The sequence below is a fragment of the Candidatus Binatus sp. genome, assembly GCF_036567905.1.
In the GTDB taxonomy this organism is placed as follows: Bacteria; Desulfobacterota; Binatia; order Binatales; family Binataceae; genus Binatus.
This window is the reverse complement of sequence record NZ_DATCTO010000067.1, coordinates 1-44414: the sequence shown is the minus strand read 5'-3', so window position 1 is coordinate 44414 and position 44414 is coordinate 1. Positions and strand designations below refer to the sequence as shown.

Genomic DNA, 44414 nt, shown 5'->3' with positions numbered 1-44414 from the left:
TTCGGTGATTCGGGGCCGCGAGGCACCGGCTAGCTCAGCCAGGTCCCGGTGGCGGGCCGGCAATGTCAGGCGCATCCCTTTTGTATTGGGGACGCCGAAATTTTCGCTCAATTCGAGCAAAATCAGAGCCAAGCGCTCTTCCAGGGTGCAGCTCATGAAATTTGCGCAGCGCAATTGAACCAAATCCCAGCGGCCCAGGTAGCTCGCTGCCAACCGTTTGAAGTCTGCCGAAGCAACTCCGAGCGATATTTCGACGAAGGACTCGAGGTCAATCGTCCCTATCTGACAAGGGGTGAGCGCTTCGCAGCGAAAGTTGTAACTGATGCCGGGTACCGGCGGCGGGAAGCCGGGGATCATGCCGGGCGCGACCATGATCACCAATGTGCGTTGACCCTTGCGATTGCGGCATGTGATTCGCGCCACCCCTGCAAGCAGGATATATGCGGAATCGGGTGAATGTTTTTCGTCGAAAATGATCGCGCGTTTCTCGACCGTGCTGACGGTCAGCGCGTCGGCGAGCTTTTCGAGCTGGCGCGCGGTGAGCCAGGAGATGTTCTTAAGGCCCCGCAGTCTTCGGATGCCGGATGGTCGAACAGCGCGCATGCCCGCAATGTATCAGGCGAATTGATCCGTGAGCATAATAAGCCCGCGCGATAAAGCTCATTCGACGAATTCTGTTATCCATGTAACGGATTCGCGCTGACGCTCGATCGCTCGGCAGATCACACAAACGTAGTGTTCCTGCTCCCAGGCACGGGCCTGGCGTCGCGCCGCGCGATCCAGATCAGCAGCACCAGCGCCGGGAGCGTCGCGACTGTCGTGAGGATGAAGAACGGCACCCAACCGAGCTTGTCCGCCAGCACGCCTCCCGAAGACGCGACAATCGTGCGCCCCACCGCTGCCAGTGAAGACAGCAGCGCGTACTGAGTAGCGGTGAACGCGGGTGAGCATAGGCCGGAGAGATATGCCACCAGCGCGGTGCCCGCCATCGCGCCCGTCAGGTTCTCGGCGGCGACGCAGAGCGCGAGATAGTCGAGCCGATGGCCGCCCACCGCCTGCAGCACGTAGAACAAATTGCCGGCCGACTGGAGAAGCCCGCACAGTATGAGGGCGCGCATCACGCCGAGCTTCGAGGTCACCACGCCGCCGATCAGCGCGCCGGCAACAGTCGCGAAGAATCCGACCAGCTTGGAGACGGCGGCGATCTCGTTGAGCGAGAAACCGAGCGAGATGTAGAGCGGCATCGCCATCACGCCCGCCATCGCTTCGCCGAGCTTGTAACCGACGATGAAAAGGACGATCGCCGGCCACCTCGGCCGCCGCATGAAGTCGGCAAACGGCCCCGTAACCGCAGTCGCGAGCCAATCGCGGAGCGCATCCCATCCTCGCGTTGCGGCATGCGGCTCGACCTGTGGCGGCGTCGTCGGCTCGGGTCCGAGAATAAACACGAGCATCCCCACGCCCAGCAGCGCCGCCATCGTGGCGTAGGCCGCGAACCAACCGTAGCGGGCCGCAACGATCAGCGCGCCGGCGCCCGAGACCAGCATCGCGATCCGGTACCCGGTCTGGATCATGGCGGCGCCGGGCCCTTGCTGCTCGGGGGTGAGGATCTCGACCCGATACGCGTCGATAACGACGTCCTGGCTCGCCGAAAGGAATGCGACCAGCAGCGCCAGCGCCCCCATGAGCGCGAGATCGACCTGCGGGTTGCATGAACCCAGAGCGAGCGTCGCGGCAATGAGTGCGAGCTGAATCGCGATGCCCCAGCCGCGCCGTCGTCCAAGCGGAATCGGCGGCGGCAGCCGATCGATCAGCGGCGACCACAGGAACTTGAAGGCATACGGTGTGCCGACCAGGGCGAAGGCGCCGATCGCGGCACGGCTGACGCCAGCAGTGGCGAACCAGGCCGACAGGGTCGAAAAGGTCAGCAGCAGCGGCAGTCCGCTGGCGAAGCCCAACGGCAGGATCAGCAGCACGCGGCGATCGGTGTAATCGGCGATCGAACGCCGCCAGGGATTCATGCCCTTCGCTTCTGTTGTCACGCCCTGTAATCCCGGCATGGAGACTTCATATCACCTGAAATGCCGATATCGCACGTAAAATCGTGATTTCCGATCTGCTGCGATCGTCGCCGCGAAGGCGGGAGGAAAAATCAAGGAAAAGAATTCTCAGGAGTGTCTTTGGCCGAAACGGTTATGGGCGCAAGCCTTGCCGCGGCCGAAGTGTCACGGGCGAACAGGACACAGGAATCGTCGCGATAGATCTGCTTCCACCCGGGTTGCGCGATGATCAGTTGGTACGGGGGATCGTTCTTTGGCCCAACCAGGACGAAATCGTGCGGATAGCTGGCCAGAATTTCTTTGCCGGCGACTTCGCCCTTGGTGAACGGCAGGTAATCGTCAATAACCTTGGGCGGATACACAGTGTCGTAGCGCCCGTCGATGAAGACCTTGCTCGCCGGCGCCGTGTGCCAGATGACGTACTCGCCCCATTGGAAGTCGGCCAGGATGTTGCCGGTCAGGTGATGCTGCTTCATGTAAGAGATTGCGCCGACCGGATATGGATCGCTTGCCGCCATCTTTTTCGAGAAAAGCCCGGTCAGGATCAGCAACTCAAACGCCGCAACCGCGACCATCAACTGATTTATCGTTGGAGAGCGCTCCTTCGCATGCGCCACCGGCAAGCCCAAGCGCTCGCGCCGAGCCGCCAGCGCCAGCGCCGTATGCCGCGCGAGCGGAGTAACCGTCGCGATCACTGCAAGCGGAAGATTTCTGACCGCAAGGAACGCCGCTGCGATCATCAGAGCCGCGATAGCAATCAGCGCGATGTCGCCACCGCGCGGCGTCTGAATGAAGGTCACGCCGAGCGCCACGAACATCGCGATCGCCAGAATCTTGACGGCGACGCCCGCCACCTGGCTCTGTCTCCAGTGGAAAAGCAACGACTGCGGGAGCGACAGCCAATCGAGAATGGTCGTGCGCGTGTGAGGGTTCGCAAGCGCATGGATGACGGCCTGCCAGGTACCGACGCCATACGGAGTCGCGAGCGTCGCGATGGTGGAAGCGGCGGTGATCGCGCAGAGCCACGCCGCGCGACGCATCCCGCGGCGAGCCAGCAGGTCCTGGACGAATACCACGGCGGTGAACGTGCCCAGCGCGGCGAGACCCATGATGAAGCCGCCATGCAGATTCGCCCACACCGCGAGCATCGGAATCGCGAGCCACACCGGGGCGCGGCCACGGTAGTTGTAGCGCGAAAGAATCGCGAGCAGGCAACTCATCAGGGCGAAGGTGAAGATCTGAGGTCTGAACTGGAGGTGCGTAGCCAAGGGCGCGCTCGCGGCGATCAGGATTGCAAACTGGACGCGCGCCGGCGATTCGGTATCCTCCAGTGCCAGCGCGAGGAAAACGATCGTCGCAGCCGAGCAGGCGAACTTCATCAGCTTGAGTCCGACCGTGCCGAAAGCGTTGTATATCGCAGCCATCACGACCTCGCTCAGCCATTCATGGTTGAGCCACAGATGCCCCGGCGCCGAATACGAATACCGATCGTAAAAAATCAGGTGCCGCTGCGCGAGCACGTCCTGTCCGAATCGCACGTGCCCCCATAGGTCCGGGTCTGCCAGCCGCGTCGTATCCGCAACGACGATGACAATGAAGATTAAGGCGGGTGAGTAATGGAAAAGTGATATCCTGTTGAGCCGCGACGGCGCCGCCGTTTCGACGTTTATCGATCCGGCAGCCGGCGCATCATCCCCCAAGCTTGCGCTCATTGCGAAGGTTCCGCAGAGCTATACGGCTTCGCCAATCCGCTCTCCATGGTCCTCGGCGATGAGCGTATCACAACAACTGCCCATTTGCCGCTTGCTTGCGCAGCTGCGCCGGATTTCCACCGCGTCGTTTGCTGCTGACTTCATATCGCCTGAAATGCCGATACCGCAGGTAAACGTCTTCACGATCCGTTCGAGCGGGACAGAGCTTGCTTGATCGCGATTCACGGTCTGCTACGATTGGCGCCGCGATGGGCGCCTCTTCACCAACCGGAAATAGTTTCAGGCCTCGGCTGACGCAGGACGAGAAAACCGCGGAAACGCGGCGCCGCCTTCTCGACGCGGCGATTGCGTGCCTGATCGAACGCGGCTACGCGAACACGACGACTTCCGAAATCGCGGAGCGCGCCGGCCTTTCCCGCGGTGCGCAGCTCTACCATTTTCCCAAGAAAGAGGAATTGCTCACCTGCGCGGTCGAGCACCTTTTCGAGTTGATGTTCGGCGAGATGAAGGAGAAGGTCAGCCGGCTGACCAATGAGAATGATCGGCGGGCCGTGGCGATCGATTTGTTGTGGGAGATTGCCAACGGCCGGCTGGCGACCGCATGGCTCGAACTGGTGGCCGCCAGCCGCACCGATTCGTATCTGCGCGAGTCGGTGAGCGCGGCGAACGGCCGGATGGCGGAATTCATCGATCAATCCTTCAAGGAACTCTTCCCGCGTCCCGATTCGGCCGGCGCCGATTACGAGCTGATCCCGCAAATCGTGTTCCTGATCCTCGAAGCGATGGCGCTCCAGGGCAAAACGATGAACCCGAAGCTGACGGCGAGAGTCCTTGACGCGCTCAAGACTGTGATGCCGTAGCCGCGCCGCCCGGGCGCCGCGCTATTTCTCCGCCGGACGAATTCTCATCGCGACCGTCTCGCTTGCCGGCTTCGCCCGCGCCTGCCAGAAACCGAAACTCCTTACTGGGGAACGGCCTGGCTCGCGCCGTCGCCGAGGGTCACCCCGGCTCGCGCCAGGTAGCGGGCGGGAAAACGACTGTTGAAGACGAACCCGGCAATCAGCAATGCCGTCGGCAGCGCAAATCCGGGGACCAGCTTGCCGAAGTTGCCGCCGATGATGACGCCGGTCACAGCGAAGCCGACGTTGACGGTCATCAGTCCGCACCAGAAAAGAGTCATCACCAGGTTAAGCCGGATGAAGACCGGATGATCCCAGAACTCGGGCGGCGCGTTTTCGCGGGCGTAGGCAGCGGTGAACGGATGGCCGATCGCGACCGAGCTCCACGCGGCAACCGCAAAGCATGACCAGATGACGACCACGTTGTAGGCCGGAAACGCGGTCGAGCGCAGGCCTATCATCAGGACTGAGCCGATCGCGAAGAAGGTCAGCGTGGTCCAGTCCATCAGTCTGATCGAGTCACCGCGACGGCGCCGCACGGCCAGAAATATCAGGCAGAGGATTAAGCCCCCGCCGGTCGCCACGCGCCAGTGATTGGCGCCGGAAGCGAAGCCGTAGAGGACAAAGGGCCCGAACGACATCAGGCCGATTGCAACGCCCGAAAGTTTTTTCTGTTCCGCCACGCGCGCGCACTCCTTCACCGGCAATCGCGCCGAAACCCGGTGCGTCTTCGGCTCCGGAAGCCGATGGACGCGCCAATCCGCCCCAGCCGATTATCGGAATCCCGAAAAGATACAGCAGCGGCACTTCACCGCCAAAGGACCTTAGTGAGTTGCAATGTCCAAGGTCAACGACCAGCGACGCTCGACCACAAACGCGCCGCGGCCAAAGAGCAAGACTGCTGGGAACCGAAGTATTTGAAAGCCGTCGGGCCTCCGGTAGAGTTTCGCCCCAATAGGCGCCGGTGGGGGACATTGGTGAGTTCGCATTCTCAGCGATCGGTCTTGAATTGGCTTCGCAACGCGCCGTGGATCACGGCCCAGCGGATTTCGATCTACCCCAAGCTTTTTGTCGCTGCTTATGTGCTCACCTACATCCTGTGGGTGAGCACCATGCATGGGATGGTCGATCGAGAGGGAACCGCGATCGGCGCCGATTTCATCAACAGCTGGGGTGGCTCGTATCTGGCTCTCTCGGGGCATCCTCAGCAGGTCTACGATCTCGCGATGATACACGTGGCGGAACGAGCCGCGGTCGGTGGACAAGAGGTGAGCTTGTGCGGATGGTATTATCCGCCGACTTTTCTTCTGATCGTCCTACCGCTCGCTCTGGTTCCCTACTTATGGGCGCTGGCTGCGTGGACTCTGGCGACTCTCGCAGCCTACCTGTCGGTGCTGTGGAAAACCGCGCCATGGAAACAGACCGTATGGCTCGCACTCGCCTTTCCGGGTGCATGGATCAATTTGATCAATGGGCAGAATGGGTTCCTGAGCGCTGCTCTGCTTGGCGGCGGCCTGCTTTACCTGGAACAGCAGCCGGTACTCGCCGGATTCCTATTCGGGTTACTCGTGATCAAGCCGCATCTGGGGATTTTCGTACCCTTGGTTCTCGTACTCTCGCGGCGATGGCAATGCCTTCTTGCCGCCACCGTTTCATCGCTGGGGATTATTGCGCTGTCGCTGCTCGCGTTCGGGCCAGAGACCTGGCTCACGTTTTTTCACTCGATCTGGCTGCCCCACTGGATCGTCCTCGAACAGGGCGCGATCCCCTATTCCTACCAGCAAAGTGTGTTCGCTGCAGCGCGTTTGTGGGGCCTGTCGTTGCGAATAGCGTATGCCGTCCAAGCCCTCGCGGCGCTGTCGGCAGCGCTTGTGCTTGTGTGGCTGTGGACAGGTAATTGTTCCTACCGCCTTAAAGCCGCCGCGCTCGTGATTTGCGGCCTGCTCGCGACCCCATACCTGTTCGACTACGACTTGACCCTGGTCGGAGTTGGAATCGCATGGCTCGCAATCGAGGGGATCGAGCGCGGCTTCCTTCCCTTCGAGAAGTCGGCGCTCGTGCTTGCATGGCTCGCTCCGATTGCCGATCGGGCCGTGGCGAAATACGCCTTGATACCGCTATCCCCTCTCCTGAATATCGTCCTGCTGGCTTTCATCACAGTTCTCGCGGCCAGATCTCAAAGCGGCAAGATGAGCGAATCCGCGGAATCGGTTTCCACAGCCGCGACCGCCACCGCGACGCCGGGCTCGGCGATCCGTCCACAGACGACAAGACGCAGTGGCCCTTCACCCATTACGCCCGATAAGTAAAGTTCCGGGCGCGCGGGTGGGCGCGTCAGTGGCGGGGAGCGTCGGCGCCGCGGGAAACCTCCATCCAGGCGTTGATCAGATCGTCGGCCTCGTCGGGTTCGAGCCGGCCGTCTTTCACGGCGGCGAGAATTTCAAGGATCGCGTCGTCGCGGCTCAGTTTCTCAGTTGCGCCCGGCGTGAACCGCGACGACTGACTATCACAGGCCGGTATTTTAGTATCCATTTCAGCGTCCGACCCAGCACTCGATTGAGTAGCCGACTGAGTAGTTGACTGAGTAGCGCTGCCGGCTCGATCATGCGAACGGTTGCGCACGTTGCGCGCGGCTTCGCGGATCTTGTCGCGCATCTCGCGCGCGGCCTGCCGCACCCGCTCGCGCATCTCGTGGCGCGCCTCGCGCGAACCGCCGCGCACGGCATCCGCCACCAGATCGCCGATTTCCCTGCCCAGCTTGCCGAGCCGGTCGCCGACCTCGCCGGGGACCGACTCTTCGATCTCGGCGATCGCACGCTCGACTTCGCGCAGACCCTCGCTGACGCTGCGTTTCACGTCGCGGGTAACTTCGCGCACGATTGTGCCGGACATCCCGCCACTCTCGGCGACGAACTGGCCGGCGGCGTCGAGCACACTGCGCACAAAAGCGGGAATCTCGCCGCCAAGCTCGCCGGCGAGATCCTCGAACGGGGCCGAGCATGCGCCCCTCATGCGCGCGCGGTGGCCGCGGCCGCAGAAATCGCGCTCGCGCGCGTCGGCGCTGGCGACAATCACGTCGGCGCCGCGGGTCTCGACGGCGAGTTTCATGCGCGCACCTGAGGCCGGTTCGGGACCGATCGGACCGTGAACATGATTGCGGCCGAGCCACTTGAGCCCGGCGGCGTCAACGCCGTAGGTGCGGATTCGACCCCATCCCGCGGCGGCGTCGAGCTCGAGCGAAGCGTTCGCATCCACCTCGACGTTGACCCGTCCGCGGCTTCTAACGCTCCACGTTTTATCGGCCGGAAAGGGACCGGCGAGATAGACCGCGCCGCCCACATCTTCAAGCTTGAGCGCGCCGCCGACGCGGGCGATGCGCGCGCTGCCGCCGACCAGGCCCACTGCGACTTCGCCGGCGACGCTGTCGGCCGCGAGCTTGCCGCCTATTTTGCCGATCCGGACTCCGCCGGACAGGTTCGAGGCGCGCACCTTGCCGCCGACGGCGCCGGCTTCGACGTGGGCGGCGTCTTCGATTTCGAGATGTCCACCGACGATGCGGGCGATGAACGGCGCGCGCAGGCCAAGCAGCCGCGCGCCGCCGGCGATTTTTTCGATCGCCACTTCGCCGTCGATCGCGCGGCAATCGAATTCGCCGGCGACCAGGCTGAAGCTGATGGCGCGGGCGGATTCAACCGAGAGCGCGCCGCGGACTTTGAGGCCTTCAACCGAACCGGCTTGGTTGATGGAGACGTTGCCGCTGACGGTGTCGCGAATGGAAATGGCGCCGAGGCGGCGCGCGTGGAGATTGCCGCGCACGCGCTTGACGACGAAGGGGGTGGCTAGATCGGAGACGTCGAGGTTGCCGGCGAGATCTTCGACTTCGACCGCGACGCCGGCGGGGACCGCGATGGTGGCGTTGTCGCGCAGCGTCACTTCGGCGACGCCGGCGTCGCGAGTGAGTTGCGGCGCGGTGTTCGAATCGATCTCGACGGCGGATCGATCGGGGCCAACGCCGGTGATTTTCAGATTCCCGGCGGCGCGCAGGATGCGGATTGATTCAACTCCTTCAAGCGTCGAGATAGCCATGGCGGATTTCCTCCGTTGATTTTTTCATTTTTCACTTTTCGCTTTTCCACTTTTTCACTTGCTCAGTCGTTTTTTGTGCGCGGCTCATTGAGCGCAGCGAGCGCTTGCTCGGGCGTGAGTTTGCCGCGCTTCAGATCGGCCAGGACCGAGCGGCGCCGCGAGCCGTCGTCGTCGGAAGGCGCGGCCTCGGGAGCGGACTTGGCGGAGTAGCCGAGCGCGGTGATGACTTCGTCGAGTCGCGCGCGCACGGTCGGGTATGAGACGCCGAGTTCGCGCTCGACTTCGCGGATTACGCCGCGGTTCTTGATGAAGACCTCGACGAAATCGATCTGCGCACCGCTGAGCTTGAGCAGGGCGGGCGGGGCGAATTCGCCGTCGATGGAGATCGAGCAATCGGGGCATCGCAGGCGCGCGACTGTCAGGTTTCCATCGCATGACGGGCATTTAAGAATTATCGGCCTCATATTTGGAAATATTGACTAAAATATTAAGATTGTCAAGTTCAGATTAAGATTCTTAATCTTTTATTGAAACTGCGGATGGCAGGTGGACTTACGTGAATCGGAGGCGACGGACATCTGATGGGAAGCCTCAAGCCGCGTTTTTCAGCTTTCGATTTTCATATAGAATGAGCAATTCATACATTCCCTTGTGGTTTTGGGACGGCTACGCTCTAGGGCTAGCTTTGTTCCGTCAAATTTTTTTTTATTTTTCACTGGAACTCGGGGTCGCGGTGAAAGCATGGGCGGTCCGCTTTCGAGCGAGGTGCGGAGGGTCGTGGCTTTGCCCATGCTGTACGCGTAGCAGAGAAACTGTGCCGGGGGCAGGCTGAACAGATCATCCCTGGACGCGGGACCAGCCAACCCCTGGCCCCTTCCGTCGAAGGAACGGGAGCGGTCTCGGAGGAGGCGACGGATGGAGCGCCCGTCGAGATTCTTCGCTCAGCAGCCTTCGCTCAGGATGACGCGGTCGGGGGCGCGGGGTGCTGCTGGCTCAGGCAATGAACGGAGCCCAGCCCCCAGACCAGGTCGGTCGAGGGGACACCGACGACGCGGCGGCCGGGGAAGAGCCGGGAGAGCGTCGAGGCCGCGACGTTATCCTGCGGGGACATAAATCTCGGCATCAGGACTGCGCCGTTGGCTATATAGAAGTTCGCGTAGGAGGCGGGCAGGCGCGCGCCGTCGTAGATGACAGCGGGGGGCATCGGGATAGTTTCGATTTTGAAGGGGCGGCCGTCCTGATCGCGCATCGCGCGCAGGCGGTTAAGGTTGTCGCGCAGCACCGGGTAGTTCACGTCGGCGGGATCGTCCTCGAGGACGGTGACGATAGTGTCGCGGGCGACGAAGCGCGCGAGGTCGTCGATGTGGCCGTCGGTGTCGTCGCCGGCGATTCCGTCGCCGAGCCATAGCACGTTGCTCACGCCGAGATATGTGCGCAGGTAATCCTCGATGTCGGCGCGGCTGAGCGCGGGATTTCGATTGGGGTTGAGCAGGCATGACTCGGTGGTGAGCACGGAGCCGGCGCCGTTGACGTCGATCGAGCCGCCCTCGAGCACGATTCCCGGCTCGATCACATCGAAGCCGTAGCGGCCCCCAAGTTTTTGCGGGACAACGTCGTCGAGATCGAATGCGCCGTACTTCCGGCCCCACGAGTTAAAGCGCCAGTCCAGCGCAATCTGATTTGGGCCGGCGGCCGAATCGGTTGCGAGGCGGTTGACAAAAATCGGGCCGTGGTCGCGCGCCCATGCGTCGTTGGTGGGCAGATAAAATATATCGACGGCCCCAGTCGCCGCGTCATCGCTATCGCCCCGGCGGCGGATGGCGTCGCGAATCATCGCACGCACTTCGTCGATCTGCGTTTCATTGTTGACCATCAGGCGGACGGGCTCGAATCGCGCGATGGCCGCGACCATATCCGCATAGATCGGCGGGATAAGGTCGAACTTGCCGGGCCAGGTGTCGAGATTGTGCGGCCATGCGAGGTAACAGGCGAGATGCGGCGCCCATTCGGGCGGCATCCGGTAGGCCGCGAGCAGGCGGCGATGCTCAGGTGGAATGGGATTCACGGCTACGATCGAAAGCGGCGCGTCAAATCTGCGTAGGCGTCGATACGGCGATCGCGCAGGAAGGGCCAGTTGCGGCGGACTTCCTCGATCTTGGCGAGGTCGCATTCGACCACCAGCGTTTCCTCGCCGGTGGTGCTGGCGCGCGCGATTACTTCGCCAAACGGATCGGCGACAAATGAATCGCCCCAGAACTCGAGTTCACCCTCGACGCCGACGCGATTGACGGCCGCGACGAAGACGCCGTTGGCGATGGCGTGGCTGCGCTGGATCGTCTCCCAGGCGTCTTGCTGTTTGGGACGGACTGTTTCCGGCTCGCCATGCCACCATCCGATCGCGGTCGGATAGAACAGAATCTGCGCGCCAGCCATCGCGGTGAGCCGTGCCGCTTCGGGGAACCATTGATCCCAGCATACGAGCACGCCGACGGGGCCGCGTGAGGTGGGGTGCGCGGCGAAATCGAGATCGCCGGGGGCGAAGTAGAATTTTTCATAGTAGCGGGGATCGTCGGGGATATGCATTTTGCGGTAGCGGCCGACGATTTTCCCGGCCTCATCGATGACCGCGGCAGCGTTGTAATAGACGCCCGCCGCACGACGCTCGAAGATCGACGCGACGATGATGATTTTCCGCGCCTTGGCCACGGCGCCGAGCGCTTCGGTGGTGGGGCCGGGAATCGGCTCGGCGAGATCGAAAAATTTCGGGTCCTCGGTCTGACATGGGTAGTGCGCGCCGAACAGCTCCTGGGTGCAGACGATTTGCGCGCCGCGCCGGGCGGCCTCCTCGATTTTGGCGATTGCCTTGTCGAGATTGAGGCGCGGCTCGGGCGCACAGCTCATCTGGATGAGGCCGATGGCGACCTTATCGGCGGGCGAACCCATGACAATTGTGATAGCAACCGGGCGCGGCGCACGCCATCACCCCCGGGCCTCTTGCGGCGCTCGAAGAGTCGCGCCAGTTGCGGCACAATCGAGTTACATGCGGCACGAAACATTTTCGTCATCAGCGGTTGCATGGGCGGCGCTGTGATATTCTAATAGGACGCGCAAAAGGAACGCGCGCTGGAGCAATTTATCGGGACTGCCCGCCGCTGATAGCCGGGTCCTGCGCAAGGGAAGGCCGCGAACCCCGCCAGGTCCGGAAGGAAGCAACGGTACCGGCTGCCACCCTGTGCCGCAGGGGTGCCTGGCTATCATTCGACGGGCAGTTCCAGTGCGAAAAGATCTCGCGATGGCCGAATCCCTGACGACACATCTCGTACTCGCGCGCAAATGGCGGCCGGAACGCTTCTCGGAGCTGGTGGGCCAGGAGCACGTGACGCGCACGCTCGGCGAAGCGCTGAAGCGGGGCCGAATAGCGCACGCGTTTCTGTTCACCGGGATTCGTGGCGTCGGCAAGACCACGGCGGCGCGAATTCTCGCGCGATGCCTCAATTGCGAGAAAGGACCGACCGCCGAGCCATGCGGCGAATGCGCGGCCTGCGTGGAGATTCGCGGCGGGCGCTCGCTCGACGTCAGCGAGATCGACGGCGCCACCTACCGCAAGATCGAGGACGCGCGCGCGATAATCGAAAACCTGAGCTACCGCCCGGCGCGCGACCGCTTCAAGATTTACATTATCGACGAGGCGCATCAGCTGACCGATTCGGCCTTCAACGCGCTGCTCAAGACGCTCGAGGAGCCGCCGCCGCACGTCAAGTTTATCCTCGCGACGACCGAGCCGCAGAAGATGCCGGAAACGATCCTGTCGCGCCTGCAGCGCTACGACTTTCGGCGCATCCCGTACCTGACGATTCTCGAGCGGCTGAAGGATCTGGCACGGCGCGAAGGGCTCGAGGCCGAGGAGGGCGCGCTGCGGCTGCTCGCGCGCGAGGCCGGCGGCAGCATGCGCGATGCGGAGCGGATGCTCGAGACCGCGATGGCAACGGCACCGGCGCAGGTGACGGAGGCCGAGGTGGCATCGTCGCTCGGCGTCGCGAGCCGGACTACGGTTTTGAAACTGGCCGGCGCGATCTTGGAGAAGAACGCGGCCGCAGCGCTGGCGCACGTGCGTGAGCTTAAGAGCCGCGGCGCAAACCTTGAATCGCTGGGGCGCGATTTGCTCGAAACGTTCAGAAATCTCGCGGTCGCGAAACTTCCCGCCAGCGGCGCGGATAGCCCGCTCGACGATATTCCCGATCACGAAGCAACGGAGCTCAAGCGGCTGGCCGCGGGCGCGAGCGCGCGCGACATCATGCGGCTGTTCCGTCTGATGGCCGATTCGCAGGAACAGATTCTTCGCTCGCCGTACCCCGACCTGCTGCTCGAAATGGCGGTGGTGCGGATGGCGTCGCTGGCGGCGGTGATCGACGCCGACGAATTGCTGCGCGCGATCGGCGCGGACAAGACTGCGCCGGCGCCGACCTCCGGGACTCCACCCGCGCCGTCCGGCGGCGGCTTAAGCAGCCGGGGCGCGGCGAAGCCGCAGAGCGCATCGAAGGAGCAATCCAGCGGTGCGCGGCGGCTGCGGGTCGAGGGCGAAGTCAAGGCCGATGCGCCGCTTCGCCATGAGTTTCAAGATGACCGCCCGCGCGAACTTCCCGAGCTGCGCGATTTCATCCGGGGCCGGCGCGCCGCGCTGGCCGGTTTCATGGAGCAGGGCGCGGGACTTGCGCTCGACGGCGACCTGCTGACGGTCACGGCGCGAAACGAAATTTACGTCCGCTATCTCAACGACAACAAGATGGTGATTGCGGAGCTTGCCAGCGAGCATCTTGGCCGCGCGATTCGAGTCGAGCTTTCGACCAACGGGGCGGCCAAGCTTGGCTCTGCCGGCCGCGCTGCGATCGCGCTCGGCGGCAACGGCCGGACGCGAGAATTGTCGTCTGCGCCGGCGGCGGATACAAATAATCCGGTTGCCGCGAAGAGCGCGCAAAAAGAGGCGGCGCCATCGAAGCCGGTTGAATCAACCGGAGAAATCGCGCCGATGCCGCCGGCGATGAATGCCGCGCTGCGCGCAGCGACACCCGAGGAACGGCAAGCGGTGCTTGCGGATCCCGCGGTGCGCAGAGTGTTCGATACGCTGGACGCGCGGCTGGTGGAACTCAGAATACCGAATCTCACGCCGGCTTCGGCCAAGGAAGGCGCGGCCCGGAATCAAAGTAGTACGCCGCAAAGGGGAGCTCGCGGCAAGGAGCAATCAGAATGGCAGAAATAGATTTGTCGGCATTGATGCAGCAGGCGCAAGAGCTGCAATTGCGAATGAAGGAGATGCAGGAAACGGCGTCAGCCAGAACCGTTGAGGCTCAATCGGGCGGCGGGATGGTGCGCGTGGTCGTGGACGGCTCGCTGCGCCTGCGCAAAATAGAAATCGACGCCGCGATCGTCGCGGCCAACGACAAGTCGATGCTCGAAGACCTGATCCTGGTCGCCGTCAACGACGGGATGGCTCGCGCGCAGAGGATGCTCGCCGACGAGATGGGCAAGCTCGGGCCGTTCCAGGGTCTGCAGATCCCCGGCTTCGGCGCCGAATGACGGAGCGCGCGATGCCGGAAAACCTCAAGCACCAGGACGGGCTGCCTCCTGCGATGACGCGGCTTGTCAAAGAACTGTCGCGGCTGCCCGGGATCGGCGAGAAGACAGCGTCGCGGCTGGTGTTCAATCTGCTCAATCGGCCGCGCGACCAGGTGATCGCGCTGGCCGAAGCGCTGCTCGAAATGAAAGAACGCGTCGGTCTGTGCTCGGGTTGCTTCGGGCTGTCGGATCATCCACGCTGTCAGATTTGTGACGACGAGCGGCGGGAACGGGAGGTGATTTGCGTAGTGGAAGGACCGGCGGACTTAATGGCTATCGAGCGGGCCCGCAGTTTTGGAGGCGTGTACCACGTGCTCAATGGCGCGCTCGCGCCGTTGGACGGCATCGGCCCCGACGACATCAAGATGAAAGAACTGATTGCCCGCGTAAGTCCGCCCGCGGTCGTTCGCGAGGTGATAATCGCGACCAATGCGACCGTCGAGGGCGAGGCGACCGCGCTTTACATCGCGCGCGCACTGAAACCGCTCGGCGTGAAGACGACGCGGCTGGCGCGTGGACTGCCGGCCGGCGGCGACCTCGAATACACCGATTCTGCGACTCTGACCAGTGCGCTTAGCGGCCGCCGCGAACTCTAGCCCACGTGCAAACAGTCTTCGGCCGTTTATTCAGGTCAGGAACCGCGGCGCGGGCACGATGGCAATCGTGGCTCGGCGCGGGCGCGGCGATATTGGCGATAGCAGTGTCGGCCTGCGGTCCGTCGAGGCCGTTGACGCCGGCAGAGAGGGGGCGAATCGCGTACGTGACCACCTGCATGGTTTGCCATAACCGCGATCCCAACCTGGCCGGCAGCAAGGGACCGCCGATCGCGGGTTCGTCGCGCGAGTTGGTTGCCGATCGCATTCTGTATCTCAAGTATCCGCCCGGGTACAAACCCAAGCGCACCACGCATAACATGCGTGCGCAGCCTCAGCTTGCCAATAAGATCGACGACTTGGTGGCTTTTCTGGCCGAGGCGGCGAAAAAAAATGAAGCAGTCGCGGTGAGCGGCCCGAAGACTACCGTCCCCATTGCGCCCCATCGGGCGCAAAACTAAATTAGATACCGGAATCTTGGGTTCAACTTTTACCCGCAGCCGGGCGGCGGCACATCGCATTTCGCGTCGGCGCCCGAAAGGACGGTGTTTCACCATGGCTTTTGAACTTCCAAACCTTCCCTACAGTATGGACGCGCTGAAACCCCACATCTCCGCCGAGACGCTCGAGTATCATCACGGCAAGCATCACCAGGCCTACGTCACCAAGCTCAACGAACTGATCGTGGGCACCAAATTCGCGAGCGCTTCGCTCGAAGAGATTGTGAAGACGGCGGAACCGGGGCCGCTCCTCAACAGCGCGGGGCAGCATTGGAATCATTCCTTTTACTGGAAATCCATGAGTCCGAAGGGCGGCGGCGAACCCAAGGGTCCGGTCGCCGACGCGATCAAGAAAGGCTTCGGCAATTTTGACGCGTTCAAGAAAAAATTCAGCGAGCTTGCCGCCGGTCACTTCGGCAGCGGATGGGCGTGGCTGGTGCGCGCGAAGGACGGCTCGTTACAAGTCGTCGCAACCCATGACGCGGGATGCCCGATACGCGAGGGCCAGACGCCGCTAATCACCTGCGACGTTTGGGAGCATGCGTACTACATTGACTATCGCAACGCGCGCCCCAAGTACGTCGAGGCGTGGTGGCAACTGGCCAACTGGGATTTCGCCAACGCGAATTTGAAGTAGGCAACTCGACAAATTCGATTCCTCACAAACGCCGGGAGATCCCCCGGCGTTTCTTTTTTTGGCTCCGCGCTTTGCGCTATCGCGGCGCCTCACTAGAATCACGCGCCATGGAATCAACCAAGGCATCGCTCGAGAAGATCGTCCCCGGTATCCACGCCTGGATGCAGCCGACCACGGGATGGAGCCGCAACAATGCGGGCCTGGTGGCAGGCGATGAATCCGCGCTGATCGTCGATACGCTGTTCGATCTGCCGCTCACCGGCACGATGCTCGAGGCGATGCGCGCGGCGTGCCCGATCCCGGTGCGCTTTCTCGTCAACACTCATTCGAACGCCGATCACGTGCACGGCAATCAGCTGGTGGAAGGCGCCGAGATAATTGCGCATCGCAATTGCAGGGAGGAAATGCGCCGCGCGGGCGATCCGGCCGGCTTCGAGCGCATGATGCGCGACGGAATTCCGGGACGCGACCTGGAGTACGTGCGCGAGGCGTTCGGGATGTTCGACTTTCGCGGCATCAGGAGGTGCCTCCCGACCGTGACGTTCGACGAACGGATGACGGTGCATCTCGGCGATCGCGCGGTCGAGTTGATGCATTTCGGTCCCGCGCACACGATGGGCGACATCGCCGCATACGTGCCCGACGCGCGCGTGCTGTTCGGCGGCGACCTGCTCTTTTACACCGACACGCCGGTCGTGTGGCAGGGCTCGCTTAGGGGATGGATGGGCGCGCTCGACAAATTGGCGGCGATCGATCCGGCGGTGGTAGTGCCGGGGCATGGACCGCTGTGTGGCAAGGAAGGACTGCTCGAGCTGCGCGAATATTTCACGCTGGTGCGCGAGCAATCGGCGCGTCATTTCGAGGCCGGCCTCGACGCTGACGAAGCGGCGCGAAGAACCGACCTCGGCCGCTTCATGAAATGGACGCTGCCGGAGCGATTGGTCGCGATCGTCGATAAGTGCTACCGCGATCTGAACGGACAGCCCGACGACGCGCCGGTCGATGCGCTCGGGATGCTGGCGCGGATGGGCCAGCTTCGAAATTACTGGCGCGAACGCGGGGTGAAGCGCGACACAGATCCTTGAAAATCGAGCCGCGATAGTCGCCGACGGGGACCGGAGAGCCGGGCCGCGCGGTGGTCGAGCATTTCCTGATCGCGGGCGCGATCACTCCGCCTGTACGGACGCGCGCGTGAGAGAGCGCGCGCTGGATTCAATTCTGCGCGGCCGCGGCGTGTGAATACGCCAGATGGAGCCGCGATCTATGCGGCATCGCCAGTCGATCCGCAATCACGCGGTACACATCGGCGTTCAATCCCATCCCGACGTGACTGCCAGTCACCTCGACGTTTTCCACCGTCGGCGCGCCGCTCAAATCGACACAGCTTTGCCAGTGCACGACCCCGTCGGTGCGCGAGTACACGTGCGTGGCCGGGACCTGCGCGGACGATTCGTCGCTCAACATCAGTCCGCACTGGCACGACTCGCTGAGGCATCCGTCAGCCTTGCCGCGCAGTGCGGCCATCGATCGCGCAACCGCCTGCACGGCAAGGTTGGCTGCGCGGCGCGGTTGCCTGATGGGCGATCCAAGCGTGATCGCCCGCTCGACCATTTCGGGGTGCTCGCGGGCAATCTCCCGCGCGTAAACGCCGCCGAGACTCTGGCCGATCAGAACGATCGGCTGCCCGAATTTCTCATGGACCAAAGCGAGCCGTAAGTTCAACTTCCGCATCGTGTCGCGCGGGCATTCGGAGTTCGACCAGATTCCCGCATAGACTGCGCGATGACCGAGCCATCGGCAAAAATTCGCCAACGGCGCAAGCGTCACGTCGCCAGCCAGGAAACCCGGAATAAGCATGACGACTTTGCTGTTGAGCGGCTTTACGTGTGGCCAAGGATGGGCGAGCGCGCCGAGCCAATAAATTGTGGCCTCGAGCGGAACTCGCAATTCGCCCAAGGCGTCGAGCATCGAGGGGCGGCTGGGTTGTAGGGCGATTCGCGAAGAAGTTGGCGCGCTATTTGGAGTCATAACTCTCCTTTGTGGGGCAGCTCGCGCGGGCAACGTCTTCATCGGCAGGCGCATGCAGGGCGAAACCGCATCCTCGTCATCCCATTCATCCTCTAATCCAACATAACCATTTTTGACCGGCTGCGCAATGATTTCTAATGACTGATTTGATGATTTTGTAGGCACCTGCGCGGTACGGCAGTCAACGGCTTGCGCACTGATGCGGCAGCCGCCCGCGTAAGAGTGAAAATAACTGCCAAAACTGGCCAATGCGCTGTCCTGATTTCCGGCAACGCGGACGCGTCGCCTGGTCAAGCACGAGGGAATGTGCCGCAATTTTCACCAAGGACACGGCGCGTCGCGCGTTGGAGAGAGCGCAAACGGTCCCCCTCGATTGGATTTCTTGAATGCTGGCCGGTTTGCTAACCTAGCCGGCTCAAATCCCGGTTTTTTGAGAGGTACAAATGGAGTTTGGAATTCAGCTTGGCAACATGGAGCCGGCCCAGTATCGGGCCAACGCGCAAGCCGCGGAGGCGCTCGGCTACGACCTGATCGTGTTTCCCGACCATCTCGTTAACGAAGGTCCGGAGCGGCAATACGATCCGAAGTCGCTGGCGTATGACCATATCGTGATGGCCGCGGCCGTGATCGAAGCCACGAAGAAGATTCGCGTCGGCCATCTCGTGCTGTGCAATTTGTTTCGTCATCCTGCAATCACGGCGCAGAGCCTGATGACGCTGGACCGGCTGAGCGGCGGCCGGCTCGTCGCCGGACTCGGCACCGGATGGACCGAGACGGAATTCAAGATGAGCGGGATTGCGTTCCCGCCGATCACCGAGCGGCTGCGGATGCTCGACGAAGCGATGACCTGCATCCTGTCGCTGTGGACCAACGAGCGCACGACTTTCGACGGTGAATTCTACAAGTTCAAAGATGCGATCATGTGGCCCAAGCCGATACAGCAGCCGCATCCGCCGATAATCCTTGGTGGCGGGGGCAAAGGTCTGCTGCGGCTGGCGGCCAAGTACGCGGACTACATCAACATCATTCCGGATGCGGGCAAGCGCGGACACATCTCGATGGAGGTCGTGAAGCGCACCACCGACGACTCGTTGCGCGAGAAGGTGCGCTTCGTCCGCGACGAAGCCAAGCGGCTGGGCCGTAAACCCGACGCCATCCGCGTCAGCAACTTCATTTTTTCGACGATTATTTCGGACTCGCGCGAGGCCACCCGCAAGACCGCCGAGATGATGGCGCCGATGTTTGGCCAGACCGCCGACGGGATACTGGCTTCGCCGATGATGCTGATCGGAACGCCGGAGGAATGCATCGTCGAGCTGAAGCGGCGCGCCAAGGACTGGGGCACGTCGCAGATTATCTTTACCGGCGAGGTCGCGCAGGACGAAAAGCTGATACGCAAGCTGCGGGAGAAGGTCCTCGCGCACGTGTGAGCAAGCGACGTTCTAGATGCTGTAGTTGATTGCGTGCTTGCGCTTTTCCGACAGCGCTTGCAGCGTCACTCGGCGCAGGATGCCGTTGACGGAGTCGCGGACCTCGCTCCATACGTCGCGCATCGCGCACGACTGATCGCGCGGACACATCGACGAACTTTCCTCCAGGCATTCGACCGGGGTGTAGTCGCCTTCGATTATTTCCACCACCTCCGCCATCGTGATTCGCGCCGGCGCCTTGGCCAGCATGTATCCGCCGCTGGGCCCTTTCTGGCTGGCGACCAGACCGCCGCGCTTGAGCTCGATCAGGAGTCGGCGCAGGTAGTTTTCGGGGATGTTCTGGGCCTCTGCTATTTCCTCGACTCGAACCGGCAAAGTCGTAGGATAACGCTCCGCCAGTAGCAGAAGGGCCTTCAAGGAATAGTCAACGCCGACGCCGAACTTCATTTTTTCCGCAACTCTCTGCGCTCTATTGTTAGCATAACAGGTCAATCTGTGGAATAGGCAACTGGCTTAGTCATCTACTTAATTGACTAAGTCAGTAACCTAAGTTATCTTTTGTCTCCGCAGGAGATTCGAGCAGTGCCGAAGAGAGAGGCGCCGGGTTGGGAAATGGTGTTGAAGCGCAATTCAGTCGAGCGCCTCAAGCACGAGCTGTTTCCGACCGAGCTGGCGGGTCAATGGGACCGGCTGGCGCAGACCTCGTACGAAAAACTTCCCGAGGAAGATATCGTGCGGCTCCAGTGGTTCGGCATGTACCATGACAAGCCGAAGATCGGAACGTTCATGATGCGGGTGAAAATCCCCAGCGGCATCCTGAGCGCCGAGGGGCTGCGGGCAATCGGTGAAATCTCCGAGACCTACGGGCGCGATCAGGGCGAGCTGACCACGCGCCAGAATTTCCAGCTTCATTACATCACGCTCGACAAGTTCCCCGAGATTCTGGAGAAGCTCAAGCGCGCCGGGCTGACGACCATGGGCGGATGCGGCGACGTGGTGCGCAACATCACGGGATGCCCGGTCGCAGGCGTGGATCGGGACGAAGTTTTCGACGTGACGCCGCTGGTCGCCGAGACCGCGGGATTTTTCTATGGCAATCGCGAATACTCGGACCTGCCGCGCAAGCACAAGATATCCATCGCCGCATGCCGGCATCAGTGCAACGCTCCCGAGATCAACTGCGTCGCGCTGATCGGGATGGTGAAGGACGGGCGCGAGGGTTTTGCGGTGCGCGTCGGCGGCGGTCAGTCGTCCACGCCGCGCCTGTCGCGGCATCTGGGCGTGTTCATCACGCGCGAGCAGGCGATGCCGGTGATGCGCGCGATCATCGACGTGTGGAAGGGGACGACCGAGTACCGAATCTCGCGGGTCAAGGCGCGGCTCAAGTTCATGATCGACGATTACGGGCCCGAGGAATTTCGCCGGCTGGTCGAAGCGCGGCTCGGCTTCGCGCTCGAGGATCTCGCCGCCGTGCCGATCCCCGAGACCGAGAGCGATCACATGGGCGTCCGCGAGCAGAAACAGCCCGGACTCAACTACGTTGGCTTTCCGGTTTACCTGGGCCTGATGAGCGGGCGGCAGATGCGCGAGATTGCGGCGCTCACCGCCTCGTTCGGCGGCGACATCCGTCTCACGCGCCGCCAGAATTTCATCATCACCGGGATTCCGGCCGCGCAGCTCGACGACGTGATCGCGCAAGTTGGCGCGATCGGTTTCCCGCTCAATGCCAACGGCCTCTACGCGTCGTCGATCGGATGCATCGGCGACCCGCATTGCAACTACGCCGTCACCCCGACCAAGACCAAGCTCGCGACAATCATCGAGCGGCTGGTGAATCAGTTCGGCGAGCAGGTCGGCGGTCTCAAGCTGAATCTCGACGGATGCCCGCATGCGTGCGCGCAGCACTGGACCGGCGATATCGGGTTGCAGGGCACCACCGGCCGCGGCCCCGCGGGCGAGCCGCTCGAGGCTTTCGACATTATATTGCGCGGCGGGCTGGGCAAGGACGCGGCGATCGGCAAGCCGATTATACGCCGCGTGCCGTCCGCGATGGTCGAAGACTACGTGTCGCGGCTGTTCGGGACTTACCTCGAACGGCGCAACGCCAACGAGACCTTCACCCATTTTTGCGTGCGCACCCCCGACGCTGACCTGATTTCAATCGCAAGTGGAGACGCAAGCGGCGCCGATGTCGCCGCCGCCTGAACCGGGTAATCGCCCCAAGGACTCTGTCATGGCCGCAGTAGCGCGAGTGCAAATCGAACAACCCGAACTGAGCTTCATCATGGACGAACTCGAGGCGGGCGAAGCCGCCGTCGAGCTCGACGACAAGGAGCCGCAAGAAGTCCTGGCCTGGGCTATCGATCGGTTCGGCCAAGAGCTGGCGATTTGCTGCAGCTTCCAGGCCGACGGCTGCGCGCTGATCGACATGGCGCACAAAATTGATCCCAACATCCGCGTGTTTACGATCGATACGGGCCGGATGCCGCAGGAGACCTACGACCTGATTGACAAGTATCGCCAGCGCTACGGAATCAAGGTTGAAGTTTTCATGCCCGATACCTCAGTCGTGCAGCAGATGGTCACCAGGCACGGCAACAATCTTTTCTACAACGACGTCAACCTGCGCCTGCTATGCTGCCAGGTGCGCAAGGTGCTGCCGCTGCGCCGCGCGCTCATGAATTACGGCGCGTGGGTGACGGGACTGCGCCGCGATCAGTGGGCGACGCGCTCGAACATCCGCAAAGTTGAAATCGATCATGACCACGGCGGCATCGTGAAGCTCGCGCCTTTGGCCGACTGGACTGAAGGCGAGGTCTGGGATTACATCCGCGCCAACAACGTGCCGTACAACGCGCTCTACGACAAGGGCTACAAGTCGATCGGGTGCGCGCCATGCACGCGCGCCGTCGGCGAGGGCCAGGACGCCCGCGCGGGCAGGTGGTGGTGGGAGACGGGCGCGCCGAAGGAATGCGGGATGCATTGCGCGATCGAGACGGGCGGCTTCGAGCACGAGCTGGCGGCGTTGCTCGGTCACGACGACGGCGGACACAAATCGTAAACGGCGATGGCGAGCGGCGACCAGCCCAAGGCGGGCGAATCGATAACACTCGATAGTCTCCAGCGCGACATCCTCATTGCGCAAATTCAGGCGTTCCTCGACGCGACAATCGATCCACAGGCGCGCGAAGTCTATCTCGCGCTCAAGTCGGCGATCGAGTCGCTCGAAATTCCGACAGACCTACAGCTAAGACTCGGTGCGATCGTCGAGGTCGCGCTGACCAGCGGCCGCGTCAGGCGGCTGTTCGGTCCCGGCGCGGAGCTATCGTTCAACGCACTGTTCATGAAGACGCCGCGCGGCCGCGAAGTAGCCCAGTCGCTAGCCGAACTCAACAAAGCGCTGGCAACGCTTAAGGGCCAAACGGTCGAGCAGATTACGTCCACCCAGCGGAGCCCTGGCGCCTACGCGCTCACGCTCAAGACCAGCGGATGCCAGCTGGTGATTCGCTTCGAGCAAGCCGGCGTCCGCGTCGAAAGCCTGGAAGTGGATCTCGGCCGCTAGCTGTCGTCATGCGATAGACAATGGACGCCAGAGCGTCCGTCGAGATTCTTCGGCTCACAGCAGCTTCCGCTCAGAATGACACGGAACGGTCCCATCTTTTTGGTGTCATCCCGAGCGAAGCCGAGGGACCCCGGATCTTTATCCCTGAATCCCCTTCCCGTCATCTTGAGCTATGCGAAGGATCTCGCGCGCAAGCGCGTCCCCATCCACAACGCTCGCTACGGTTCCAGTCGCTCCATCAGACGCGGGAATGGCACCGTCTCGCGGATATGATGAATCCCGCATAGCCATCCGGTCATGCGCTCGATGCCCATGCCGAAGCCCGCGTGCGGCACCGAGCCGTAGCGGCGCAGATCGAGGTACCATTCGAAGGGCGCAAGCGCCATCCCGTGCGACGCAATCCTGGCGCGCAGCGTTTCGTAGTCATCCTCGCGCTGGCCGCCGCCTATTATCTCGCCGTGGCCCTCCGGCGCGAGCATATCGACGCATAGCGCGACGTCGGGACGCGCGGGATCCTGCTTCATGTAGAACGCCTTGCACGCGGTCGGGTAGCGATGCACCATCACGGGTCGATCGAATTCCTCGGACAGCGCGGTTTCCTCGTCGCCGCCGAAGTCGTCGCCCCAGTTGACCGCGACGCCTTTCTTTTTCAGCCGCTCGATCGCTTCGTCGTAGCTGATGCGCGGATATGGAAGCTGCGCCGCAGACTGCAGCTTGGTCGTATCGCGCTCGAGCGTCTTGAGCTCGGCGCCACGGCGTTCGAGCACGCGGCCAACGATGTAGGACACGAACTGCTCGGCCAGTTCCATGTCGCCGTCGAGGTCGCAGTACGCGACTTCGGGCTCGACCATCCAGAATTCCGTCAGATGACGCCGGGTTTTGGATTTCTCGGCGCGAAACGCCGGGCCGAAGCAGTACACCTTGCCGAACGCGAGCGCGCCCGCCTCCGCGTAGAGCTGTCCGCTCTGCGTCAGGTACGCCTTGCGCTCGCCGAAGTAGTCGAGCTCGAACAGGTTGGTGGTTCCCTCGCATGAAGTCGGGGTCAGAATCGGCGCGTCGAACAGGACGAAGCCGCGCTCGTGGAAAAAATCGCGGCACGCCGATTCCACTTCGCTGCGGATGCGCAGGATGGCGTGCTGGCGCGAGGAGCGGATCCACAGATGGCGGTTGTCGAGCAAAAACGCCACGCCGTGATCCTTGGGCGTGATCGGATAGTCGGTCGCCGGCGACACGATCTCGAATGATTTCAACGTGAGCTCGAATCCGCCCGGCGCGCGCTTGTCCTCGCGCACGATCCCGGTCACTTCGAGCGAGGTTTCCTGGCCCATGTGATCCGCCGCCGCGAAACGATCCGCGCCGAGATCGGCGAGCGACGCCACGCACTGGCATAGCCCGGTGCCGTCGCGCACCTGGAGAAAATGTATCCTGCCACTCGAGCGCTTGCCCGCAAGCCAGCCCTTGAGCGTGACTTCGTTTCCCGCGTGATGCGACAGTTCTTCGATATAAACTCGCGCCATGGGCCCATTTAAGCATATCGCCGCACAAGTACAGGAGCGTGGACGCGTCGCGCGCTTTGCGTTCATCAGCTAGGCTCGATAGCGGGGAAGGCGGCGGATGAACGGGCTGAACGGACTCAACGGGCTCGACTACGTTGCGATCGCGGTGTTCGCGGTCGGGGCAATCTACGGACTGCAAAGGGGCGCACTCAGGATGGTGACGTCGGTGGTGGCGCTGGCGGCAGCCGTCTATTTCGCGTCGCTCTATTACACCAAGGCCGGGGCGCTCGCCGAGGCGCAGTTCGGATCCTCGCACGCAGTCGGCGCGGTAATTGGCTACCTCGCGATCTTCGCTTTAATCTTCACGGCGGTGGAAATAATCGGCTCGTCGGCGATCCGGCTGATGCAGATCGTTCACCTGAGCCCGCTGGATCGCCTCGCCGGCGCGCTCCTAGGCGCGGGAATCGCGGCGGTCTTTGCGGGTCTGGCCGTGATGCTGATGGCGGCCGTGTTGCCGCCCGACGCGGCTATCCTGCGCAACTCGCAACTGGTGCCGATGCTGCTGGCCTACAACGAGATGCTGGTGGGATACATCCCCGGCGACGCGCGACTCGCCTACGAGCGCAATCGCGATGACCTGATGAAATACTGGGTCCAGAATGCGATGAAGGGCGCGAACTCCGCGCCGTCGCCGGCTACGTCGCCCTCGCCCTCCACCAAATGATCGGGGAATTTCGCTTTCGCTGTTAGCGCTTATGCGATGGCGCTGTCCACGGCCTGGACCAGTCTGCCCTTGGGCACCGCGCCGATGATTTGTTCCTTGACCTGGCCGCCCTTGATGATCAGCAGGTTGGGGATGCCCCTGACGCCGTAGCGTCCCGGCGTCTGCGGATTGTCGTCAACGTTGATCTTCACGATTTTGAGACGCCCCGAGTACTCGCCCGCAAGATCCTCGAGGATCGGCGCAATCGTGCGGCATGGTCCGCACCACGGCGCCCAGAAATCGATCAAAACAGGAGTGGATGACTTCAGAACTTCCTGGTCGAAGCTCGCGTCGGTAACGTGAACGATTTTGTCGCTGGACATCGGGACTTATCTCCTGCTGCGTTAGGTCGCAATTTGAACATAAGTACGGCCGGGTACCCAGTCAAGGCAGGTGAGGCGCGATCGCTTGGGGGGTGGCGAGCGCCAATCGTTTTGCGCGCGCCGATTTGCACTTTGCACTTTTCACTTTTCACTTGGAATCCGCGTGCCGATTCCACTACCCTTGAAAAGCCATGGCTGCACCGATGATGAACGACGTATTGCCCGACCTGCTCGAGGAGATGGTTTATCTGCTCAAGCAACAGGGCGCCGATCCGCTGGAATCCAAGCTGCGCGCTCTGAGAATCGAGTCGATCTGCGACTGTGGCGACGAGAATTGTGCGAGCTTCGCGACCGCCGTCGAAGTCAAGGTCGCCAACTATGTCGAGCTGCAATCGATGGAAGGTCAGGTCATCATCGATTTGAACGCCGACGACGAGATCTGCTTCATCGAGGTGCTCGGCCGTCCCGACGTGAAGTACCTGCTCGAAGAATTTTACGACGCACAGAGCTGACCCGGCGCGCGCCGTGCGACTCTAGCCCGCCGCGCGCTTTTGCGGCGCGACGCGAAACCGCTCGACGAATTCGCTCACCTCGGCGGCGACCCGCTCTTTCTCGCTGTCCACGGTAATCACGTGGTAGCTCTCCTCGAGCTCGACCGCGCGTTTCTCGGGACCACCGAGATGTTTCATCACGTAGTCGACATTTTTGCGCATCGGGCACGTGTGATCGCGCCTGGCGTGCATCACCAGCGCAGGCTGCGCGATCCGCGCCAGCATCGGCTTCACCAGCGCGGACAAATCGAGCAGCTTCATCGGCGCCGACAAGGGCATCAGCCGGCAGCTGGGATGGATCGACCGCGCAGCCGCATCGTGGATATCCGACTCACCCGGATTGAGCAGGTAGATCCGGTCCACGAACGAACCGAGTATCCCGCGCACGCCCCGCAGCATGAGGGTCGTTGCGGCCGGCAGAAAAAACCCCGGCGCCAGCATCGCGACTCCCGCGACCGCCTCGCCCTGATCGGCGGCCAGCCGCGCCGCCAGCACCGCTCCCGCGGACAGTCCCACCACCACGTTGGGCTCGCCGTACTGCCGCAGCTCCTCCAGGCCGTTGACCACGCTTTCATACCAGTTGTCGTAGCCTGCCGCCCCCAACTCCTCGGGCGTTGCGGCGTGACCCGCCAGCCGGACGCCTCGCACGCGTACGCCGCGCGCCGCCAGCCGCTCGCCGAGGTAGCGCATCTCGTATGGAGTTCCAGTCAGACCGTGGATCAGCAGCGCGCTCACGCCCGCGCCGGGAAGGAAAAACTCGTGCGTATCGACGCCCGCTGAGTTGCGCGACGCAGGCTCGCCGGAATCTGAAGCATCGGAACTCATTCCTGACAATGCCGCGCGCTCGGCGCGCTCCTTCAGGTTGACGACCCGCTGGATGCGAGCTGGTCGGAGTCGATTTGTATCCTGGCCTGGTCTTTGAGTTGATCGAGGAAGCGCGTCCATGCCTCCGCGCGGCGCTGCTCGGCGTATTCCTGCATGAACGATTTCTGCGCGCTCTTCCATTCGTCGTCGCTCGGCTCGGCGCGCGAGGCGACTTCGAACAGGTACGAATTGCCGCCATTCTCCATCACGCGATCGATCACGCCCGGAATTGCTGGCACGACCGCGGCGGCGTCGGTCACCTCGGGAAACTCGCCGATGCCGGGAACGCTATGGTCGGCGCGCAGAAACGGATCGACATTTTTAATCGCGAGCTGGTTGGCGGCGGCTGCCTTGTCAAAGTCGGCCGGGCCTTTGATCGTGGCGAGTATCTTATCGGCCTGCCGGCTCGCTTCGGTTTCGGCCGTCGAGCGAATCAGCGCCTCGCGCACCTGCGGTTCGATCTCCTTGAGCGCGGGAATTCGCGACGGTTGCCTCGCCAGCAGCTTGATCACATATGGCGCGCCCTTCTCCGGCACGATCGCCACCTGCCCCGCGTCGAGCTTGAACGCCGCCTCCATCAGTTCCCGGTCCCGCTCGGCGCCGGCCGCCGGTTCACCCTGCGCGAACAGCGGCGTCTCGATCGCCTCGATCCCCCGCTTCTTCGCAAGGTCCTGCAAACTGGCACCCGCCAGCGCTGCCGCCAGGTCCTCCTGCGCCGCCGCGCGCCCGAGCTTCGCCCCGGCCTGCGTGCGCAGCTCGTCAATTATCTTTAGCTTCGCCTCGGCAAGCGTGTCGGTATGCGCGGGCTTGAACTCGTCGAGCTTGACGATATGAAAGCCGAAGCGCGTCTCGACCATCGCGATCTGTCCCGGCTTCATCGCGAACACCGCGTCTTCGAACGGCTTGACCATCTGGCCGCGCCCAAACGTCCCCAGGTCTCCGCCTTCGAGCTTGTTGGATGGATCTTCCGAATACTTCGCCGCCAGCTTTGCGAAGTCGCCCCCCGATTGCGCCTGCTTGAGCACCTCGAGCGCCTTGGCCTTCGCCGCGGCCTTCTCCTTGTCGGTCGCGCCCGCCGGCACCGCGATCAGGATGTGCCGCGCGTGAACCTGGTCGGGATGGGTGAAGCGGGTCCTGGCGTTGCGATTGTAGTAGGCCTGGATTTCCTTGTCGGTCGGCGTGTACTTGGCGGCCAGCAGGAGCGGCTCGTAATGGACGTAGACCAGCTTGACGCGCTCGGGCTCGCGGAATTGCTCCGCGTTCTTTTTGTAGTAGTCGGCGATCTGACTTTCGCCAGGCGAGATCTTTGCGGTGAAATCGCTCAAGGGTATCTCGGCGTAGCGCAATCCGATCCGTTCGTTGCGCAGATTGTAGGCGTGGCGCGCCTCGTCGTCGCTCACCTGCACGCCGGTGTCGATCATCTTGCGCAGCGTGTCGGCGATCATGCGGTCGCGCTCGCCGTTTTCGTACTCACTCGGCTGCAGATCGTTGTTGCGCAGCACCTCCTGGTAAGTACCGAAGTCGAACTGGCCGTCGCGCTGAAAAACAGACTCCTTGGCGATTTTATCCTGCAGCGCCTCGTCGCTGATGCTGATGCCGAGATGGCGCGCCTCTTCGCCGATCAGTTGCTGCTCGATCAACCTGTCCACCGCTTCCTGGCGAAGGTTGATGCTCTTGAGCATTGCCTGCGCGTTGGCGCCGTACACCTGTTGCACGGTCTGGCGGATTTGGGTCGCTTCGCGATCGACTTGCTCGCCCAGTATTTGCCGGCCATTAACGGTCGCGATGGGATGGACGGTGTTGAATAATCCACCGCCCCCGAAACCCCAAAACGCCATGGTGAGCGCCAGGAAGGCGAACGTGACTTGCACCTGCCACGAGTACTGGTAACGGCGGATTCCTTCTAACATTGCCGCGATATCATACTTGACCGCCTTTTCCATGCGCAATTGCGCCCGCTTGCTTGCAGGGGCCGCTTGCTCGGGTACTTATCCCCGTCACGCAAGTACGGTAGAATCCAACTGACGTGACAGATGGCCAAGATTCAACGGCAGTCGTCAAACCAATCGGACCTTAGGTGAATGAAGGAATTTGCGACTCTGGCAAGTTCGGCTCCATGGCCAGATGGTGGACAAGCCGCATAAACTTTCTTCGCAAGGCTCTGCCGCACGAACTCCACAGCCTTCGTATAGTCTCCGTCGGCGGACAAGATGTACGCTGCGTCATATTCGTTCCGCATCGCCATTACCACTAGATCAACGGCAAGGTGAACATCGACCGCTTTTTCGACCCAGACCACCGTCTTTTCGTGCCTTTTTCCCAAATCAATTAGGTCTTTGAATACCTGCGGATCGATTTTTGTCTTGAGTGCATGCACGTAACCAAGCAATTCCTTGGCCGCTTCGCTTTCGGTTTCGCGAGGCTCGATTCGTCCAAAGTGAACGGTTATTCGTGAATCGGTTTTCTTTAGAGCATCGGTGAATTTCCGCTGATCCGCATAGACTTTAGCTCCCTGCCGCTGATCAACTTGGCCGATGTAGTATCGGGTACCGGCCCAATCCCGTGAAGGCCCGATTAACTTCTGTGAGATTTTGGCATAGTCGAGGTGAAAGAGATCGGTTATCCCCGAACTCTTGAGGTAGTGGTACCAGTTGTTGCCGTCTATGAAGAGAACAGCTCGATCCGACATCCCCGCTATCCCCAAAAAAAACCCCGGCGTGTGGCTTTCGCCAGACCCCGGGGGCGTAAAAAGACTGCCTCCCGTAGAAGGCAATCCAAACTCATTACCGCACGACAGCGACTCGCTTGCCGCGCTTCGCTTGGGGGCGTAAAATCATTTGCGGGGAAGTTGGCCGAATGGGTATATGGCACTGGTCTCAAAAACCAGCGAGTCCCATGGGGCTGCGGGGGTTCGAATCCCCCTCTTCCCGTCTTTGATGAGAATTAGCGCGATTTTAGGGGGGCTGTAAAGATACGCGGAATTATGTTATCAATCAACCACTAGGGAGTGTGCTTTGCGTGCAAAGCAAGTAGCTAGCTAGCATGCCAAGAGGCCAGAAATGAGCCAGATCAAAACCCTGTTGCAAAAACATCAGGAGGAACGGGCCCAATTAGAACGCGATTTTCAGACCAAACGGGGAAAACTCGACTTTCTGATTGAAACCCTAGAGGCTGCCCTTTCTGAAGCCACTCCCGCGCGGCGAGGTCGTCGAAAAACCGGTCAATCTGTTGCTGATTTAGCAGAAAAAGTCCTTGATTCTCGACCAGAAGGAATGTTCATACCCGCGCTCTTGGGCGAACTCAAAAGGCTTGGATACGAAACGCAATCAAAGAATGAACCCAATACAGTCAATGCTCTTTTACACAGGGAGAAAGACCGTTTTGTCCGCATAGAAGACCGTTGGATTCTAAAGAAATATCAGGCAACCGTACAGACGCAAGAGCACAAACAAATTTCGGCAGACGAATCGGCCTCTATTGATGCGGCTGAACTTCCCGCTTTCCTTATCAGTATTCTTGCGGACGGAAAGGGACGGAGCACAGAACAACTCGCTAAAGAGGCTGCCGCACGCGGCTGGCAATTTGGAAAGAAGAGTCCGAATCGCGTCGTTCATTTCGGACTAATCAACGCAGCAAAACGAAAACTCGTCGAGAGGCGCAATGGGATTTGGTACAAGCTCCCCAGGCACCTCGCCGCAGTTGAGCGAACAGCGGTTGCTCGAATGGAGCCTGCGCTGTTAAGCAAGGCTCGATGAAGACAATGAAGCAACAGAAGAAACTCAGGCTGTTCACTCTGGCTGATTTTGAGACGGTTCTTCGGGCCGCCGTCGCACCGTTGACCTCTGCTACCGACCGCAACTTTTCGAGAGCGACCGCCAACGCGTCGAATACCTCTTCTTCCTCTACGGAAAACTAACCGCGCCTCTCATCGCCCCCGCCAAGAAAGGCCGGCGAAAAGCGCACTCAAACTAGGACACGACCCCGCTTGCTTGCCTGTGCCGCCCGTCCTCTGTTAGCGTGTCGCGCAGCGGTAGTCTGACGGACCCAAACGTCTCCGCCAGAGAATTCTTCAACATTTGGGCCGCGTCTTGGGGTGGTATTCGGGCCGGGTCCCGGTTGTGGCATCCAAGCCTGAGCCGGGCGGGCAAGGGGCAAAATTCGTGATTCTCAATTCGATTTTCGGCTGGTTCTCCAACGATCTCGCGATCGATCTTGGCACCGCCAACACGCTCATCTACGTCAAGGGCGAAGGCATCGTTTGCAATGAGCCCTCGGTCGTCGCGGTGCAGAAAGATTCGCGCGGCTCGCGGCGCGTGCTGGCTATCGGCTCCGAGGCGAAAAAAATGCTCGGCCGCACGCCGGGCTCGATCGTCGCCATCCGCCCGCTCAAAGACGGCGTCATTGCCGACTTCGAGATCACCGAGAACATGCTGCGCTACTTCATCCAGAAGATTCACTCGGGCAAGACCCTGGTGCGTCCGCGCCCGCGCATCGTCATCTGCGTGCCGTTCGGAATCACCGCGGTCGAGAAGCGCGCGGTGCGCGAATCGGCCGAGTCAGCCGGCGCGCGCGAGGTCTATCTGATCGAGGAGCCGATGGCGGCCGCGATTGGCGCCGGCCTTCCCATCACCGAGCCGACCGGCAACATGATCGTCGATATCGGCGGCGGCACCACCGAGGTCGCCGTGATCTCGCTGGCCGGCGTCGTCTTCTCGCGTTCGGTGCGGGTGGCGGGCGACAAGATGGACGAGGCGATCATCCAGCACATCAAGCGCAAGTACAATTTGTTGATCGGCGAGCGCACCGCCGAGCTGATCAAGATAACCATCGGTTCGGCCTACCCCGGCAACGAGATTCAGACCATGGAGATCAAGGGCCGCGACCTGGTCGCCGGCGTGCCCAAGATTATCGAGATCACCGATGAGGAGATTCGCGAGGCGCTGATGGAACCGGTGCGCCAGGTCGTCGAGTCGGTGCGCATCGCGCTCGAGCGCACGCCGCCGGAACTCGCCTCCGACATCGTCGACAAGGGAATAGTGCTGGCCGGCGGAGGCGCTCTGCTGCGCAACCTCGACGTGCTGCTGCGCGAGGAGACCGGACTTCCGGTTACGCTGGCCGACGATCCGCTGACCGCGGTCGTGATGGGTGCGGGCAAGGTGTTGGACGAACTGTCGCTGCTGCGCGACGTGACCGTTGACTGATCGACTCGCCGGATATCCCTGGAAACTTGAGCCGGCGCGTCGGGCCGTATTGACGTGAGAAGCAGCTTCCTCTGGCGTAACCGCGTGCTGATGACCAGCGCCGCGCTGCTCATCGTGTCGCTTCATCTGATCTCGACCGGAGTCCATCCCGGCGATCTCGCGGCGCGTCCGGAGTCCGCATTTTTGGAAATCATCAGTCCGGTTGACGCCGCGTTTACCCGTCTCAGCGACGGCGCTTCATCGATCGTCACCGGCTACCTCGACCTGCTTCACGTGCGCGAGGAAAACGCCCGCCTGCGCAACGAGCTGGCGCGGGTCAAGAGCGATCGCGCGCGCCTGGCCGAGCTCGAGGTCGAAAATCGCCACCTCGGCGAGCTGCTCGATCTCAAGGACGTGCTCGGCGCCAACGCAGTTGCCGCCAACGTGATCGGCAGCGACGCCACCGGCCTTTCCCGCACCCTGGTTCTCGCCTCGGGTTCCAGCGCCGGACTTCGTCCCGGCATGGCCGTGCTCGCCAACCAGGGCGTGGTCGGCAAGATCATCGCCGTCAGTCCGCACGCCTCGCGCGTGCTGTTGATCGACGACCACAACTCCGCGCTCGACGGCTTCGATCAACGCTCGCGCGCGCGCGGAATCGTCGCTGGGCTGGTCGATGATGGCTTGATCCTGAAGTACGCCGATCGCTCGCAGGACATCCGCATCGGCGACACTATCGTGACCTCGGGCCTCGATGGAATTTTCCCGCGTGGCCTGCTGGTCGGTACGATCAAGAGCGTGCACCATGGAGGGCCGGGCCTGTTCCTTGGCGTAAGGATCGAACCGACGGTCGATTTTCGCCAACTCGAACAGGTGCTGATCGTCACCCAGCCGCCGCCCCACCTCGACGACCAGGCCAAGGACTGACGGATTTGCGCCTCATCCTGCTGTTCGCGGCGTTCGTGGTGCTGGGATTGGCGTTTCAGTCCGCGGTCCCGCACCTGATTTCGTTTCGCGCGCTGATTCCGAACCTGATCATCATACTGGTGGTCGATCTCGGCCTGCGCCATCATGGCGTCCTGCCCGCGATGCTGGCGTTCGCGATAGGCTACGCGACCGACGCACTCGCCGGCGCGCATCCCGGCCTCAACGCTTTCATGATGACGATGGTCTTCCTGGTGAGCTACGAAATTTCGACCCGGCTGATGGTGACCAACGCGTTGGTCGGCGCAAGCGTGGTGTTCTTTGGCGTGATCGCGACCGCTCTGGCCACCGTTGCCTTCGCCGACGGGTTCAACGCGCTTGCCGACACCGGCTCGATGCTTGGGGGACTGACGCTCGAGGCCGCCGTCTCCGCGCTAGTCGCGCCGCTCATCTTTTCGATGCTGGCCGCAAGCAAGCGGATGACGGGATTGCCTGTGAGAGCGATGCGCGAATAGATTGTAAGTTTGGGAACGCATCAGTGGCGAAGTTCCACATTCCTAAAAGCAATCGGCCTGTTCCGCTGCTGGAACCGCGAATCGCGGCGTTGACCGCCGTGATGTTTGTGATTTTCGGGCTGGTCTCGGTGCGCCTGTACTACCTGCAGGTTCTGCATCACCGGGAAAATGTCGAGCTGGCCGATCGCAACCGGATTCGCATCCAACGCGTGCCCGCGCCGCGCGGGCTGGTTTTCGATCGCAATCACCGTCCGCTGGTGGATACGAAGCCGTCGTTCGACGCGCAGCTGGTGCCCGAGGATTCCGACAATCTTTCGCTCACGATCGAACGGCTCGAGCGCTACACCGGCGCAGGTCAAATCGCCGACAAAATTTCCGACGCCGACGACGAAGGCCGCCCGCCCTACGAGCCCGTCACCGTCGCCGAGCGTCTTGGATGGCAACAGGTGGTGGCGCTCGAGGCGCACCAGCTCGAACTGCCCGGCGTCAGTCTCCAAATCACCCCAGCGCGGCATTACCTGTACGGCGAGCTCGCCGCGCATCTGCTCGGCTACGTCGGCGAGGTGACCAAGAACGATCTGATCCAGAAGGCCGACTACCACATGGGCGACGAGATCGGAAAATTCGGCCTCGAGCGCGTGTGGGAGAGTTCCCTGCGCGGCGACGCCGGCGGACAGGAGATAGAAGTTGACTCCGTCGGGCGGCGGCTGCGCGTGCTCAAGGAAATTGCCGACAAGCCCGGCGAAAGCATCGTCATGACCATCGACCTCAATCTCCAGCAGGCCGCGGAGCAGGCGATGGCCGGGAAGAACGGCGCCTTCGTCGCGCTCGATCCGAGAAACGGCGACGTGCTGGCGATGGTTTCGCATCCAGCCTTCGACCCCGACATCTTCGGCGGCGGCGTGAAAGCGTCGGCGTGGCGCGAACTGGCGACCGACCCGAACCATCCGCTGCAAAATCGCGTCATCCAGGGAATTTATCCACCCGGCTCGACTTTCAAAATCGTCGATTCGATCGCAGGACTCGAGGAAGGCACGCTGAGTCCTGAAACTGCCTACCATTGCCCGGGCGGGTTGTGGTTCGGCGGACGCGAGTATCATTGCTGGCGCCATCAGGGCCACGGCACCATCGAGCTGCACGACGCGATCGTGCGCTCGTGCGACGTTTATTTTTACAACGTCGGAGAAAAGCTTGGCGTCGATCGGATTGCGAAATGGTCCAATCAGCTCGGACTCGGAATCAAGACCGGCATCGATCTCGATCACGAGAATCCCGGCACCATCCCCTCGTCGGCGTGGAAGCTCAAGCGCTTCCACGAGCGATGGTATCCCGCGGAAACGCTCTCGGTCGCCATCGGCCAGGGTTACGTCGCAACCACACCGCTGCAGATGGCGCAGGTCGCCGCCCAGGTCGCCAACGGCGGCATCCGCTATCGGCCGCAATTCGTCAAGTACGTCGAGGGACTCGACGGCAATATCGCCAAGTCGTATCCGCCGGTGATCGAGAACCGGATCAAGATCGATCCGGACGCCCTCGAGATCGTCAAGGACGCGATGGCCGACGTCGTCAACGGCGCCGGCGGTACCGCGCACAGAGCCCATCTCGACAATGTCATCGTGTGCGGCAAAACCGGGACCGCTCAGGTCGTCGGCAGCAATGCTCCGGTCGGCGAGAGCGAGGCAGAGGACAAAACACCCGAACAGTTCAAGGACCATGCATGGTTCATCGCGTTCGCGCCAAAGGATCATCCGACCATCGCCGCCGCCTGCATCATCGAGCACGGCGGTCACGGCGGCAGCGCGTCGGCGCCAGTGATTCACGACGTCTTCCAGCGCTACTTCCAGCTCAATCCTCCCCCGCCCAAACCTGAAATAGCGCGCGTGCTCGAAGACGCCTCGCCATCTCAATGACAGGAGTGCGGCCCTGATGGCGGGCGGCGATCGCAGGTTCATACTTCATTTCGACTGGACGCTGTTCATCCTGGTTTTTGCGTTGGCTGGAATCGGGCTGGTCAGCGTCATCAGCGCGTCGTACGCGGGTGCGCATCGGACCCTGGACCCGCTGGTAATTCGCCAGTTGATTTGGATCGCGGCCGGAACAGTCGCAATGCTCATCGCGGTCCTTGTCGACTATCGAGCTCTGCAGGCCTACGCCTACCCATTTTATTTGCTGGTGATCGGTCTTCTGATCGCGGTAATGATCTCCGGCCACGCCACCGGCGGCTCGCGCCGATGGATCAATCTGGGCGCCTTCCATCTCGAACCCTCCGAGCTGGCCAAGCTCGCCGTCGTGCTCGTGATGGTGCGTTATCTGCGTGCGGATCCGCCGAAAGGCGGATGGGGCCTGCGCCATTTGATCATCCCGTTCATCCTGCTCGGCATCCCCGCCGCACTCGTGCTCAAGCAACCCGACCTCGGCACGGGACTGATCCTCGTGCTGATCACCCTTACCCTGATTTTCGTGAGCGGCCTGAATTTGCGCACGATGCTGGTGCTGGCGATGGCCGCGATGCTCGTGGCTCCGCTGAGCTGGCACTATCTCAAGCCTTATCAGCGCCAGCGCCTGGTCAGCTTCATCAATCCGCAGGCCGACCCGCTCGGCTCCGGCTACCACATCATCCAGTCTGAAATCGCCATTGGCGCCGGAGGCCCATTCGGCAAGGGATTTCTGAAAGGTACGCAGGCGCGGCTGAATTTTCTGCCCGAGCAGAGCACCGATTTTATTTTCGCGGTTTTCGCCGAGGAGTTCGGTTTGGCCGGCGCGCTGGTTTTATTGACATTGTATGCGGGCGTGATTGCGCGTGGCGCATGGATTGCGCGACACGCGCGCGACCGCTTCGGCGCGTTGCTTGCGGTCGGATTGACGGCGATCGTCTTCTGGCAGGTGGCGGTCAACATCGGGATGGCGACCGGGATGCTGCCGGTGGTGGGAATCACGTTGCCGTTGGTGAGTTATGGCGGTTCGTCGCTGATTGCGATGATGGCGGCGATGGGCATTCTCATCAGCATCAACATCCGCCGCTACCTGTTCTGATTTCTTCGATGAGGTAAAGTACGTGGCTCACAAAAAAAAGTTCACCGATCCGACCGACATCGAAATCATCGAAATTCATGTCCGCTTCGTCGAGGCGATGGAGAACGTCAGGCTCGAAACGATCAGCCCCGAGATGAAGCAGCGCTATTTGGCGATCATGAAATCGCTGACGGAAAAACTCGCCATGCCGAGCAAGCCGCTGCATGAGATTCTGGGCGAGATGATGGCCGAGGTCGGCCCGCTCATCTTCCAGGCGATGCAACGCTAGCGGGTGCGCTCACGCTTCGAAGGCGTAAGCTGCCTCTTCATGCTCGCTGAGATCGAGTCCGACCTGCTCCGCTTCGCCCACCACGCGCAGCCCGACCAGTGCGTCCGTCACTTTCAGCAGAATCATGCTGCCGATGAACGAAAACGCCATGCTCGCGACGACGGCTGTCGCCTGCACCAATAGCTGGCGCGGATTTCCATAGAAGAGACCGTTGGCGCCGGCCGCGTTGACCAACACGCTCGCAAACAGCCCGGTCGCAAGCGCGCCCCATATTCCGCCGACCGCGTGCACGCCGACCACGTCGAGCGCATCGTCGTACCCGAACCGCGACTTCATCCGGACCGCGCTGTAACAGAGCGCGCCTGCAACCGCGCCGATGATTATCGCCGGGATGGGGCCGACGTACCCCGACGCCGGAGTTATTGCGACCAGCCCCGCCACCGCGCCGCTCGCCGCGCCCAGCACAGTTGGCTTGCCGCCGACCCACCATTCCGCCGCCACCCAGGTCAGCGCTGCGGCCGAGGCGCCAAGATGGGTCGCGACAAATGCGGACACCGCCAGGCCGTTGGCCGCCAGCGAACTCCCCGCGTTGAACCCGAACCATCCGACCCACAGCAGTCCCGCGCCGGTGATGGTCAGCGTCAGGTTATGCGGTTGCATCGGCTCGTGCGGGAAGCCGCGGCGCGGACCTACCATCAGCGCGGCGGCGAGTGCGGCGACGCCCGACGAGATATGAACTACCGTGCCGCCGGCAAAATCGAGCGCGCCCATTTGGTGTATCCATCCGTCAACGCCCCATACCCAGTGCGCCAGCGGATCGTAAATCAAAGTGATCCAGAGGATGCTGAAAACCAGGAACCCCCTGAATGACATTCTCTCCGCGATCGCGCCGGTGATCAGTGCGGGCGTGATCACGGCAAACATGCACTGGTAAATCATGAACGCCTGATGCGGCACGGTCGCCGAATAGGCGGCGTACGGCTGGGTGGCGCTGACGCCGCTCAGTCCCGCCCACGAAAGTGCGCCGACCAAACCGCTGCCGGGCGCGAACGCGAGGCTGTAGCCGAACAGCACCCATTGAATCGACACGATCGCGACCAGGATGAAGCTCTGCATCAACGTCGAGAGCACATTCTTGCGCCGCACCATCCCGCCGTAAAAGAGCGCGAGTCCCGGAATCGTCATCATCAGAACCAGCGCGGCGCAGAGCAGCAGCCATGCGGTGTCGGCGCCTTCGATTTTTGGCGCGGCGGGAATTTCCGCGGCCGCCGGCGACGCGAACGCCAGACACAATGCCACGCTCAGCACGATAGGGTTGCGCGCGAGCGAGCGGATCGATTTCGGAACCATCTTCGAAGCCTCCGGGCTTGCGAGAGCCTTGGGCGGTCAGCCTTCGCAGCTCTCAGTTGCGAGTGAAGCTGCCTGACTTTTCCGGAAAAAACAACTTTTCATTTTGCAATACGGATGGTGCGCAAGAAAAAGAGGCGAATCAAAATGAACCGCCTCCTTGCGAAGTCGCTATTGTGGGATTCTCAGCCCTTGGGAAGCAGCAGGATGCGCTCGCCGATCATGTTCTTCTGCACCGGCGAGGTGCCACCCGCGATCGTTATCCCCTCCGATCCTAGAATCCGGCGCATCCAGTCGCCCTCGGGCGCCAGCGGCGTATGGCCCTCGAGCAGCGCGTACTCGCCGAGCAGCCGCGTGACGAACTTGGTCATCCGCTGGCCCAAGTCGGTCGAGAGCAGCTTGGAAATCGACGCTTCGGGTCCGGGCTGCTGACCCTTGAGGCGCTTGGAGAGGCTGCGCAAGCCGTTGTACTTCTTGGCGGTCGTTTCGATCGCGAACTGGGCGATTTGCTGGCGGATGTCGTTATCCTCGGCTGCCGGCCGGCCATTTATCTCCGCGGCCTTGGCGATCTGAACGAGTGCATGGAGCATCTGTTCGGTGCCGCCGAGCGTCTCGCCGATTCCGAACCGCTCGTGCATCAGGGTCGCAACCAGCACCTGCCATCCCATGTTGAGTGGGCCGAGCAGGTTTTCCTTGGGTACGCGCACGTCCTCGAAAAAGATCTCGTTGAACTCGCTGTCGCCGGTGATCTGCTTGAGCGGACGCACGCTCACGCCGGGCGATTTCATATCGACCAGCAACGCGCTCATCCCCTTGTGCTTGGGCAGGTCGGGATCGGTGCGCACGAACAGCTGCACGAAGTCCGAGCGATGCGCGATCGTGGTCCAGACCTTCTGGCCGTTGACGATAAACTCGTCACCCTTGAGCTCGGCCCGGCACTGGATAGACGCGAGGTCCGAGCCCGCACCCGGCTCCGACATCCCCTCGCACCAAATCTCGTCGCCGGCGAGGATCGGATTCAGGTAGCGCTTTTTTTGCTCGTCGGTTCCCCATTGCATCAGCGCCGGCCCGGTCATGATCACGCCCAGCACGTTGCATCCCATCGGCAGGTTGAGGCGGCCGAGTTCCTGCTGAAAGATGACCTGCTCGATGAAGGTGGCGCCGCGGCCGCCGTATTCCTTGGGCCAGGTCAGACCGGCCCATCCCGCGGCGTAGAGCTTTTTGTGCCAGGCCTTGAGCCGATCCCAGATTGCGTCGTCGCCGCCGATTTCGAGGTCGTCGCTCCTGCCAAGAGATTGAGGGCGATTCTCTTCAAGCCAGCGCCGCACTTCCATCCGATAAGCGTCCTGTTCGGGGGTCCAGGTAAAATCCATTTGGCTCGAAACTCTCCTTTTTCTTTTTCAATACTCGGAGCTGAAGTGCCCTACCAGGTCAGTGTGGCTGGATACTGGAGTATCTCTTGAGTAGCGCCCATGCGGACCGCGGAGCAAGCCCCGCGCGTGCGTCGGAGGCGGCGTTGTTTGGCTGCCGCCCCGCGACGGCGCTCAGTTGCCGCGCTCTGGCAGAGAACCCTCGGGCGCGAACTGCACCTTCTGACCGGTAAAGATTGCTTCGAACGATAGTTGAGTCTTTGCGGAACCGGCCGTCACGACGATCCCGTAGGCGCCTGGGTGGGGAAGAGGCATGTTGATGGTGATGGCGACGGGTAATTTCACTGACGCCCCTTTGGGGAAATCCGGAGCGAGCTGGCCAGTTTCCACCTGGCCTTTCATTTCCGGGATTATTGCAACTCCGGCCTCGTCGGTAACTGCAACGTTCAGCGGGTATTTGATGCCGACTTCATTGGAGGTGAAACCAAGGCCCAGCGCAACGGCAAGATGAACTGGCGCCGGGTAGTTTGCCGCTCGGAACACGTTCCATCCGCCGCCCAGCACAAAGATTTTGCCGCCAACCGCTTGGGCCGCATCGGCGAGCAAAGCATATTCGATCTTCATCTAGTACCTCCACGCGTCATTGGTAGCGTATGCCCGATAGCATACGTGAATGCCATCGCTGTCAAGCAACGGAGACTCGCACGCTTGCACTAAGGAGGCGCGGCGCGGGTGAGTTCGGATTCGGCGGCGGACTGCGCGTTCAGGACGCGGACGATATTCTGCGCCATGAAGCTGCCGAGCAGTTTCTCGCGCGCGGCGGAATCGAGTTTGCGCGCCCGGTGGCCGACCTCGGCGCCGTGCTCGAGCATCGCGGCCTCGAGCGGCCGAAAATGCTTCCATGCGATCGGCGCCAGGCGCTCAGGCGCGATAGCGACGAGGTCCTGAATCTTCTTAAAGCGCCACCATGGCGAGTCGGACGAGGCTCTTTCACCGCCGGCGGCCAGAACCGGAGGGAGCGTCCCGGCCACGAACAGCGGAAACGCGATCGCGGTGCATGGCGCGGCGAGCGCCGCCCATAGCACGGGGATTGTGTCCGCGCCGGGCGGCGGGAGTTCGGCGACCATGCTGGCCGTCGTGCCCGCGGTTGAGCCGTGCATGCATAGCGTCGGAGAAGCGTCGCGTTCGGCGGGGTCGCCGGCGGGAGGAGTCTCGCCACGCGCGCCGTGATCGCGGATTATCGCGAGCATCTCGCGGACGGTGCGGCGGCCGTTTCGCGAGACCAGTTCGCGACTGCGCGCCAGGCGTCCGCGCGCAGTCAGCGGATCGTCCGCGTCCTGGTTCGAATATGCGGCGGCGAAGTCGAACGACGATTCGCCGCCGCACCATCCCCGACCGCGCGCATAGCTTTCTACCTCAGGCGAGCCGAAGCCCGCCGTGTCGATCGTCAATCGATTCGAGATGCACGCGCGATCGGCGACGCCGCGCGCGGTCCATTGGCGGCCGGAACTTTCGAGCACGTAAGCGTCGGCGTGGTCGGCGATGATGAATCCGCCGCTGTAGCGGAAATCAACGTCGTATAGGGCGGCGCCGCCCTGCCCGTAGCGTTCGATCAACGCGCCGATAATTTCGGCCGCTTCGCGCGCGGTCTTCGAGCGCTCCAGCCCGAGGCGGACGAGATCCATCCCCAGCAAGCCCGTCGCAGGGAGTATCTCGCGCGTGAGCACGGCTTCGTTGCCGATCGCGACCCCGTACTCGTTCAGCCCGTGTTCGAAACCCCAAAGCCAGAAGGGACGCGAGCCGAGCACGGCGGCGGTCTCGCGCACTTGCGGGATTTCGAGGTACTGGGCTTGGACGGTCGCGCCTTGGGGATGGACGCGGCGCGCCGACTGAAACAGCGGCTGGCATTCGCGCGGCGGGCGGTCGGAGTTTTTGGCCAGGATGGTGGCGCCGGCGCGCGTGTGCGGCGCGAGCACGACGATGGTATCGCAGGAAGGGGTACTTGATGCGGCCATGAGGAACGTAATTGTAGTGAAATCCACCGGCAGAGGTGACCCCTGCAACAAATGTTGAGAGAAGATGCGGGCAGAGTTTATCCTGAGTACTCGAAGGACCCTGTTAGAACAGGTAAGTGAGAACAGGCGCCGGGGTATTCGCAAATCAGGTGAATCGTAAGAGCCCATTTTCGTACATCTGCAACGCCTGCGGGCGATGCTGCCATGACAAGGTGATCACGCTGTCGCCGTATGACGTGCTGAGGCTCGCGCGCGCCGCGGGTATCACGACGCGCGAGGCGATCGCTCGTTACACGATTCGGCGCGGGTCGATCCTGAAGTTCACCGGCGGCGGCGCGTGCGCCGCGCTGGAAGGCGCGCGCTGCGGCGTCCATCGCGGACGCCCGCTCGCATGCCGGCTCTACCCGCTCGGAATTGAACATGGCAAAGACGGAGACGGTGAAAAATTTGTGACGCTCGAACCCGCCGCAGGCTCGCTTGGCGTGTATGGCGCCGGCGGCGCGGTGAATGACTTCCTCGACGCGCAGGGCGTCGCAAAGTATCTCGAAGCGAACGCCGGCTGCGCGTCGTTGATGGCGGTCTTTCGCGAACGAATCGCGGCGATGGCCGATTTCGATCGAGTCGAGCCGCGCGAGTTCTGGCGCCGCGCCGTTCGCGAGGCGCTGGCCGAGTCGGGCTACGACGCTAATCCGCTGATCGACGCGATGTTCGATGCGGACGCAGTCGGATGCGCCGGCGTCGGTGATGCAGAAACGATCGCGGCGCATATTGAACGGCTTGCGCAGATGATTCGGCGCGAGTCGAATGCGGAGTTGCTCGCGGCGGCGGCGGTGATGCTCGCGGTGAGCATCGGATATTCGCCGGGCGAGGCGACGGGGTCTCGGTAAGCTCAGTGCGAGGCCGGAGCCGCCGCGCTGGCTGGCGCGGGAGGGGATGCGTTGGCTACGCCCAGGTCGTTTAGAATTTCGATGGCGTGGGTGGAGGGATCGACGCTCGGATAGACTTTCAGGATCTTGCCGTTCTCGTCGATGACGTAGGTAATTCGCCGATCGAGGCCGAGGATCGGAATGCCGTTTGCGGCGCCGTAGGCGGTCGCAATCTGCTTGCCGGGATCGAGCAGGAGCGGGAAAGGCAGACCGTTTTTGCGGATGAAATCCTTGTGCGATTCGGCCGAGTCGATGCTGCATCCGAGCACGACCAGGCCGGCGTTGGTGTAGCGCGCGTAGCCGTCGCGGAATGCGCACGCCTCTTTGGTGCATCCCGAGGTTTCGTCCTTGGGATAGAAATAGAGGATGACTTTTTTGCCGTGGAAATCGGCGAGCGAGACCGGGGCTTCCGTTTCGCCGGTAACCATCTGGGTGGTAAACGGCGGCGCGATCTGTCCTTCCTTGAGCAACTCGGCGCGAGCGATCCGCGGGCGTAGCGCGACGGCGACGACGACCACAACGATTGCGATTGCTGCGACGGTGAACATTTTCATCCGAGTCTCCCTCCGTTCGGGCTCAACTGCGAGCGCGCGGCTGGAAAGTTCCCGCGATCCAGATCAGATGTAGTATAGCCAGTCGCGGTAGCGCGGCTCGCGTCCGTGCAAAGCGGCCTGGAACACCTGCTGCACCCGGGCTGTGATCGGGCCGGGCTTGCCGGGGCCAATCTTGCGATCGTCGAGCTCGACGACCGGAGTAACTTCGGCGGCGGTGCCGGTCATGAAGGCCTCATCGGCGATGTAGAAGGCGTCGCGGGCGAAATTCTCCTCGCGCACCTCGATGCCGGAATCGTGCAGAATCTTGATGACGGCGTCGCGAGTGATTCCCGCCAGCACCGACGTGAGCGGCGGCGTGCGCACGACCCCGTCGCGAATCACGAAGACGTTCTCGCCGCTGCCCTCGGCCACAAAGCCTTCGGTGTTGAGCAGCAGCGCTTCATCATAGCCGCTGCGGCGGGCCTCATAGCCGGCGAGGATCGAGTTGACATAGTGGCCGGTGGCTTTAGCCGCGGGCATCATCGAGTTGTGATGGAATCGCACGAACGATGACGTCTTGAGCCGCACGCCCTTGGCGACGCTGTCCTGGCCGAGATAGGCGCCCCATGGCCACGCGGCGATCGCGACGCGAATTTTGTTGCCGCGCGCCGAAAGTCCCATCTCACCTTCGCCGTAAAACACCAGCGGCCGGATATAGCATTCGGCAAACTTGTTGATCCGCACCACATCGGCGCATGCCTTGAGCAGTTCCTCCTGGCTGTACGGGACGGTCATCTCGACGATGTGGCCGGAGTCGATGAGGCGGCGGATGTGCTCGCGCGCGCGGAAAATCGCGGAGCGGCCGTCGTCGCCCTTGTAGCATCGCATCCCTTCGAACACCGCCAGGCCGTAGTGCAGGCTGTGGGTGAGGACGTGAACGGTGGCCTCGTCGTACGGGACCATCGCGCCGTCCATCCAGATTCGATCGGAGCGCAGATTGTTCGCGGCCATGGTGGATTCAAAAGTAATCGAAGCACCGTAGTTAGTCGATGGGCCGCCCCGCGCGGTATCGCGCGCGCGGCGAACCGATCGACGCCGTCGCGGGTGGCTAGTCGCGGCGACTGGGATCCGGCGATGGAGGCGGATTCAGATCGCCCGACGGCGCGGTGCCGCCGTGGCGCGGGCGGCG

46 protein-coding genes, 1 tRNA gene and 1 other RNA gene are annotated in these 44414 nt (G+C 62.3%); 26 read left to right on the top strand and 22 right to left on the bottom strand.

Annotation, left to right across the window (positions count from 1 at the left end):
• A partial coding sequence (locus VIO10_RS10610; protein WP_331963491.1) for a Crp/Fnr family transcriptional regulator occupies positions 1-435 on the bottom strand: 435 nt, incomplete at its 3' end.
• A gap of 21 nt (positions 436-456) precedes the next feature.
• Between VIO10_RS10610 and VIO10_RS10605 the strand changes: the two genes are divergently transcribed.
• Entirely contained in the window at positions 457-657 is a 201-nt protein-coding gene (locus tag VIO10_RS10605; protein ID WP_331963494.1) for a hypothetical protein, read from the top strand.
• 65 nt (positions 658-722) lie between these two features.
• Here VIO10_RS10605 and VIO10_RS10600 read toward each other — a convergent pair whose 3' ends face one another.
• The 3 genes from VIO10_RS10600 to VIO10_RS10590 all read right to left on the bottom strand — a co-directional run bounded on the left by VIO10_RS10600 (position 723) and on the right by VIO10_RS10590 (position 3997).
• Positions 723-2042 carry an AmpG family muropeptide MFS transporter gene (locus VIO10_RS10600; protein ID WP_331963485.1) on the bottom strand — a complete coding sequence of 440 codons (1320 nt, stop codon included), beginning with the start codon at positions 2040-2042 and terminating at the stop codon, positions 723-725.
• A 110-nt stretch (positions 2043-2152) separates the two neighbouring features.
• Positions 2153-3772, bottom strand: a complete 1620-nt coding sequence (locus tag VIO10_RS10595) for a hypothetical protein (RefSeq protein ID WP_331963482.1) — start codon at positions 3770-3772, stop codon at positions 2153-2155.
• 18 nt (positions 3773-3790) lie between these two features.
• Positions 3791-3997, bottom strand: a complete 207-nt coding sequence (locus VIO10_RS10590; protein WP_331963479.1) for a hypothetical protein — start codon at positions 3995-3997, stop codon at positions 3791-3793.
• A 23-nt stretch (positions 3998-4020) separates the two neighbouring features.
• Here VIO10_RS10590 and VIO10_RS10585 point away from each other — a divergent pair, with 23 nt between their 5' ends.
• The gene (locus VIO10_RS10585; RefSeq protein WP_331963476.1) at positions 4021-4632 is read left to right on the top strand and encodes a TetR/AcrR family transcriptional regulator; all 612 of its coding nucleotides are present in this window, start codon (positions 4021-4023) and stop codon (positions 4630-4632) included.
• Between the two features lie 101 nt (positions 4633-4733).
• On the opposite strand, the gene VIO10_RS10580 is transcribed toward VIO10_RS10585, so the two are convergent.
• Complete coding sequence (locus VIO10_RS10580; protein ID WP_331963473.1) at positions 4734-5354, bottom strand: hypothetical protein; 621 nt, start codon at positions 5352-5354, stop codon at positions 4734-4736.
• Positions 5355-5417: 63 nt separating this feature from the next.
• On the opposite strand from VIO10_RS10580, the gene VIO10_RS10575 reads away from it, so the two are divergent.
• Positions 5418-6980, top strand: coding sequence for a glycosyltransferase family 87 protein (locus VIO10_RS10575; RefSeq protein WP_331963470.1), 1563 nt, complete (start codon positions 5418-5420; stop codon positions 6978-6980).
• Between the two features lie 25 nt (positions 6981-7005).
• On the opposite strand, the gene VIO10_RS10570 is transcribed toward VIO10_RS10575, so the two are convergent.
• The 4 genes from VIO10_RS10570 to VIO10_RS10555 all read right to left on the bottom strand — a co-directional run bounded on the left by VIO10_RS10570 (position 7006) and on the right by VIO10_RS10555 (position 11700).
• A complete protein-coding gene (locus tag VIO10_RS10570) occupies positions 7006-8757 on the bottom strand; it encodes a hypothetical protein (RefSeq protein WP_331963467.1) in 1752 nt (583 codons plus the stop codon).
• 62 nt (positions 8758-8819) lie between these two features.
• A complete protein-coding gene (locus VIO10_RS10565; RefSeq protein WP_331963464.1) occupies positions 8820-9221 on the bottom strand; it encodes a DUF2089 domain-containing protein in 402 nt (133 codons plus the stop codon).
• A gap of 491 nt (positions 9222-9712) precedes the next feature.
• A complete protein-coding gene (locus tag VIO10_RS10560; RefSeq protein WP_331963461.1) occupies positions 9713-10822 on the bottom strand; it encodes an agmatine deiminase family protein in 1110 nt (369 codons plus the stop codon).
• Positions 10823-10824: 2 nt separating this feature from the next.
• Entirely contained in the window at positions 10825-11700 is an 876-nt protein-coding gene (locus VIO10_RS10555) for a carbon-nitrogen hydrolase (protein ID WP_331963458.1), read from the bottom strand.
• Positions 11701-11914: 214 nt separating this feature from the next.
• Between VIO10_RS10555 and ffs the strand changes: the two genes are divergently transcribed.
• The 7 genes from ffs (at position 11915) to VIO10_RS10520 (ending at position 17185) form a co-directional block, all read left to right on the top strand.
• Positions 11915-12013: signal recognition particle sRNA small type (ffs, locus tag VIO10_RS10550), an RNA gene on the top strand.
• Between the two features lie 36 nt (positions 12014-12049).
• Positions 12050-14014 (top strand): DNA polymerase III subunit gamma/tau, encoded by a 1965-nt coding sequence (gene dnaX, locus VIO10_RS10545; RefSeq protein WP_331963455.1) that lies wholly within the window; start codon positions 12050-12052, stop codon positions 14012-14014.
• Positions 14002-14331, top strand: coding sequence for a YbaB/EbfC family nucleoid-associated protein (locus VIO10_RS10540; RefSeq protein ID WP_331963452.1), 330 nt, complete (start codon positions 14002-14004; stop codon positions 14329-14331). The genes dnaX and VIO10_RS10540 overlap by 13 nt, the downstream gene beginning before the upstream one ends.
• Positions 14328-14966: a recombination mediator RecR gene (gene recR, locus VIO10_RS10535; RefSeq protein ID WP_331963449.1), complete on the top strand. Its 639-nt coding sequence runs from the start codon at positions 14328-14330 to the stop codon at positions 14964-14966. The genes VIO10_RS10540 and recR overlap by 4 nt, the downstream gene beginning before the upstream one ends.
• Positions 14967-15097: 131 nt before the next feature.
• Entirely contained in the window at positions 15098-15424 is a 327-nt protein-coding gene (locus VIO10_RS10530; protein WP_331963446.1) for a cytochrome c, read from the top strand.
• A 94-nt stretch (positions 15425-15518) separates the two neighbouring features.
• The gene (locus VIO10_RS10525; RefSeq protein ID WP_331963443.1) at positions 15519-16100 is read left to right on the top strand and encodes a superoxide dismutase; all 582 of its coding nucleotides are present in this window, start codon (positions 15519-15521) and stop codon (positions 16098-16100) included.
• 107 nt (positions 16101-16207) lie between these two features.
• Positions 16208-17185: an MBL fold metallo-hydrolase gene (locus VIO10_RS10520; protein ID WP_331963440.1), complete on the top strand. Its 978-nt coding sequence runs from the start codon at positions 16208-16210 to the stop codon at positions 17183-17185.
• Positions 17186-17312: 127 nt separating this feature from the next.
• Here the strand turns inward: VIO10_RS10520 and VIO10_RS10515 are convergent, their stop codons facing one another.
• Positions 17313-18068, bottom strand: coding sequence for an alpha/beta hydrolase (locus VIO10_RS10515; RefSeq protein WP_331963437.1), 756 nt, complete (start codon positions 18066-18068; stop codon positions 17313-17315).
• Between the two features lie 503 nt (positions 18069-18571).
• On the opposite strand from VIO10_RS10515, the gene VIO10_RS10510 reads away from it, so the two are divergent.
• Positions 18572-19558: an LLM class flavin-dependent oxidoreductase gene (locus VIO10_RS10510; RefSeq protein ID WP_331963434.1), complete on the top strand. Its 987-nt coding sequence runs from the start codon at positions 18572-18574 to the stop codon at positions 19556-19558.
• Positions 19559-19570: 12 nt separating this feature from the next.
• Here VIO10_RS10510 and VIO10_RS10505 read toward each other — a convergent pair whose 3' ends face one another.
• Entirely contained in the window at positions 19571-20005 is a 435-nt protein-coding gene (locus VIO10_RS10505; protein WP_331963431.1) for an Rrf2 family transcriptional regulator, read from the bottom strand.
• Between the two features lie 135 nt (positions 20006-20140).
• Here VIO10_RS10505 and VIO10_RS10500 point away from each other — a divergent pair, with 135 nt between their 5' ends.
• From VIO10_RS10500 to VIO10_RS10490, 3 genes are read left to right on the top strand one after another with little or no spacing between them, the layout of a single operon-like run.
• Positions 20141-21763: a nitrite/sulfite reductase gene (locus VIO10_RS10500; protein WP_331963428.1), complete on the top strand. Its 1623-nt coding sequence runs from the start codon at positions 20141-20143 to the stop codon at positions 21761-21763.
• Positions 21764-21791: 28 nt separating this feature from the next.
• Positions 21792-22619, top strand: coding sequence for a phosphoadenylyl-sulfate reductase (locus VIO10_RS10495; protein ID WP_331963426.1), 828 nt, complete (start codon positions 21792-21794; stop codon positions 22617-22619).
• Positions 22620-22625: 6 nt separating this feature from the next.
• Positions 22626-23120, top strand: a complete 495-nt coding sequence (locus VIO10_RS10490; protein ID WP_331963423.1) for a hypothetical protein — start codon at positions 22626-22628, stop codon at positions 23118-23120.
• Between the two features lie 218 nt (positions 23121-23338).
• Here VIO10_RS10490 and asnS read toward each other — a convergent pair whose 3' ends face one another.
• Positions 23339-24637 (bottom strand): asparagine--tRNA ligase, encoded by a 1299-nt coding sequence (gene asnS / locus VIO10_RS10485; protein WP_331963420.1) that lies wholly within the window; start codon positions 24635-24637, stop codon positions 23339-23341.
• A 97-nt stretch (positions 24638-24734) separates the two neighbouring features.
• Between asnS and VIO10_RS10480 the strand changes: the two genes are divergently transcribed.
• Positions 24735-25340 carry a CvpA family protein gene (locus VIO10_RS10480; protein WP_331963417.1) on the top strand — a complete coding sequence of 202 codons (606 nt, stop codon included), beginning with the start codon at positions 24735-24737 and terminating at the stop codon, positions 25338-25340.
• A 29-nt stretch (positions 25341-25369) separates the two neighbouring features.
• Here the strand turns inward: VIO10_RS10480 and trxA are convergent, their stop codons facing one another.
• The gene (gene trxA / locus VIO10_RS10475; RefSeq protein ID WP_331963414.1) at positions 25370-25702 is read right to left on the bottom strand and encodes a thioredoxin; all 333 of its coding nucleotides are present in this window, start codon (positions 25700-25702) and stop codon (positions 25370-25372) included.
• Positions 25703-25893: 191 nt separating this feature from the next.
• Here trxA and VIO10_RS10470 point away from each other — a divergent pair, with 191 nt between their 5' ends.
• On the top strand, positions 25894-26214 hold the full coding sequence (locus tag VIO10_RS10470) for a hypothetical protein (RefSeq protein WP_331963412.1): 321 nt from the start codon (positions 25894-25896) through the stop codon (positions 26212-26214).
• 21 nt (positions 26215-26235) lie between these two features.
• Here VIO10_RS10470 and VIO10_RS10465 read toward each other — a convergent pair whose 3' ends face one another.
• The 3 genes from VIO10_RS10465 to VIO10_RS10455 all read right to left on the bottom strand — a co-directional run bounded on the left by VIO10_RS10465 (position 26236) and on the right by VIO10_RS10455 (position 29806).
• Entirely contained in the window at positions 26236-27078 is an 843-nt protein-coding gene (locus VIO10_RS10465) for an alpha/beta hydrolase (protein ID WP_331963409.1), read from the bottom strand.
• A gap of 32 nt (positions 27079-27110) precedes the next feature.
• Entirely contained in the window at positions 27111-29060 is a 1950-nt protein-coding gene (locus tag VIO10_RS10460) for a SurA N-terminal domain-containing protein (protein WP_331963406.1), read from the bottom strand.
• Between the two features lie 101 nt (positions 29061-29161).
• On the bottom strand, positions 29162-29806 hold the full coding sequence (locus VIO10_RS10455) for an NYN domain-containing protein (RefSeq protein ID WP_331963403.1): 645 nt from the start codon (positions 29804-29806) through the stop codon (positions 29162-29164).
• A 153-nt stretch (positions 29807-29959) separates the two neighbouring features.
• Here VIO10_RS10455 and VIO10_RS10450 point away from each other — a divergent pair.
• The 9 genes from VIO10_RS10450 (at position 29960) to VIO10_RS10410 (ending at position 37034) form a co-directional block, all read left to right on the top strand.
• Positions 29960-30047: transfer RNA gene (locus VIO10_RS10450), tRNA-Leu, on the top strand.
• Positions 30048-30176: 129 nt separating this feature from the next.
• Complete coding sequence (locus VIO10_RS10445; RefSeq protein WP_331963401.1) at positions 30177-30872, top strand: hypothetical protein; 696 nt, start codon at positions 30177-30179, stop codon at positions 30870-30872.
• The gene (locus VIO10_RS10440) at positions 30869-31033 is read left to right on the top strand and encodes a hypothetical protein (protein ID WP_331963398.1); all 165 of its coding nucleotides are present in this window, start codon (positions 30869-30871) and stop codon (positions 31031-31033) included. The genes VIO10_RS10445 and VIO10_RS10440 overlap by 4 nt, the downstream gene beginning before the upstream one ends.
• A 244-nt stretch (positions 31034-31277) precedes the next feature.
• Complete coding sequence (locus tag VIO10_RS10435; protein WP_349259244.1) at positions 31278-32318, top strand: rod shape-determining protein; 1041 nt, start codon at positions 31278-31280, stop codon at positions 32316-32318.
• 54 nt (positions 32319-32372) lie between these two features.
• A complete protein-coding gene (mreC, locus tag VIO10_RS10430; protein WP_331963395.1) occupies positions 32373-33221 on the top strand; it encodes a rod shape-determining protein MreC in 849 nt (282 codons plus the stop codon).
• A 5-nt stretch (positions 33222-33226) separates the two neighbouring features.
• Positions 33227-33733: a rod shape-determining protein MreD gene (gene mreD / locus VIO10_RS10425; RefSeq protein ID WP_331963392.1), complete on the top strand. Its 507-nt coding sequence runs from the start codon at positions 33227-33229 to the stop codon at positions 33731-33733.
• 23 nt (positions 33734-33756) lie between these two features.
• The gene (gene mrdA, locus VIO10_RS10420; RefSeq protein ID WP_331963389.1) at positions 33757-35643 is read left to right on the top strand and encodes a penicillin-binding protein 2; all 1887 of its coding nucleotides are present in this window, start codon (positions 33757-33759) and stop codon (positions 35641-35643) included.
• 16 nt (positions 35644-35659) lie between these two features.
• Entirely contained in the window at positions 35660-36766 is a 1107-nt protein-coding gene (gene rodA / locus VIO10_RS10415) for a rod shape-determining protein RodA (RefSeq protein ID WP_331963386.1), read from the top strand.
• Between the two features lie 22 nt (positions 36767-36788).
• Positions 36789-37034, top strand: a complete 246-nt coding sequence (locus VIO10_RS10410) for a hypothetical protein (protein ID WP_331963383.1) — start codon at positions 36789-36791, stop codon at positions 37032-37034.
• A gap of 9 nt (positions 37035-37043) precedes the next feature.
• Here the strand turns inward: VIO10_RS10410 and VIO10_RS10405 are convergent, their stop codons facing one another.
• The 4 genes from VIO10_RS10405 to VIO10_RS10390 form a co-directional block, all read right to left on the bottom strand.
• Positions 37044-38384 (bottom strand): ammonium transporter, encoded by a 1341-nt coding sequence (locus VIO10_RS10405; RefSeq protein WP_331963380.1) that lies wholly within the window; start codon positions 38382-38384, stop codon positions 37044-37046.
• A 182-nt stretch (positions 38385-38566) separates the two neighbouring features.
• Complete coding sequence (locus VIO10_RS10400; protein WP_331963377.1) at positions 38567-39754, bottom strand: acyl-CoA dehydrogenase family protein; 1188 nt, start codon at positions 39752-39754, stop codon at positions 38567-38569.
• 171 nt (positions 39755-39925) lie between these two features.
• Complete coding sequence (locus VIO10_RS10395) at positions 39926-40375, bottom strand: DUF6941 family protein (RefSeq protein ID WP_331963374.1); 450 nt, start codon at positions 40373-40375, stop codon at positions 39926-39928.
• An 89-nt stretch (positions 40376-40464) separates the two neighbouring features.
• On the bottom strand, positions 40465-41766 hold the full coding sequence (locus VIO10_RS10390) for a C69 family dipeptidase (protein WP_331963371.1): 1302 nt from the start codon (positions 41764-41766) through the stop codon (positions 40465-40467).
• Positions 41767-41915: 149 nt separating this feature from the next.
• On the opposite strand from VIO10_RS10390, the gene VIO10_RS10385 reads away from it, so the two are divergent.
• Entirely contained in the window at positions 41916-42653 is a 738-nt protein-coding gene (locus tag VIO10_RS10385) for a YkgJ family cysteine cluster protein (protein WP_331963368.1), read from the top strand.
• Positions 42654-42655: 2 nt separating this feature from the next.
• Here VIO10_RS10385 and VIO10_RS10380 read toward each other — a convergent pair whose 3' ends face one another.
• Together VIO10_RS10380 and VIO10_RS10375 are read right to left on the bottom strand one after the other, a co-directional pair.
• The gene (locus tag VIO10_RS10380; protein WP_331963365.1) at positions 42656-43246 is read right to left on the bottom strand and encodes a peroxiredoxin; all 591 of its coding nucleotides are present in this window, start codon (positions 43244-43246) and stop codon (positions 42656-42658) included.
• A gap of 63 nt (positions 43247-43309) precedes the next feature.
• On the bottom strand, positions 43310-44236 hold the full coding sequence (locus VIO10_RS10375) for a branched-chain amino acid transaminase (protein ID WP_331963362.1): 927 nt from the start codon (positions 44234-44236) through the stop codon (positions 43310-43312).
• Positions 44237-44414: the final 178 nt, after the last annotated feature.

What these genes read in the sequence shown, in the direction of transcription:
- VIO10_RS10605 (WP_331963494.1), top strand. Translation starts at nt 457, where the DNA reads ATGTTTTTCGTCGAAAATGATCGCGCGTTTCTCGACCGTGCTGACGGT.
- VIO10_RS10595 (WP_331963482.1), bottom strand. Translation starts at nt 3,772, where the DNA reads ATGAGCGCAAGCTTGGGGGATGATGCGCCGGCTGCCGGATCGATAAAC.
- VIO10_RS10585 (WP_331963476.1), top strand. Translation starts at nt 4,021, where the DNA reads ATGGGCGCCTCTTCACCAACCGGAAATAGTTTCAGGCCTCGGCTGACG.
- VIO10_RS10575 (WP_331963470.1), top strand. Translation starts at nt 5,418, where the DNA reads ATGGACGCGCCAATCCGCCCCAGCCGATTATCGGAATCCCGAAAAGAT.
- VIO10_RS10570 (WP_331963467.1), bottom strand. Translation starts at nt 8,757, where the DNA reads ATGGCTATCTCGACGCTTGAAGGAGTTGAATCAATCCGCATCCTGCGC.
- VIO10_RS10565 (WP_331963464.1), bottom strand. Translation starts at nt 9,221, where the DNA reads ATGAGGCCGATAATTCTTAAATGCCCGTCATGCGATGGAAACCTGACA.
- VIO10_RS10555 (WP_331963458.1), bottom strand. Translation starts at nt 11,700, where the DNA reads ATGGGTTCGCCCGCCGATAAGGTCGCCATCGGCCTCATCCAGATGAGC.
- dnaX (WP_331963455.1), top strand. Translation starts at nt 12,050, where the DNA reads ATGGCCGAATCCCTGACGACACATCTCGTACTCGCGCGCAAATGGCGG.
- VIO10_RS10540 (WP_331963452.1), top strand. Translation starts at nt 14,002, where the DNA reads ATGGCAGAAATAGATTTGTCGGCATTGATGCAGCAGGCGCAAGAGCTG.
- recR (WP_331963449.1), top strand. Translation starts at nt 14,328, where the DNA reads ATGACGGAGCGCGCGATGCCGGAAAACCTCAAGCACCAGGACGGGCTG.
- VIO10_RS10525 (WP_331963443.1), top strand. Translation starts at nt 15,519, where the DNA reads ATGGCTTTTGAACTTCCAAACCTTCCCTACAGTATGGACGCGCTGAAA.
- VIO10_RS10520 (WP_331963440.1), top strand. Translation starts at nt 16,208, where the DNA reads ATGGAATCAACCAAGGCATCGCTCGAGAAGATCGTCCCCGGTATCCAC.
- VIO10_RS10515 (WP_331963437.1), bottom strand. Translation starts at nt 18,068, where the DNA reads ATGCTCGACGCCTTGGGCGAATTGCGAGTTCCGCTCGAGGCCACAATT.
- VIO10_RS10510 (WP_331963434.1), top strand. Translation starts at nt 18,572, where the DNA reads ATGGAGTTTGGAATTCAGCTTGGCAACATGGAGCCGGCCCAGTATCGG.
- VIO10_RS10505 (WP_331963431.1), bottom strand. Translation starts at nt 20,005, where the DNA reads ATGAAGTTCGGCGTCGGCGTTGACTATTCCTTGAAGGCCCTTCTGCTA.
- VIO10_RS10495 (WP_331963426.1), top strand. Translation starts at nt 21,792, where the DNA reads ATGGCCGCAGTAGCGCGAGTGCAAATCGAACAACCCGAACTGAGCTTC.
- VIO10_RS10490 (WP_331963423.1), top strand. Translation starts at nt 22,626, where the DNA reads ATGGCGAGCGGCGACCAGCCCAAGGCGGGCGAATCGATAACACTCGAT.
- asnS (WP_331963420.1), bottom strand. Translation starts at nt 24,637, where the DNA reads ATGGCGCGAGTTTATATCGAAGAACTGTCGCATCACGCGGGAAACGAA.
- VIO10_RS10480 (WP_331963417.1), top strand. Translation starts at nt 24,735, where the DNA reads ATGAACGGGCTGAACGGACTCAACGGGCTCGACTACGTTGCGATCGCG.
- trxA (WP_331963414.1), bottom strand. Translation starts at nt 25,702, where the DNA reads ATGTCCAGCGACAAAATCGTTCACGTTACCGACGCGAGCTTCGACCAG.
- VIO10_RS10470 (WP_331963412.1), top strand. Translation starts at nt 25,894, where the DNA reads ATGGCTGCACCGATGATGAACGACGTATTGCCCGACCTGCTCGAGGAG.
- VIO10_RS10465 (WP_331963409.1), bottom strand. Translation starts at nt 27,078, where the DNA reads ATGAGTTCCGATGCTTCAGATTCCGGCGAGCCTGCGTCGCGCAACTCA.
- VIO10_RS10460 (WP_331963406.1), bottom strand. Translation starts at nt 29,060, where the DNA reads ATGGAAAAGGCGGTCAAGTATGATATCGCGGCAATGTTAGAAGGAATC.
- VIO10_RS10455 (WP_331963403.1), bottom strand. Translation starts at nt 29,806, where the DNA reads ATGTCGGATCGAGCTGTTCTCTTCATAGACGGCAACAACTGGTACCAC.
- VIO10_RS10445 (WP_331963401.1), top strand. Translation starts at nt 30,177, where the DNA reads ATGAGCCAGATCAAAACCCTGTTGCAAAAACATCAGGAGGAACGGGCC.
- VIO10_RS10440 (WP_331963398.1), top strand. Translation starts at nt 30,869, where the DNA reads ATGAAGACAATGAAGCAACAGAAGAAACTCAGGCTGTTCACTCTGGCT.
- rodA (WP_331963386.1), top strand. Translation starts at nt 35,660, where the DNA reads ATGGCGGGCGGCGATCGCAGGTTCATACTTCATTTCGACTGGACGCTG.
- VIO10_RS10405 (WP_331963380.1), bottom strand. Translation starts at nt 38,384, where the DNA reads ATGGTTCCGAAATCGATCCGCTCGCTCGCGCGCAACCCTATCGTGCTG.
- VIO10_RS10400 (WP_331963377.1), bottom strand. Translation starts at nt 39,754, where the DNA reads ATGGATTTTACCTGGACCCCCGAACAGGACGCTTATCGGATGGAAGTG.
- VIO10_RS10395 (WP_331963374.1), bottom strand. Translation starts at nt 40,375, where the DNA reads ATGAAGATCGAATATGCTTTGCTCGCCGATGCGGCCCAAGCGGTTGGC.
- VIO10_RS10390 (WP_331963371.1), bottom strand. Translation starts at nt 41,766, where the DNA reads ATGGCCGCATCAAGTACCCCTTCCTGCGATACCATCGTCGTGCTCGCG.
- VIO10_RS10380 (WP_331963365.1), bottom strand. Translation starts at nt 43,246, where the DNA reads ATGAAAATGTTCACCGTCGCAGCAATCGCAATCGTTGTGGTCGTCGTC.
- VIO10_RS10375 (WP_331963362.1), bottom strand. Translation starts at nt 44,236, where the DNA reads ATGGCCGCGAACAATCTGCGCTCCGATCGAATCTGGATGGACGGCGCG.